The organism is Limnohabitans sp. Rim8 (genome assembly GCF_945901735.1).
GTDB lineage: Bacteria > Pseudomonadota > Gammaproteobacteria > Burkholderiales > Burkholderiaceae_C > Limnohabitans_A.
In genome coordinates, this window is sequence record NZ_CAMDLM010000002.1 from 1 (window position 1) to 55,430 (window position 55,430).

Consider the following 55,430-nt stretch of genomic DNA (forward strand, 5'->3'; position numbering starts at 1 on the left):
GGCTTTGAAACGCAAAACTTTGTCGACCGCACCGGCAGCCTGAACGGCAAATGGACCCGCGCCATGGACAACGGACACCAGATCGTGAGCGGCCTGGAGTTCGAAGGTGTGCGCCGCGTGGAACAGGCCAATGCCGCCGTGGACGAGGACGGTGGCGACATCCGCGCCCGCACCCTGCGCTGGGCCGCATATGCACAAGACGAGTTCAAGATCAACGCCAATTGGTCGGCCTACACCGGCTTGCGGTATGAATCCATCCTGACCGAAGGCACGAGCGAGCAAGGGCTCAAGTCCAACACCAGCTCGGTTTGGACGCCTTTGCTGCATGCGCTGTGGAAGCCCGACCCGGCCAAGCGCGACCAGGTGCGCATGAGCCTGACCCGCAGCTACAAAACCCCCACGCTCTACAACCTGGTGGCCCGGCCCGTGCCCTCGCGCGAGGCCAACAGCCCCACCCGCCCCGACCGCGTGGGCAACCCTGATCTGCGGCCCGAGATGGCCACCGGCATCGATGTGGCCTTTGAGCGCTACCTGTCCGGGGGCGGCGTGCTCAGTGCCAACGTGTTTCATCGGCAAATCACCGACTTGATCCGCTACACCGTGGCCCAGCAAAGCAGCCCCTCTTGGGCGCCTGGCCAAGACCGCTGGGTGTCATCGCCCATCAACCTGGGCGATGCCACCACGCAGGGCATCGAGCTCGAAGCCAAATTCCGTCTGGACCAGGTGCGGGCAGGCGCCTTGCCGGTGGACATCCGCAGCAACCTGAGCCTGTTCAGCTCCCGGGTCAAACAGGTGCCTGGCCCCGACAACCGGCTGGACCAGCAGCCCGGCATGACGGCCAACCTGGGGGCCGACTACCGTGTGCGCAGCATCCCGTTCACTTTGGGTGGCAACCTCAACTGGAACCCCGACTACGACACCCGCCGCAGCGAGCAGCAGTGGGCTTACCAAGGCACCAAGCGCGTGCTCGATGTGTATGGTCAATGGCGCTTTTCCCCCGCCACCGCCTTGCGCCTGACGGTGAGCAACCTCACCCCCCGCGATTACCTGACCTCGTCCACCTACAGCGGCAATGGCGTGAGCGAAACCTCTCGCAACACTTCGCCGAACTGGTGCAATGTCCAGTTGCGCCTGGAGATGAAAATCTGACGCTTCTTGTGCCAAGATGGTGGACCAAGACCCCCCCCAACTGGAGACAAAAATGCCCACCAAAGACGCCGGCTGGCACGACCGCATGTACAACAACCGGGCCTTGGTGCCCGACTTTGCGGACCACTTTGCCCATTGGCAAAGCGCCTCGGTGCAAGCCCGCGAGCGCCTGAAAGGCCATCTGGATTTGCCCTATGGCGACGGCCCGGGCGAGACCCTGGACATTTTTCCGGCCGCCCAGCCGAACGCCCCCGTGGTGATCTTCATCCACGGCGGCTACTGGCGCAGTCTGGACAAATCAGACCACTCCTTTGTGGCCCCGGCCTTGCACGACATGGGTGCCTGCGTGGTGGTGGTCAATTACGCACTGTGCCCAGGCACGCCCGAGAAAACTGTCACCATTCCCGACATTGCTGTGCAGATGGCGAAAGCCACGGCCTGGGCCTGGCGGCACATTGCCGAGCACGGCGGCGACGCGGGCAACATCAGCGCCATCGGCCATTCGGCCGGTGGTCATCTGGCCACCATGCTGCTGGGCTGTGACTGGGGAAAAGTGGGGCGCGATTTGCCAGCGGGTCTGGTGCGCCAGGCGCTTTCCATCTCGGGCCTGTTTGATCTGGAGCCCATGCGCAAGACGCCATTTCTTCAGGGTGATTTGCGCCTCACGCCCGCGCAGGTGCGCATGTGCAGCCCGGCCAAGTGGCGGCGCCCGCGCCAAGGTGTGCTCTACACCGTGGCCGGGGGCGATGAAAGCCCCGAATTCTTGCGCCACAACCGATTGATCCACCAGGCCTGGGGCCCCCAAACCGTGCCTGTGTGCGAAGACTTGGTTGGCCTCAACCACTTCAGCATCGTGACCGACCTGACCCGGCCAGGCACGCGTTTGCATGCGCTGGCCCAGCAGTTGATCGCTGGTTCTTGATCCTGCATGCTGCAGTATGAATTTTGTTCACCGGTATCCCGCAGGTCGGTGGCTTTAGCCCCGACATTGCTGGCCTGGTGAGGGCTGCTTGTCGGGGCTAAAGCCACCGACCTACAAAATTTTCAGCCCCGCCCATGCGGGGCTTTTTTCAATCCAGCTTGATGTTCGCGGTCTTGATGGCCTGCGTCCAGTCGGCGATTTCGCGGTCCAGCAGTTTGGTCATGTCGGCCGGGGCAAGAAAGCGCACCTCAATACCGGCTTGGTCAGCCCGCTGCTTGCTCTCGGGCAAGTCCAAGCTGCGCTTGACGGCATCGGCCAGTTGGTTGATGGTGGCTGTGGGCGTGCCCGCTGGGGCATAAAGGGCCACCCAAGCTTCCAGGTCAATGTTGGGGTAACCCGCTTCGGCCATGGTGGGCACTTGGGGCATGCCGGGGTGGCGTTTTTTGCCCGTCACCGCCAGCGCCTTGAGTTTGCCCGCCTGGATGTGTTGCATCACCGAGGGTGGTGTGGTCATGAACACCTGCACTTGGCCGCCCAGCACGTCGGCAATGGCCTGGCCAGAACCCTTGTAAGGCACATGCACCAAATCCACGGCGGTTTGCTGCTTGAAGATTTCGGTGCCGATGTGCGAGACCGAGCCGTTGCCCTGAGACGCGTAGTTCAGCTTGCCCGGGTTTTGCTTCAAAAACGCGATGAAATCCCGCATGTTGTTGGCCGGCACCGAGGGATGCACCGCCACCACGTTGGTGGCCACGGTGATCAAGCCCACGGGTGTCAAATCTTTCAACTCCCATGGCAGTTTGCTCATGAGGATGGGGTTGGCAATGTGGTAACCGGAGTAGGACACCAGCAGCGTGTGGCCGTCTTTGGGCGCACGCGCCACTTGTTGGTAGGCCAGGTTGCCGCTGGCGCCGCCCTTGTTGTCGATCACGACCGATTGGCCAATCAAACGGCCCAAAGGCTCAGAGATCAATCGGGCCGAGGTGTCCACCAGCCCGCCCGGTGGCACCGGTACCACCAAGGTGATCGGCTTGCTGGGGAAGGACTGGGCCATCAAGGCCAGCGGGGCGCACAGGGTGGCCAAGGCGAGCAGTTTGGAAACTTTGCGACGTGTGTTCATGTTTGTCTCTCTTGCTGTGGTTTTATGAAATCAGCGCATGCCAATTTTGGCGTCCTTGAAAATGTTTTTGGCTTCGCGGGGCAAGCTGCGCCAGTACTGGTGTTGTGAGTCGACGGTGCCGTCCAGGGCCACAGCCGCTTCCCAGCCCCAGCGAGGCTTGTACATGAAAGTACGGGCCAGCGCCACCAGATCGGCGTCGCCGCGTTGCAGCACGGCTTCTGCCTGGGCGGGCTCGGTGATCAGGCCCACGGCGATGGTGGTCAGGTCTGAGGCGGCTTTCACGGCTTTGGCCAAGTGCACTTGGTACTCTGGCCCCAAGGTGATTTTTTGCAGAGGCGAAACGCCACCCGACGAGATGTGCACGAACTGCGCCCCGGCTTGCTTGATCTGGATGGCCAGTTCGGCGGTTTCCTCGACCGTCCAGCCACCGTCGACCCAGTCGGTGCCCGAGATGCGCATGCCCAGCGTGCCGCCAAAGGCTTCGCGCACGGCCTGGAACACTTCCATCGGAAAGCGGATGCGGTTTTCAAATGAGCCGCCGTATGGGTCGGTGCGCTGGTTGGACAAGGGTGATAAAAACTGGTGCAGCAAATAGCCGTGCGCGGCGTGCAACTCCACGGCCTCAATGCCCAGTGCTTGGCTGCGACGTGCGGTGTTCACAAAGTCGGCCTTGATTTGCGCGATGTCGGCCAGGCTCAACTCGGTGGGGGGCGCCTCTTGGGGCAAGTGGGGCAGGGCGCTGGGCGCCACAGGCTGCCAGCCGCCGTCTGCTGGGGTGATCAACATGCCGCCGTCCCAAGGACATGCGCTCGAGGCCTTGCGGCCCGCGTGGCCGATCTGGATGCACACGGGCATCGCGGGCGCCAAGCGACGCGCACGTTCCAGTTTGTCACCCAGCGCCGCCTGCGTCGCGTCGTCCCACAAGCCCAAGCACCCGGGGCTGATGCGGCCCACAGCCGATACAGCCGTGGCTTCAATCATGAACAGGCCCGCACCGCTGTTGAGCAGGTTGGTCCAATGCGTCAGGTGCCAGTCGGTGGCCTGGCCGTTGTCGGCCGAGTACTGGCACATGGGGGCCACCACGATGCGGTTGGGCAAAGTGAGGGGGCCGGAGGGCGCGTTGAAGGTGAAGGGGGTGAACAGCAAACTCATGGTGTGTTGGTCTTGTCAGGTGTCACAGATGGGGCTGGGTCAGCCAGCTGGGCGGCATTTGGGGGCCAAGCCAAATGAAAGTTGTGCGATCTTAGGCAGATCAAAGGCTGGGTCTTATCCGCTGCGTGACATCAAGCCCTGACTGCGGTGGGGCATTTTGGAAATGTTTTCCAAAGTCCCCATTCAGCAGGCAACGGTGCTTCGATGACCAGTGGCTGAGCGCTCACGGGGTGTGCCAGTTGCAAGCGTGTGGCGTGCAACCACAACCGCTGCAGCCCAATCAACTCGGCCACGTCGCGGTTGAGAGGCCCCTTGCCGTGCGTGGCGTCGCCAATGATCGGGTGGGCGATGTGCTTCATGTGGCGGCGCAGCTGGTGGCGGCGGCCTGTCAGTGGCTCCAGGGCCACCTCAGCGCAGCGGGTGCTGGCAAAGCCTTGCTGAGGCAGCGGCAGTTCAAAGTGGCGCAAGGTGGCAAAGCGGCTTTGGGCGGGCTGCACTTCCAGGCGCTCGGTGCGCATGTCGTCGGGCATGCGTTTCAAAGGGTGGTCGATCAGGCCTGCATCGGCAGGCCAGCCGCGCACCACCGCGCGGTAGGTTTTTTGCAGGCCCTGGCCGCTTTCAAAGGCCTGGCCCAGCAGGCGCGCCGTGTCGGCATCCAGCGCAAACAGCAGCACTCCGCTGGTGCCCTTGTCCAAGCGGTGCACGGGCCAGACGTGTTGCCCAATTTGGTCGCGCAGGGTTTGCAGCACAAAACGGGTTTCGCCCTTGTCCAAGGGGGTGCGATGCACCAACCAGCCGGCGGGCTTGTGCACGATGGCGAGATAATCGTCCAAGTAAAGGATGTCGAGCATGTTGTTCTTATTGTCACCCGCCAAATCTCTGGACTACGAAACCCCCGCCGCAGGTGTGCCGCACACGCTGCCGCAGTTTGTGCCGCAATCGCAGGCCCTGATCGAGGTGCTGCGCCAAAAGTCGCCCCAGCAAATCGCCGAGCTGATGGACTTGTCGGACGCGCTGTCGGCCCTGAACGTGGCCCGCTACGAAGCCTGGAGCCCCAAATTCACCGCCAAAAATGCCAAACAAGCCGTGTTGGCTTTCAATGGCGATGTGTACGAAGGCCTGGACGCCAAGACCTTGTCAGCGCAAGACCTGGAGTGGGCGCAAACCCATGTGGGCATTTTGAGTGGCCTGTATGGCGTGCTGCGCCCGCTGGACTGGATGCAACCCTACCGCCTGGAAATGGGCACCACGCTGCAAACCGACAAGGGCAGCAACCTGTACAAGTTTTGGGGGCCGCAAATTGCCGAGCACCTGAACGCCCAGCTGGCCAAAGACAAAACCCCGGTCATTGTGAACTTGGCTTCTCAAGAATATTTCAAGTCGGTGGACCGCAAAATCCTCAAGGCGCGGGTGATCGAATGCGTGTTTGAAGACTTCAAGGGCGGCAAATACAAGATCATCAGCTTCAGCGCCAAGCGGGCGCGTGGCCTGATGGCGCGCTACGCGGTGCAACAGCGCATCACCCACCCTGAAGGGCTGTTAGGTTTCGGTCTGGAGGGCTTCGCGCATGACGCGGCTGTTTCAGAACCCGACCGTTTGGTGTTTCGCAGAAAAGTGCAAGCATGAACTCGCCAGAGCAATCGCAACTGGGCAAATCCAGCGCCTATGTGGACCAGTACGACGCGGGTTTGCTGTTCCCCATTCCCCGTGCCACCAAGCGCGCTGAGATCGGCGTCACCGGCCAGCCCGTGTTTTTTGGGGCCGACTTGTGGACGGCGTTCGAGTTGTCTTGGCTCAACCCCAAGGGCAAGCCGCAGGTGTCACTGGCGCACATCACCGTTCCAGCCGAGAGCACACACATTGTGGAGAGCAAATCCTTTAAGCTGTACCTGAACAGCTTCAACAACACCCGACTGGACAGTGCCGACGCGGTGCGCGACATGATCCGCCGCGACATCAGCGCCGCCATCTGGCATGGCGGTGCGGTGCAAGCCAGCGTGGGCGTGAAGCTGTTGCTGCAAGAGCAATTTGACACCGAACCCGTGCATGAACTGGACGGCCTGAATCTGGACCGCATGGACATCGAGTGCACACGTTACGAGCCTGCGCCGGACCTGCTGAGCGCCAGTACCGACGAGCTGCCCGTGAGCGAAACCCTGGTCAGCCACTTGCTCAAAAGCAATTGTTTGGTGACGGGCCAGCCCGACTGGGGCAGCGTGCAAATCACCTACAGCGGTCCGCAGATCGAGCAAGCGGGTTTGCTGCAATACATTGTGAGTTTTCGCAACCACAACGAGTTTCATGAGCAATGCGTGGAGCGCATCTTCATGGACATCTGGACGCGCTGCAAGCCCACCAAGTTGACCGTGTACGCCCGCTACACCCGGCGCGGCGGGCTGGACATCAACCCCTGGCGCACCAGCGCGCCGGGCAAGTTGCCACCCAACGTGCGCACGGCGAGGCAGTGAACGCATTCACTTCGTTCCCAATAATGTCTCCCACCACCCGCCGCGTTCTCCAGGCCCTTTTGTACGAGGCCATCGCCATCGCCGTGGTCGGGCCCGTGTTGAGTCTGGCCTTCGACAAGTCGCCCGCTTCCACATTGGGCTTGGCGGTTGTGTTGTCATGCATTGCGCTGACGTGGAATTACGCCTTCAACTGGCTCTTTGAGCGCTGGGAGTCGCGCCAGTCCGTGCGCGGCCGTTCCTTTGTCAGGCGGCTGGTCCACGGGGCCGGTTTTGAAGGCGGTTTGGTGATCCTTCTTTTGCCCGTCATGTCGCTGTGGCTGGACATCTCGCCCACTGCTGCCTTGGTGGCCAACCTGGGCCTGCTGGCGTTCTTTTTCTTTTATGCCATCGCGTTCACCTGGTGCTTCGACCGGGTCTTCGGATTGCCCGCTTCTGCCCAGGCGGGCGATGGCGATCGGGGCTGAGGGCGCGGCAGTCAAGGTCTTGGCGGACACAGCGCCTGGAAAATATAGATCACTAGTCCCAATTTGGGACTAAAATATCGCCATGCGAGTCATTGCCGTATCCACCCTCAAGACATTCTGGGAAAAGCCCGGGCGCGGGGACTCAGAAGAACCTTTGAAAACTTGGCACGGTGAAGCCTGTCGCGCCGAATGGAAATCCCCAGGCGATGTCAAAGCTCAATACGGAAACGCCAGCATCGTTGGCAACAACCGGGTCGTCCTCAACATTGCAGGGAACAAGTACCGGCTCATCGTCGCCTTTGCGTACCGGATGCAAATCGCTTACATCAAGTTTGTGGGCACGCATGCCGAATACGACAAGGTCGATGCGGCCTCAGTCGATCAGTCGTGAACGCCCTGGAGAACATCATGGAAATCACCCCCATCCGCACAGAAAAAGATTACCGCACTGCACTGCGCGTGGTGTCAGAGCTTGTGGATCAAGATCCATCGCCTGACTCTCCCGAAGGCGAACGCCTGGATGTGCTCTCAACCTTGGTTGAGGCCTATGAGCGCAAGCACCATCCGATTGATTTGCCTGACCCCGTAGAGGCCATCAAGTTCCGCATGGACCAAGCGGGGCTTTCAATCAAAGACCTGGAGCCGATGATCGGTCAACCCAACCGTGTCTATGAAGTGCTGAGCCACAAACGCCCCCTCACGCTGCGCATGATCCGAAATCTGAACAAAGGTTTGGGCATCTCCGCTCAGGTGCTCATCACAGACAACGCCAGACCAATCGGGTGAGCGACCAACACCCCACCCCCTCCGCCCCTTGCGCACTCGAACGTGATATCCAACATGAGTTGCGCCATGTGCGAGCGCTCATGCAACTGGAGCAAAAGGAAGACCAGGCGCAGTTCAAGCTCAAAAACGCCAGTGCCAGCATCAAAGAGCGGCGTCGGCGCGGCTTGACCTGGTACCCCGTCACCATCACCCAAGAAGACATTGGGTTTGGTGGCAAGGTGGTGCTGGAGCTGGAACGCCCGGCGCATCGGCAAGACCTGCACTTGTTTCAGGTGGGCAAAAACGCTTGTGTGTTCAGCAGTGCGCCCGGCTACTCGGGGCCTGACCGCCCGGTGCTGAGCGGCGTGGTGACCAGCGTGCGGCGCAACAAGCTGGTGCTGGCCACCACCAAAGAAGAGCTGCCCGACTGGGTGCTGAACGCCAGCACCCAAAACGGCAGCACTCTTGGCATTGACCTGACGTTTGACGAGGTCAGCTACCGCGAAATGCACCAGGGCATGAACGACGTCATTGGCGCACACGGCAACCACTTGGCCGAACTGCGCGACGTGCTGCTGGGCGCCAGGCAAGCCCGCTATCGCGAGCCCCAAGCCGACGACCTGTTTTACCCCAGTGCGCTCAATGACTCGCAGATTGCGGCGGTGCAGCATGTGATCGCGGCGCAAGACGTGGCCATCATCCACGGCCCGCCCGGCACGGGCAAAACCACCACGCTGGTGCAAGCCATTTTGGAAACCATACGGCGTGAACGGCGCGTGCTGGTGTGCGCCCCCTCCAACACCGCCGTGGACCTGCTGACCGAAAAGTTGGCCGAGCGCGGTGTGAATGTGATTCGCATGGGCAACCCCAGCCGTGTGTCGGAGCTGCTGCTCAAGCACACGCTCGACGCCGGAGTGATGGTCCACCCCAGCTACGCCAAGATGCATGCGATGCGCCAAACCGCTGAGCAGCACCGCGACACAGCCAATGAACGTGTCAGCCATTTTGGTTTTGAGGAACGTCAGCACCGCCAATGGCTGCGTGAAGAAGCGCGCACGCTGCGCCAAGCCGCCGACGACTTGGAGCGCTTCATGACCGAGGACGTGCTCGAATCGGTGCAGGTCATCACCTGCACGCTGGTGGGCGCCAGCCACCGCCACATGCGCCACCTGAGCTTTGAGACCGTCTTCATTGACGAAGCCGCCCAGGCCCTGGAGCCGGGTTGCTGGATTCCCATCGCCAAGGGCCAGCGCCTTGTGCTGGCGGGCGACCACCACCAGCTGCCGCCCACCGTGAAAAGCGAACAAGCCGCCCGCGAAGGCCTGCGCGAAACCCTGTTTGAAAAGTGCATACAGCGGCAACCGCAAACGGCCCGCATGCTCACCACGCAATACCGCATGCACGAGCAGATCATGGGCTTCAGCTCCGAAAAGTTTTATGGCGGCCAACTGGTGCCGCACGCCAGCGTGCGCCACGCGGGCCTAGAGGCTTATGACCTGCGTTTTGCACCCGACCTGCCAGTGGAATTCATCGACACGGCGGGCTGCGGATATCAAGAAGTGGCCATTCCCGAAAGCCGCTCAACCGCCAACCCCGAAGAAGCTCACTTGCTGCTGGAGCGCCTGGCGCAACTGCTGGCGCCCTACGACGCCGCTGAACACGACGAACAGCAACACACCCCGCTCAGCATTGGCGTGATTGCACCGTACCGCGCCCAAATCAACTACTTCAAAGACGCCATCGAAGACAGCGAAGTGCTGAATGGTTTGCTGCTGCAACGCAGGCTCAGCGTGGGCACCGTCGATTCGTTTCAGGGCCAAGAGCGCGACATCATTGCCATCACGCTGACGCGCAGCAACCCCCAAGGCGAGATCGGCTTCCTGTCTGACATCCGCCGCATGAACGTGGGCATGACCCGCGCACGGCGAAAGTTGCTGCTGGTGGGCGATTCGTCCACGCTTTGCAGGCATCCGTTTTTTGGGGAGTTGTTGGCGTATGTGAAGGGGGTGGGGGGCTACCGCACGGCCCTAACAGTCGTTCGATAGAAGGCCCGTTCGGCTGCTTCAGTTCATCCAGTCTTCAAGTTTCAAGCCCGCCACCCGCTTGAAGTGCCGCGTGTTGTAGGTCACCAAGGGCAGGCCCAGTGCCAATGCATGCGCGGCGATTTGGGTGTCCATTTCGCCAATGGGCTGCCCAGTTTGCTGCAGGTGGGCAGCAATGTCTCCATAGCGGTCCGCTGCCTCCACCGTCCATGGCAACACGGGAATCTCATTGAGCAGCAAATCGATGGTTCGGCGGCGTTTGTCATCTGCTTGCAGCAGTGCAAGCCCAAACCGTATTTCGGCGCGGGTGATGGCAGAGATAGCCACTTCTTGCTTTTTGAGCGCCGTCAACATGCGCTTTTGCAGCGCGGCAGAGCTGTTGCGCGCAAAGTAGCCCAGGATGTTGGTATCGACCAGGTACTTGATCACTTGCGGACCTTGGTTTTGGCGGTGGGCTTTGCTGAGGCTATAGCGCGTGCTTTAGCGGGAGCTTTGGTGGCCGTTGGCGTATCCCAGTCCGCAAACGGATTTTTGGGCGGATGGTTTTGCCGGCTGGCATCCGACAAAAAGTCGTCGGGCAATGGGTTGTCGGCAATGGCGGCCATCAGCGCATCTAGTCGACGCTGACGCAATGTTTCCGTGTCCTTGGGCTTGAGCGTGATCTCGCCCGTTACCTCGTTGCGGGCGATCCACATTTCATCGACATCCACGCGAAATGCCTTGGGCAAGCGAATCGCCTGGCTGTGGCCGTTGGTAAAAACTTTGGCGGTAGCGAGCATGGCGTACTCCTTGGAATGTATCTATGAAAACGTACCTACTTTATCATCAAACAAATCATTCCGTAAAAGTTGAAGTTTCTGCGCAAAACGCCTTGGGTGCGTGACAAGGTGGAGAGTCTGTACCTGTTTGTGCTGAGGGAGCAAGCGCGCAGGGGGGCGATTCGTTAGACCTAGATCGGTGCGCGCTTGCGCTCTGTACCTTTTGCCTTGCTGGCAGCAGCGCCCTGCGCTTCAACGTATGAATCCAGCAAGCGGCGGATCATGCGCTGGTACTGGGTGTGGTGCTTGGATGCCTCAGACTTGAAAAACTCCACGCTGCTCTTGCTGAGGGCCAGCGTGACTTTCACACCATCTTCCCGGAACGCCAGCTCCGCAGGTGACGGCAAAAAATCCGCGACCACCTCAACATCACCCATGGGCTCATCTGTGTAAACGATCTTCTTTTTCATAAATTGCCTTTCCCTTACGCCAATAGCCTGCCCCAATGATTCGAATGACTTTGCGCCTGTAGGTGAAGCGCACCGTCAAGATACCGCCACCCGCTTTATCGATGCAGTAAAAACGCTCTTCGGTTTCACTGTGTGCCAAGTCTTTGGCGGTCTTCAGTAATCCAATTTCTGACGTCGCATTGGAATACGTGAGTAAGCCTATTCTGGGTTTTCATTGTGGAGCCGATGCTGTGACGCAGCGGTATTTGCTGGACACCAAAGTGGTGTCTGAGTTGCGCAAACCACGCCCGCATGGCGGCGTGGTGGCTTGGCTGGAATCGCTGGATGACGCCCAGCTTTACGTGTCTGCGGTCACGTTGGGTGAAATCCAAGCGGGCGTCGAGCTGACCCGGGAACAAGACCCCGAAAAGGCGCAACAGATTGAAGACTGGTTGGCCTTGGTGGCGAGCGCTTGCAACGTCTTGCCCATGGACGCGGCAGCCTTCACGGCTTGGGCAAAGTTGATGCACCGAAAGTCAGACACGCTTTATGAAGACGCCATGATTGCCGCCACCGCGAAAGTTCATGGACTCACGGTTGCCACCCGGAATATGGCCGACTTCCGGGCGTTGGGGTTTGAGGTGTTCAATCCGTTTGGGCCTGTTTAGTTGGTCCTATTGACCTTTGGCTGGTTCGTGTGTCAACGGATGCGATCAAGGCACCGCAGTGAGTTACCTGAAGTCAAGCGGCCGCATGACTTTGGAGGTCCATGGTCATGAAGACGCTATGGGGGTCAAGTTGGTAGTCGCCAAAGGGGCCGCAGGGCCGAAATCCTGCACTCTCATACAGTTTGTGCGCTGGCGCAAACGTGCTGGCAGGCCCGGTTTCCAGGCTCAGTCGTTTGTAGCCACGCAGGATGGCTTCGCTGATGATGTGATTCAGGATGGCACGACCTGCACCCTGACGTCGCTGGCACGTTGGGGTTCGCATGGATTTGATTTCGCCATGGTCAAGGGACAGTTCCTTGAGGGCACCGCATCCCAAAAGCTGATCGCCATCGCGAGCGGACCAGAGGGTGATTTCGGGGCGTTTGAGTTGGCCCACATCGAGCGCATGCACGCTTTCAGGCGGTGACAGTTCATGCATGTGGCGCAGGTGCTCTTCGAGCAGCGCATACACATCTGGCCGAGCGGGATCGTCGGGTGCAATGGTCATTGACATGGCGGCTGGTGTTCTCGTCTTGTGGCTCAACTCGCCTCAACCAAATTCCCGAAATCCCTTGAGCGCTGGCAGTGGCGCGAAGTTGGCCTCGCGTTTTTGCTGGAACGCGCTGATGGCTTCGCGCACGTTGGCGTTGCTCCAGATCGCGCCTTGCAGCCAGCCCATGTGGCGCAGGCTGTCTTCGGTGCTGTGGTCGCGGGCGTAGTGCAGCACCTGCTTGGTGCCCCAGATGGCCACGGGTGGTTTGCTGGCGATTTCTTTGGCCGCTTGCAGGGCGGCGGCCACGGTGGCTTCGTGGGTGGGCAGCACTTCGTTCACCAGGCCGTGGACCAGGGCTTTGTCGGCACTGAGGCGACGTCCTGTGTAGGCCAGTTCTTTGACGAGCGCCATGGGCAGCAACTTGGGCAGGCGTTGCAGCGTGCCCACGTCGGCGACCAAGCCGATGTTGATTTCTTGGATGCAAAAGAAAGCATCGGCCGAGGCATAGCGCATGCAGCAGGCGGTCACCATGTCCAAACCACTGCCAATGCAGCCTCCGTGGATGGCCGCGATCACCGGGATGCGCAGTTCTTCGAGCAGGGTGAAGGTGTGCTGCATGTCGGTCAGCATGTCGTACACGGCCGAGCGACTTTCGGCGCTGGTGTCGTCCATTTGGATGGCGCTGTCAAAGGTCTGCAGGTCCATGCCTGCGCTGAAGTGTTTGCCTGTGCTGGAAATCACCAGTGCCCGCGCCGTGCCCGCTCTGTGGATGTCGGTCAGCACCTCGTGCAGTTCGCGCCAGAAGGTGGGGCTCATGGTGTTCATCGCTTCGGGGCGGTTGAGCACCAGGTGGGCGATGTGATGGTCAGTCGAGAGGGAAAAGCAGCTGAGTTTGTCCATGGTCATTCACTTGAGGAGGGTCTTGGTCGGGTGTTTCACTGTAAGCGGCGATGGGTGTCTGCGCTGTCCCGGCTTTGACCAGCGAACCCACCCGCACGCCCAGCAGCCGCAGGCGGCGTGACAGGTCTACCCGTTTGAGGCACTGGCCTGCGATCAGCCGGATGTGTTTGCCGTCGGAGGTGTATTCGGTCAGGGTTTGGTCCCGCGTCACGGCCTGAAAGTTGTCATAGCGCAGCTTGATGCCAATGGTTTTGCCTTCGTAGCCTTTGCGCTGCAAATCGGCGGCCACTTGCTCGCACAGTCGGGTGAAGACCGCGCCCAGCTCGGCGCGGTCGCGCACGGCGTGCAGGTCGCGCTCAAAGGTGGTTTCGCGGCTCATGCTGACGGGCTCGCTCTCGGTTTCCAGCGGGCGGTCGTCGCGGCCCCAGGCGGCATCAAACAGCCAAGCGCCGTAGCTTTTGCCAAAGTTTTCAATCAGCCAGTGCGGCTCGCGTGCGGCAAGCTCGCCGATGGTGTGGATGCCAAAGCCCTTGAGCTTTTCATCGGCCTTGGGGCCCACACCGTTGATCTTGCGGCAAGCCAGCGGCCAGATCAGGGTTTGCAGGTCGGCCTCGTGCACGATGGAGATGCCCTTGGGCTTGTTGAACTCGCTGGCCATCTTGGCGATGAGTTTGTTGGGCGCCACACCGATCGAGCAGGTCAGGCCCGTGGCGTCAAAAATGCTTTTTTGGATCAAGCGGGCCAGCACCCGTCCGCCTTCGCGCTGGCCGCCGGGCACGTCGGTGAAGTCGATGTAGACCTCGTCCACGCCCCGGTCTTGCATGACGGGCGCGATGTCCAGAATGATGCTTTTGAAGGTGCGCGAAAAGTGCCGGTAGCGCTCAAAGTCCACCGGCAACAAGAGGGCCTGAGGGCAGAGCTTGGCGGCTTTCATCAGGCCCATGGCTGATCCAATGCCGAACTGACGCGCCGCATAGGTGGCTGTCGTGATCACGCCGCGCCCGGTGTAGCCCTCAATGCGTGGGAAAAAGTCCACCGGGATGCGGTCCAGCCGCTCGGCAAAGCTCTCTTCGGTCCATTCGCCATCCGGGTAGGCCGCTTGCAGCTTGCCCAGCAGGTCGTCTTCTTTGCGGCGGCCGCCGCCAATGACGACCGGCAAGCCCTTGAGCTGCGGGTAGCGCAGCAACTCGCAGGACGCGTAAAACGCGTCCATGTCGAGGTGGGCAATGCGGCGGATGGGCGGGGCCATGGCGCTTGAAACGGGAGAAACAGTCACCCGCCAAGCATAGCGCGCCCCCAAGGGGTTTGGCGCTTGCCCAAGCCCTGGCCAGGCCGATTTAGTGGCCTGTAGGAAAGGTGCCTGGCAGCAAGATGCTCTTGTCCACCGTGTCCATTTGCGTGCGGCCGCAAAAGGCCATGGTCAGGTCCAGTTCTTTGTGGATGATTTCCAGCGCTTTGGTCACGCCCGCTTCGCCCATGGCACCCAAGCCATACAGCATGGAGCGGCCAATGTAGACGCCCTTGGCGCCCAGGGCGCGGGCTTTCACCACGTCTTGGCCGCTGCGGATGCCGCCGTCCATGTGCACTTCGATGTTCTGGCCCACGGCATCCACGATGGCGGGCAGAGCTTCGATGCTGGACTGCGCGCCGTCGAGCTGGCGGCCGCCATGGTTGCTGACGATCAGGGCGTCGGCACCCGATTGCACCGCCATGTGGGCGTCATCCACGTCTTGAATGCCCTTCAAGATGAGTTTGCCGCCCCAGCGCTTTTTGATCCACTCCACATCGCCCCAGTTCAGGCCGGGGTCGAACTGCGAGGCGGTCCACGAAGACAGGCTGCTCATGTCGGCCACGCCCGTGACGTGGCCCACGATGTTGCCAAACTGGCGACGTGGTGTGCCCAGCATGCCCAAGGCCCAGCGGGGCTTGCTGGCGATGTTGATCATGTTCTTGAGGGTCAGCTTGGGCGGTGCAGACAGGCCGTTTTTCAGGTCCTTGTGGCGTTGACCCAGAATTTGCAAGTCCAGCGTGAGCACCAGCGCGCCGCAGTGGGCGGCTTTGGCGCGGTCAATCAGGCGCTCGATGAAGCCCCTGTCTTTCATCACGTACAGCTGAAACCAAAAGCCTTCACCGGCGTGCTGGGCCACGTCTTCGATGGAGCAGATGCTCATGGTGGACAAGGTGAAAGGCACGCCAAATTTCTTGGCTGCTCGGGCTGCCAGGATTTCGCCATCGGCGTGCTGCATGCCTGTGAGGCCTGTGGGCGCAATGGCCACCGGCATGGCGACTTTCTCGCCCACCATGGTGCTGGCGGTGCTGCGGTTTTCCATGTTCACCGCCACGCGCTGGCGAAGCTTGATCTTTTGAAAATCGCTTTCGTTGGCCCGGTAGGTGCTCTCGGTCCAGGAGCCGCTGTCTGCATAGTCATAAAACATGCGCGGCACGCGCTTTTCGGCCAAAACGCGCAGGTCTTCGATGGTGGTGATCACGGACATAGGGGGTCTCCTGGGTTTTGATCAAGCAGAGCTGAACCTCATCGTAGCCGCTGGGGCAGTGCCAGCTTGTGAAACTTGGGACAGTGCGATTGAAATTTCTTGTGGCCTGCTTCAGCCGTGGGGCGTGGCTTTCACAAAGGCGCCGCCCTGGTAGATGGCGGCTGGGTCTTGTGTGTCGATGCTTTGTTGGCGTGCTTCCACGGCAGGGCGGAACACGTCGGACGAATCCAGAGGGCGGTAGCCAAGGTGTTTGGCGTGGGTGTTGTCCCACCAGGTGGTCTGGTTGTCTGACATGCCGTAAATGATGCTGTGGCCCACGATGGGCGCGGTCAGGGCAGACACGACCAGGCGCTCCAGGTCGTCAAAGCTCAGCCAAGTCGCCAGCATGCGACGGTCTTTGGGTTCGGCATAAGAAGAGCCAATGCGCAGGCTCACGGTCTCGATGCCCCAGCGGTCCCAATACAGCTGGGCCAGGTCTTCGCCAAAGGCTTTGGACAGGCCATAAAACCCATCGGGCTTGGGCGGCATGCGGGTGTTGACCACCTCGTCTTGGCGGTAAAAGCCCGTCACATGGTTGGAGCTGGCAAACACGATGCGCTTGACCCCTTGCAAACGGGCGGCTTCGTACAGGTTGACCATGCCCACAATGTTGCCCGCCAAAATCGGCGCCCAGGGCTGTTCGGTGGACACGCCGCCCATGTGCACCACCGCGTTCACGCCTTGGAGCAAGGCCATCATCTGGTCTTTGTCTTCAAGCGATGCAAGTTGCACCTCTTCGCCCGCAACCGCTGGGTCCAGTTCACGCCGGTGGCTCACGCGCAGCACGTCGCAATAGGCTTTCAGGCGGGGGCGAAGCTCTTTGCCCAGGTTGCCACCCGCACCCGTGAGGAGCAGGCGCGGAAATCGAATGGGGGAGGCGGGTGTTTTGAGCATGTGGTTTTTGAAATTCAGGATTTGAAACGACCCGCCAAGGCGGTGGCGCTGTCGCGCAACACGTTTTGGTCAGCGCCCACGGCCACAAACAAGCAGCCTTGCTCGACATAGTGTTTGGCCAGGGCTTCGTCGCCCGTGAGGATGCCGGCTGCTTTGCCACAGGCCCGGATGCGCGCAATGGACTCGTCGATGACTTTCAGCACATCGGGGTGCTTGGGGTTGCCCAAGTGGCCTAAAGCGGCCGACAAGTCACCGGGGCCGATGAACACACCGTCCACGCCGTCCACGTTGGCAATGGCTTCGATGTTTTGCAGGCCCAGCACGGTTTCGACTTGCAGCAACAGGCAAATTTCTTCGCTGCTGTGTTGGGCATAGCCCTTCACGCGGCCATAGTGGCTGGCGCGGGGCGCACCTGCATAACCGCGCACGCCGTGCGGCGGGTAGCGGGTGTAAGACACCGCTTGTTGCGCCTCTTCTTCGGTTTGGATGTAGGGCACCAACAGGGATTGCACGCCCACATCCAGCAAGCGCTTGAAGGTCACCATGTCGTTCCACGGTGGGCGCACGATGGCATTGGTTGGGCTGCCCTTCATGGCTTGTAACTGCGCCAATATTTCGGGTAAGTCGTTGGGCGAATGCTCCATGTCCAGCAGCAGCCAGTCAAAGCCGCAGTGCGCCAGGATTTCGGTGCTGATGTTGCTGCACAGGTGCGACCACAGGCCAATTTGCTTTTGACCGGATTGGATGGCGTGTTTGAAATGGTTGACGGGCATTTCCATGGTGTGATTCCTCAAAGGTGGTGGTGTGTGGTGGCTGAGATTTCAGCGCACCATGCAAGGCATCTTGTTGTTGAACTTCCAGCCGGGGATCAGGTACTGCATGGCAATGGCGTCATCGCGTGCGCCCAAGCCGTGCTGCTGGTAAAGCTGGTTGGCCTTCATCACCGCGTCCATGTCCACTTCGATGCCCAGGCCGGGTTGGGCGGGCACATCGACATAACCGTTCTTGATTTGCAGCGGGTCTTTGGTGAGGAACTGGCCGTCTTGCCAGATCCAGTGCGTGTCGATGGCGGTGACCTTGCCGGGCGCGGCAGCGGCACACTGGGTGAACATGGCCAGCGAAATGTCGAAGTGGTTGTTCGAGTGCGAGCCCCAGGTCAAGTCGTACATTTGGCACAGCTGCGCCACACGCACCGAGCCTTGCAGCGTCCAGAAATGTGGGTCGGCCAACGGAATGTCGACCGACTGCAGCTGGATGCTGTGCGCCATCTCGCGCCAGTCGGTGGCGACCATGTTGGTGGCGGTCAGCAAGCCGGTGGCGCGGCGGAACTCGGCCATGACTTCGCGGCCTGAGAACACGCCTTCTGCGCCGCACGGGTCTTCGGCATAGGCCATGGAGCTGCGGTGGTCGCGCAGCAGGCGGATCGCGTCTTTGAGCAGCCAGCCGCCATTGGGGTCGAGCGTGATGCGCGCTTGGGGAAAGCGCTCGTGCAGGGCCACCACGGCTTCGACTTCTTCTTCGCCGCGCAGCACGCCGCCTTTGAGCTTGAAGTCCAGAAAGCCGTAGCGTGCTTGCGCCGCTTCGGCCAGGCGCACCACGGCGTCGGCGGTCATGGCTTTTTCGTGGCGCAAGCGCAGCCAGTTGTCGGCCTGATCTGGTTCGCTGCGGTAGCGCAGGTCGGTTTGCTGTCGGTCGCCCACATAAAACAGATAGCCCAACATTTGCACGCGCTGGCGTTGTTGGCCCTCACCCAGCAGGGCGCACACCGGCACGTTCAGGTGCTGGCCCAGCAAATCGAGCAGGGCGCTTTCAACGGCCGTGACGGCGTGGATGGTGGTGCGCTGATCAAAGGTCTGTTGGCCTCGGCCCCCGCTGTCGCGGTCGGCAAACTGATGGCGCATGGCTTGCAGCACCGCGTTGTACTGGCCAATCGGCTGGCCTTCGACCAGTGGGCGGGCGTCTTCCAGGGTCTGGCGGATTTTTTCGCCGCCGGGCACTTCGCCCACGCCCGTCTGGCCTGCCGAATCGTTCAGTATGACGATGTTGCGGGTGAAAAACGGGCCGTGCGCGCCGCTGAGGTTCATCAGCATGCCGTCGTGGCCTGCCACGGGGATCACCTGCATGCGGGTGACGACAGGGGTGGAGGAAGACTGAGGCATGGGTGAAATGTCTGTTGATTCGAAAGACATCGTACAACTTAAACCCGTATCGGATGATGCGTGTTAACCCTTGGCGCGAGCTTCAGTGGTGGCTGGAAGCGCCTTTTTTGTGCCGGTCGCGGCTGTTGGACAGATGGGTGCGCATGGCGGCGCGGGCCGACTCGGCGTCTTGTGCGGCAATGGCGTTCAGGATGTTTTCGTGCTCCTGGTGCACGCGTCGCAAATAGGCCAGTCGGGTTGCGTCGATGATGGGCGTGGTCTCCAGTCGAGCCCGCGGAATTGACTGCGAACCCAGCGAATTCATCATGTCGGCGAAGTGGTTGTTTTGGGTGGCGCGGGCAATTTCATGGTGAAACTGAAAGTCCGCCGCGATGGCGTCACGGCCTTCTTCGATGGCGCTCGAAAATGCACCCATGGCCTCTTGCATGACGCGCAGATTGGCTTCATTTCGCCGCACAGCGGCCAGGGCGGCGGCTTCGGTCTCGATGCTGATGCGCAATTCGAGCAGGGCGATCACATCGTGCAAGGTGCTCAGTTGGCTGGGGTTGATGCGAAATGATGGGGACTCCGATTGCTCCAGCACAAAGGTGCCAATGCCGTGGCGCGTCTCCACCAGCGCTGCGGCTTGCAGTTTGGATATCGCCTCGCGCACCACGGTGCGGCTCACGCCAAAGCGTTCCATGATGGCCGCTTCGGTGGGCAGTTTTTGGCCACTGCTCAAAGTGCCATTCTGGATTTCGGTGCTCAGCTGATCGACCAGTTCAAAGGTCAGGCTGCGCGATTTGCGTTTTTCTGGGGCGGCTTGCGGGGTGTTCATCGGGTAAGTACGCATTCCAGTTTTTATGGTGACTCTGATAATTTACTTGTACGACAACTGATCACATGAATCTCTAGATCCCAATGTAGCAGAACAGCGCAGACCCGAGCCCCTTTTTTGATGAACCAGGAACTGTAACTTCGTGACGCCTCTTGCCATCCGCCACGTGCGCATCACGCCCATTGCGTTCCGTGATCCGCCGCTGCTCAACGCGGCGGGAATTCACGAGCCATGGGCGCTGCGCTCCATCATTGAGATTGAAACCGCCTGTGGGCGCGTTGGCATCAACGAGACCTATGGCGATTTGCCCATGCTGGAGGCGCTGGCCAAGGCAGCGCCGGCCTTGCAAGGTTTGTCGCCCTGGGACTTGATCACCATGGAAATCCGGGTGGCCGCTTTGGTGTCCCCTGGTCAAACCGGATCTGAGTTTTTGGGTGAGCAAATCTCGCTCGCTCCCGGCACCCATGTGTCCAAAAATGTGGCCAAGGTCATCAGCGCTTTTGAAGTGGCCATGCTCGATTTGCAAGGTCAGCTGGCCGGTGCCCCGATCGTGGATTTGCTGGGTGGTGCGGCACGCGATGCGGTGCCTTTCAGCGCCTACCTGTTCTTCAAGTACGCCGAGCACATCGGCCAGCCTTATGCGGCAGACCCTTGGGGTGAGGGCCTCACGCCCGAGCAGATAGTGGCGCAAGCGCGCCAAATGATCGCGACCTACGGTTTCAAAAGCATCAAGCTCAAGGCCGGAGCCTTGCCGCCTGAGCAAGAGGTGCAAGCCCTGCTGGCGCTGGCCAAAGCGTTTCCGGGTGCGCCACTGCGCATCGACCCCAATGCCAACTGGACCGTGGCCACCAGCCTGAAGGTGGTTGAGCAACTGCGTGGCGTACTGGAGTACTACGAAGACCCTGCCCCGGGCCTGGAGGGCATGGCCGAGGTCGCCCGGCAGTGCGAGGTGCCGCTGGCCACCAACATGGTGGTCACCGACCTGAAGGAATTCCGCCGCAACGTAGAGATGGGCTGCCCAGTCAAGATCGTGCTGTCCGATCACCACTACTGGGGCGGTATGCGCGCCACCCAACGCCTGGCCACGATGTGCCAGACCTTCGGCCTGGGCCTGTCGATGCACTCCAACTCGCACCTGGGCATTAGTCTGATGGCGATGACCCACCTGGCCGCTTCGGTGCCGCAGCTGTCCTATGCCTGCGACACCCACTTCCCCTGGCAGGACGACGAGGTGGTGCAGGGCGGCCGCATGAGTTTCGAAGACGGCAGCCTGCGGGTGACCCACACCCCCGGCCTGGGCGTGACGCTGGACCGTGAAGCCCTGGCGCGCCTGCACGACAACTACCTGAACACATCCATACGCCAACGCGACGACCTGGCCCAGATGCGCAAGTACGCGCCCGCCTTCACTGGCGAGCAGCCGCGTTTTTAAAAATGCTTTCTCGCCCACCACGCCAATTTCCCATCCACCCAGCCCAAGGAGACACTCCATGCAACGCCGCACCCTGATTCGCAAAACATTTGCCACCGGCACCGCCTTGCTCGCAACAGCATTTGCCATCCAGCCCGCCTCGGCCCAGAGCGGCTGGCCAACGGCCAAGCCCATCACTTACGTGGTGCCATTTGCGCCTGGTGGTAATACCGACACGTTGGCCCGCGTGATTGCCCCAGCGCTGGCCACTGCGCTGGGCACCCAAGTGGTGATTGACAACAAAGCCGGTGCCGGTGGTAGCGTTGGCTCGGCCACTGTCTCCCGTGCGCCTGCAGATGGTTTCACCATCCTGGGCGGCACCATCAGCTCACACGCCATCAACATCAGCCTTTACACCAACCCCATTGGGTACGATCCGGTGAAATCCTTCGCGCCCATTGCCATGCTGGGATCGGGTCCGCTGGTGTTGGCCGTCCCGGCGTCCAGTCCTCACAAAACACTGAATGAGGTTCTGGCCGCCAGCAAGGCCAAAAACGGCGGTATGACTTCGGCTTCGGCAGGCATCGGCACCTCCCCGCACATGGCCATGGAATTGCTGGCTCATCAGACGGGCGTGAAGTTCACCCACGTTCCCTTCCGGGGCTCTGGTCCTGCCGTTCAGGCATTGCTCGGTAACCAAGTCGACATGATGTTCGACACGTCACTGGTGGTGGGCCCACACATCCAGGCGGGACGGTTGCGCCCCATCGTCGTGACCAGTTCCAAGCGGCTGGAGTCTCTGCCCGAGGTGCCTACCATCGCCGAGGCCGGCCAGCGCGGGTTCGACATGGGTTCTTGGCAAGCCGTGTTCGCACCCGCCGGGACACCGCAGCCCATTGTCGACCGACTGCACGCCGAGATCATGAAGATCGTTGCCACACCCGAGTTGCAAGCGCGACTGAAAGGGTTTGGCATGGTGCCGTCCACCATGACACCTGCCGAACTGGGCGAGTACCAGAAAGCCGAAGTCGCGAAATGGGCCGATGTGATCAAAGCCGCTGGCATCAAGGCTGAATAACTCAGCACCCGACCAACGCAACCCACTCAGCATGAACGACTCTCCACAAGTCCTCAAGCGCGATCCGCAACCCTATGAACACAGACCCTATCCAACACGTTGAAGTCTCGCTGTGTCGAGTACCGTTGCCACAAGCTGTGAGCGATGCAAAGGTATCGACCGGACGTCAAAAACCCCTGACCCATGTTGATCTTCTGCTCGCAGAAATTGAGACCCGCCACGGGGAGAAGGGTTTCGGCTTCAGCTACTCCCTGCGGGCGGGGGGGCATGCCATGCTGGCACATGCCAAGGACATTGCGGGGGAGCTGATCGGTGAGGATCCGGACGACATTGGACGTCTTTGGGAGAAGATGGCATGGCTTGGCGCATCGGTAGCGCGTACCGGTGTCACCGTGCAAGCCATTGCCGCCTTCGATGTGGCCCTGTGGGACCTGAAAGCCAAGCGTGCCGGAAAATCCATCGGCAAGTTGCTCGGTGCTCACCGCAACGATGTGCCCTGCTACAACACGTCAGGCGGTTATCTGTCGTCTTCACTGGACGAGGTGTTGCGCAATGTTGACCGGTCGCTTGCTCATGGCCTCGGTGGCATCAAGCTGAAAGTTGGGCAGCCTGATTTGAAGCTTGACATAGCACGCGTGCGGGCGGTCAGAGAACACGTGGGCGAAGACGTGCCGATGATGGCAGATGCCAACCAACAGTGGGACTTCACCACTGCGTTGCGGGCCGGACGCCAACTCGATGAATTGGGTTTGGTTTGGTTGGAAGAGCCCCTGAGTGCTTACGATTACGCCGGCCATGCCATGCTCTCAGAGCGGCTGGACACGCCCATCGCGAGCGGTGAGATGCTCAGCAGTCTTGCCGAGTGCGCGGAACTGGTCCGTCACCGCTCGGTGACCTTCATGCAAGCCGACGCGCCCCGCATTGGGGGTATCACTCCGTTCCTGAAAATCGCCACCATCTCCGATTTGGCCAGGCTCAAGCTTGCCCCGCATTTCGTGATGGAAATCCATATCCACCTGGGTTGTGCATATCCACACGAGGCATGGGTGGAGCACATCGAATGGTTGGAGCCAGCCTTCAATGAGCGGCTCCAAATCCGAAACGGTCGGATGATGCTACCGGATAGGCCAGGCTTGGGCTTCACACTTTCCGACGAGGCGTTGACCTGGCGGGAAGGCCTCCACCGCATCTCCAGCTGAAAGGTGTCCTCCATGCACCAATCTCTTCAACTTGAACCGAGGTGTCACGACACCGGCAACCATCGACCCCTATTTCACGGGCAAGCATCCTCGTTTTGAGTTGACCATGACCACCCACGCCCGACCCTTGGCTATCCGCATGCACCCAGATGACAACGTGGCCATCATCGCCAATGACGGTGGCTTGCCTGCAGGCACGCTCATGCCTGAAGGCGTGGCTCATGGGCTGGTTTTGCGCGACAAGGTGCCTCAGGGTCACAAGTTGGCCTTGGTGGATTTGGCACAAGGACAAGCCGTGATGCGCTACAACGTGCCGGTGGGTTATGCGCGGCAAGACATCCCAGCAGGCAGCTGGGTGCATGAGCGGTTGCTCGACATTCCACATGCGCGTGAACTGCAAGGCCTGCCCATGGCCACCGTTCAGCCCGCACCGCAAGCCCCGCTGGAAGGCTTCACCTTTGAGGGCTTTGTCAACGCAGATGGCTCGGTCGGCACGCGCAATCTTCTGGCGATCACCACCACCGTGCAATGCGTGGCCGGTGTCGTCAAGATCGCGGTCGAGCGCATCGAGCGCGAATTGTTGCCGCTCTTTCCGAATGTCGATGGCGTGGTGGGTCTGGAGCACAGTTATGGCTGCGGTGTCGCGATTGACGCGCCAGGGGCGGAAATCCCGATCCGAACCCTGCGCCACATCAGCTTGAACCCCAACTTCGGTGGCGAGGTGATGGTGGTGAGTTTGGGTTGCGAAAAACTGCAGCCCGATCGCTTGTTGCCTTCGGGCAGTTTCCCGATCCACGATGTTCGCGAGAAAGACCAAGGCCCAGACTTGGTGTGTCTGCAAGACGATGCGCATGTCGGATTCATGTCCATGATCGAGCACATCGTGCAAAGCGCCCGCCCGCACCTGGAGCGGTTGAACGCACGCCGCCGCGAGACGGTGCCCGCCAGCGCTTTTGTGGTGGGCGTGCAGTGCGGCGGCAGCGACGCATTCTCCGGCGTCACCGCCAACCCTGCCGTTGGCTACATGGCCGATTTGATTGTGCGCGCTGGTGGCACGGTGATGTTTTCGGAAAACACCGAAGTGCGCGACGCCGTGGAGCAACTGACCAGCCGCGCGGCCACACCGCAGGTGGCCGAGGACATTGTGCGTGAACTCGGCTGGTACGACCAGTATCTGGACCGGGGCCGTGTGGACCGTACCGCCAACACCACGCCGGGCAACAAGGCGGGCGGCTTGTCCAACATCGCTGAAAAAGCCATGGGCTCCATCATCAAAAGCGGCAGCTCGGCCATTGCCAGCGTGTTGGCACCTGGCGACAAGCTCAAGCCTGATCAAAAAGGTTTGGTGTTTGCTGCCACGCCCGCGAGCGATTTCATTTGCGGCACCTTGCAGCTGGCCGCAGGCATGAATGTGCATGTGTTCACCACCGGACGCGGCACGCCTTATGGATTGCAGGCCTGCCCCGTGGTCAAGGTCGCCACCCGGACCGATTTGGCGCGCCGCTGGCATGACCTGATGGACATGAACGCCGGGCGCATAGCTGACGGCGAAATCAGCATCGAAGACGCAGGTTGGGAGCTGTTTCACCATTTGCTGGCTGTGGCCAGTGGCCGCAAAACCTGGGCCGAGCATTGGAAGCTGCACAACGCCTTGGTGCTGTTTAACCCTGCACCCATCACTTAAACCCCGTTGACCCGTTTGAATTTTTGACACAAAACACCTGGAGACCACCATGATGAAAAAACGCCAACTCTTGCTTGCGATCGGCCTTTCTGGCCTAGGCTTGCTCAGCCAGGGCCAAGTCCAAGCGCAAACCGCTTACCCCAACAAGCCCATCAAAATTGTGGTTCCTTTCCCTGCGGGTGGCACCTCTGACGTGCTGGCCCGCATACTCGGCCAGAAAATGACCGAGAGCTGGGGCCAGCCTGTCGTCATTGAGAACAAGCCCGGCTCCAGCGGTAACCTGGGTGCCGATCTGGTGGCCAAGGCCGCGCCTGATGGCTACACCTTCGTCTTGATGGATGTGGGCAATCTGGTGATCAGCCCCGCTTTGTTCAAATTGCCCTTCAATGTGGCCACTGACTTTGCCCCGGTGGCCATGGTGGCTTACTCGCCGCACCTGTTGGCCGTGAGCACCAAAGTGCCCGCCAACACGCAGGCTGAGCTGGTGGCCTATGCCAAAGCCCAAAAAGGCAAGCTCAATTACGCGGTGGCTGCAGGGATGGGCAGCGCCTCGCATTTGGCGGGCGTCATGTACGCGCAGCGCAACGGCATCGAGTGGGGCTATGTGCCTTACAAAGGCGGCGCACAAGCCATCACCGATTTGATTGGTGGCCAGGTGGACGTGATGTTCAACGGCATGGTGGCTACCTACCCGCATGTGAAGGCGGGCAAGATCAAATTGATCGCCATTTCAGGGGTGAAGCGCAATGCGCAAATGCCCGATACGCCCACGGTGGCCGAAAGCCTGCCTGGCTTTTTGACCGGCAGTTTTCAGGGTCTACTGGCCCCTGCGGGCACACCCAAAGCCGTCATCGACAAAATGCACGCCGAGGTGCAACGCATTGCGGCCATGCCTGAAGTGCGCGAGCGCTTGATCACGCTGGGCGCGGAGCCATCGGCCATGAGCCCGACCGAGTTCGGCAACTGGCTGAAGGCAGAAATTCCTGCCATGGCCAAAATCGTGAAGGACGAGAAGATCACGGTGGAGTGATCATCATCGCCACCGGGGTGAGTAGCCCCGGGAGTTGGCCAAGCCCTGTGTCAGGTGGTCACGCCGGTTGCGGGGTTCATGTGTTTTGGCGATGCTCCAGCTGACGCTGCCGCAGCCCGACATGGTCACTTTTTGGATGGCCGAGGGGTCGTCCAGGGTTTCGGTCACGCTGTCAAAGCCCACCGATTTCAGGTGCGCGGCCAAGCCCGCGTCCATGCTGTTGGCGTGCCCTGGAAACCACTCGGCCAGCGCTTCGGCCATGCGGGTGATGCAGGCGGGAGATGGTGGGGGTGTGATGGGGTGTCATGGCATAGAGGGTCTAGTCAATAGACATCGTACAACTGAATGGCGTATTGGCCATTGGGGAAAACGCGGGTGATGGGCGGCGTTGATTCAACCCGGGCTGTCAGGGTCACTCTTGCGCAGGCGGTCTCGACTGTTGGCATAGTGGGTGCGCATGGCGGCTCTTGCGGCCTCGACGTCCTGCTCGGCAATGGCGTTGTAGATGCTCTCGTGTTCCTGGTTGACGCGGCGCAGGTAGTTTTGCCGCTCTGGGACGGTGGTCAGGATGCCGCTGATACGAGCGCGAGGGATGACGTCCGCACCTAAGGAATGCATCAGGTCAACAAAGTGGTGGTTTTGGGTGGCTCGGGCAATGCCCTGGTGAAACTGGTGGTCTGCCATCACGGCGTCGCAGCCTTCTTCCAAAGCGCTGTTGAAGGATTGAAGTGACAACTTCAATTCAGACAAATCCTCCGGCGTGCGGCGCACGGCAGCCAAAGCAGCCGCTTCTGTTTCCACGCTGATGCGAAATTCAAGCAGGGCAATGACCTCTCTCAGGGTGCCCATTTGCTCGGGGCTGATGCGAAAAGACGGGTGCTCGCTTTTGGGCAGGATAAAGGTGCCAATGCCGTGACGCGTGTCGACCCAGCCTGAGGCCTGCAGCCGCGAGATCGCTTCGCGCACCACGGTGCGGCTCACGCCAAAATCTTTCATGATGGCCGCTTCGGTCGGCAATTTGTCGCCAGCTTTGAGGCGACCGCTGCGGATTTTTTCGGTCGTCGCATGCACCAGTTGTACCGCCAGGCCGCCTGGCTTTTTCAATGAGAGGGTCGTGGCATCCATGGGTAATCCCTAGCTGTCTGAATGTCGAAACTCAACGATAATCATGCCTGATTGTACGACAACTGATAACTTGGTGTTGATTTTCAATGTTTCAGTTGATGCCAATTGCCCCCAACTTTTCACAGGAGACCCCCATGAACTTTCGCAGAAACCTGCTTACCTCGGCGGCCGCCGCAGTACTGGCCATGACCATGACCCCAATGGCTTCGGCACAAACCGTGCTGAAGGCTTCAGACGTGCACCCCGCGGGCTACCCCAACGTAGTGGCGGTAGAAAACCTGGGTAAAAAGCTTGAAGCTGCCACCAATGGTCGGTACAAGCTGCAAATGTTCCCAGGCGGTGTCTTGGGCTCAGAAAAAGAAGTCGTGGAGCAAACCCAGATCGGTGCGATTCAGATCGCCCGCATTTCATTGGGCATTCTGGGGCCGGTGGTGCCCGATGTGAATGTGTTCAACATGCCCTTTGTGTTCCGCGACGAAGCGCACATGCGCGCAGTGATCGACGGGCCTGTGGGCAAGGAGATTTTGGAAAAAATCACCAAAAGCCCGGCCCGCCTGGTGGCCTTGGGCTTCATGGACAGCGGCTCGCGCAGTCTCTACACCAAAAAGGAAATCAAAACCCCGGCTGACCTCAAGGGCCTAAAGATCCGCGTGATGGGCAACCCGTTGTTTGTCGACACCATGAACGCCATGGGCGGCAACGGCATCAGCATGGGCCACAACGATGTCTACAGTGCGCTGCAAACCGGTGTGGTGGACGGGGCTGAAAACAACCCACCGACTTTGTTTACCTCTAACCAGTACTCCACGGGCGTGAAGTTTTACACGCAGACCACGCACTTGATCATTCCTGAAATTTTCGTCATGTCCAAGGTCACTTGGGACAAATTGACCCCGGCCGACCAAGCCAGTGTGATGAAGTTTTCTGGCGAGGCGCAATTGGAGCAGCGTGCCTTGTGGGACAAGAGCGTGGCCGAGTACTCGACCAAACTCCAGGCCGCTGGCATTCAGTTCAAGGCAGTGGACAAAAAGCCGTTTTATGACGCCACCGCCCCTGTGCGAGCCAAATACGGCGCGCAATATGCTGACCTGATGAAGCGCATCGAAGCGGTCAGGTGACCTGCACGCAGCGGCCTTGAACGCCGCTGCGCGAGATGGGACGAGGTGCGCCCCGTCCCTTTGGTTTTATGAACTCGCCCGCGAGGATTCTGGAATATGTTGCGTTTCTTTGACCGCCTTTACCTGTTCTGCATTTGGATTTCTGGCCTGTCGATTTTGGCGATGAGCCTGATCATTCCCTGGGGCGTTTTCGCCCGCTATGTTTTGGGTACGGGCTCGAGCTGGCCAGAGCCGGTGGCGGTCTTGCTGATGGTGACCTTCACGTTCATGGGAGCGGCCGCGGGTTACCGCGCCGGTGCCCACATTGCCGTGGGCATGCTGGTGGACCATTTGCCTGCTGGCGTGCAAAAAATCGGCGCCTATCTGGTGCACCTTTTGATGTTGGTCATTTGTGGTTTTGTGGTCGTGTGGGGCAGCAAGCTGGTCATGGGCACCATGGGGCAAACCTTGGCTGACTTGCCGTGGTTGGCCGTGGGCTGGACTTACATGCCCGTGCCCTTGGGCGCACTCTTGACCTTGGTGTTTGTGCTGGAGGTGTTGTTTTGGGGGCCGGCACATGACCGTGCCGTGGTGGTTTTTGACCACGAAGGCCCCACATCGGCGGAGGCAATCTGATCATGGATGCATTGGTTCTCATTGGCAGTTTTGTGGTGTTGATGTTGTTGGGCATGCCTGTGGCCTACGCTTTGGGCATGGCGGCCTTGTTGGGGGCCTTGTGGATCGATTTGCCGCTGGATGCGGTGATGATTCAAATGGCCAGCGGCGTCAATAAATTTTCGCTTTTGGCCATCCCGTGTTTTGTGCTGGCGGGCGCGATCATGGCCGAGGGCGGCATGTCGCGGCGCTTGGTGGCTTTTGCCGGTGTGCTGATCGGTTTTGTGCGCGGGGGCTTGTCGCTGGTCAACATTTTGGCCTCCACGTTTTTTGGGGCCATTTCCGGCTCGTCGGTGGCCGACACGGCATCGATTGGCTCGGTCCTGATTCCAGAGATGGAAAAGAACGGTTACCCCCGGCCTTTTGCCACAGCCGTGACGGTGAGTGGTTCCGTGCAGGCCATCTTGATCCCGCCCAGCCACAACGCGGTCATTTACTCGATGGCCGCAGGAGGCACGGTGTCGGTGGCCGCTTTGTTCATGGCCGGGGTGTTTCCCGGTTTGCTGCTAGGCTTGTGCTTGGCGTTGTATTGCCTGTATGTGGCTCGCCGCGAGAACTATCCCAAAGGCCGCGTCATTCCCCTGAAAGAAGCGCTCAAAATTTGTGTTGAAGCCCTGTGGGGGTTGGCCACCATGGGCATCATCTTGGGTGGCATCTTGAGTGGCGTGTTCACGGCCACCGAATCGGCCTCGATCGCGGTGTTGTGGGCCTTTTTTGTGACCATGTTCATTTACCGTGATTACAAGTGGAAAGACCTGCCCAAACTGATGCACCGCACGGTGAAAACCGTCACGATCGTGATGATCCTGATCGGCTTTGCTGCAAGCTTCGGTTACATCATGACTCTGATGCAAATTCCACTGAAGATCACCGCGGTCTTCACGGCCTTGAGCAGCGAACCCTGGGTGATTTTGTTGTGCGTCAACATCATGCTGCTGGCGCTGGGCACCTTGATGGACATGGCGCCCCTGATCCTGATCCTCACCCCCATCTTGTTGCCGGTCATGAAAACCATCGGGGTGGACCCGGTTCACTTCGGCATGATCATGATGGTCAACCTGGGCATTGGCCTGATCACGCCGCCGGTGGGGGCGGTGCTGTTTGTCGGCAGTGCCGTGGCCAAGCTCAAGATCGAGCAAGTGGTCAAGGCCATGAAGCCGTTCTTTGTGATTCTGTTGTTCGTGCTGGTGCTGGTCACCTATGTGCCGCAAATTTCACTGTGGCTGCCCCGCAGCATGGGCCTGTAAAAAGCAGCCATGGCCTTGCCCACGGTGCTGGTCACCCACCCTCGCCCGCGCCTGCACACCTATTTTGGTGAGCAGGCGTTGGCCAATTTGAAGCAGGTGGCCCGCGTCAAACTCAACCCCGATGCGCACGACTGGTCAACCGCCGAGTTGATGGAAGCCGCCCAAGGCTGTGAGGTGTTGATCGCCTACCGGCAGACCGTGCTCGATGCCGACTTTTTTGCAGCGGTGCCGGGCTTGCTGGCGGCTGTGCGTTGCGCCGTCGACATCCGCACCATTGATGTGGCAGCGGCCAGCCGTGAAGGGGTGCTGGTCACGCGCGCCAGTCCCGGGTTCGGTCCGTCGGTGGCGGAATGGGTGATGGGCGTCATGATCGATTTGAGTCGCCACATCACTGCGGCCACGGTGGCTTACCGACAAGGCCAGATTGTGGAGCCCCGCATGGGGCTTGAGCTGCGGGGCGCCTGTGTGGGCATCATCGGGTATGGCGAAATCGGTCGCCATGTGGCCAGACTGGCACAAGCATTTGGCATGCGTGTGTGTGTTTATGACCCCCATGTGGCTCCGCAAGACCCTGCTGTTCAGTCGCTTGACTGGCGGGAGCTGCTGGCCCGTGCAGACCATGTGGTGTGCCTGGCCCCGGCGTCACCCGACACTGAAAACCTGATCAATGCCCAAGCCTTGTCGCTCATGAAACCCACAGCGTTCTTCATCAATGCATCGCGCGGTCAACTGGTCGACGAGCCTGCGCTGTTGCATGCGTTGGACCGCGGCCTGTTGGCGGGTGCCGCGCTGGATGTGGGCCGTGCAGCCGATCAGATGCCTTCACCTGAACTGGCGCGGCACCCCCGGGTGATCGCCACGCCCCATGTGGGCGGTTTGACACCCCAGGCCATTGCCCATCAGGCGCTGGAAACCGTGGTGCAAACGACGGACATTTTGCATGGGCGAATGCCTCACGGCGCGGTCAATCCGGCACAGGCGCAACGTTGGTTGGATCGGGTGAGGCCATGACCGCCGTTTCTTTTTCTGTGCCCCCGGGGGCGTGCGACTGCCACATTCATGCCTATGACGAGGCCTACTCCTTGGCGCCCACGGCCACTTTCAAGCCGCCGCACGCCCCCATGGTTTACTATGCGCAAGTCCAGGCTGCGCTGGGTTTGACTCGTGTGGTGGTGGTGCAGCCCACGGGCTATGGTTTTTACAACCGCTGCACCTTGGCCGCCGTGGCCAGCTTGGGCGGTCGGGCACGCGCTGTGGCGATGGTGCCGGTGCAGGTGCCCGATTCGGAATTAGAGGCTTTGCACAGATCGGGCGTGCGGGGTGTTCGCATGATGATGTTCCCAGGCGGGATTCTGGGCTGGGACGCGCTGGCCCCCATGGCCGACAAGCTGCGGCCTTGGGGTTGGCATTTGAATGTGCAGTTCAATGGCTGCGACTTTGTGCAGCGCCTGCCGCTTTTGCAAAGCCTGAACGTACCGCTCGTGATCGATCACACCGGAAAATTTTTGGTCCCCCCTGCGGGCACAGAAGACCCGGCATTTCAGGCCCTGTGCCGTTTGCTGGATTCGGGCCGCGTCTGGGTCAAACTGTCTGCACCTTATGAGACTTCGCGCCAGGGTGCGCCGCATTACAGTGATGTGGGTTTGCTGGCGCGTTACCTGGCCACCCATTACCCCGAGCGCTGCTTGTGGGCGAGCAATTGGCCCCACCCCAACCAAGACCCCGTGCCGTCCAATGCCGCCATGCTGAACCTCTTGCCCAATTGGGTTGCGCGTCACGCAGACCTGCAACGCATCTTGGTGGACAACCCTGCGCAGCTTTACGGTTTTGACGCTTGACCGCGCAGTTTTTGAACCATTTCCAGAAAATGTGACCCCATGGCCCATGTTTATGTTTCCAACGCCGACAGCGGCGACATCTCGGTGCTGCACATGGCGGCCGATGGCGCGCTGCAGCTGCAAAACACCGTGCCCGTGGGCGGCAATCTGATGCCCATGGCCATCAGCCCCTCGCAGCACATGCTGTATGCGGCCCGCCGCAGCGATCCGATGGCGGTGGTGAGTCTGGCCATTGACCCGCAAAGCCGTGATCTGCAGCGGCTGGGCGAGTCGCCTTTGCCTGCCAGCATGGCCTATATCGCCACGGACACCACTGGGCGATTTTTGCTGGCCGCCTCCTACCCCGGGCACCAGCTCACCATCAGCCCGGTGCAGCCCGATGGCACGGTGGGCGCTGTGCAGCAAGTGGTGCCCACGGGCCCCAATGCCCACGCCATCATGGCTTCGCCTTGCAACCGTTATGTCTTGGCCACCAGCTTGGGCAGTGGCGAACTCATGGTGTACACGTTCCATGCCGAGACGGGCCGCCTGACGCCTGCCTCCACTTGGCATGCTCGGGCTGGTGCCGGGCCTCGGCACTTCCGGTTTGACCCTGCGGGCCGATTTGTTTATCTGCTCAACGAGCTGGATGGCACGGTGGACGTGCTGGCCTGGGACGCCCAGCAGGGTCGCTTGACCCGCGTGCAAAGCAGCGTGGACATTTTGCCGCCGGGTTTCACGGGCCATCCTTGGGCGGCCGACTTGCACCTCACACCCGATGGGCGCCATCTGTACACCAGTGAGCGAACTTCCAGCACCCTGGCGCACTTTGTTGTGGACGCGGTCACAGGTCATGTCACTCTCAGAGGACATACGGTGGTTGAAGCCCAGCCCCGGGGTTTTGCCATCGATGCGACAGGCCAGCACTTGCTGGTGGTGGGCCAGCTGTCACACTACCTCAGCCGTCATGCGATCGACCGCGAGACGGGCCAGTTGACGCTGCGTCAACGCTTGCCGGTGAGGCAGGGGCCGAACTGGGTGGAGATACTGGCATGAGCGAAACGACATCCGCCGCGCAGCCGCGTTTGGTGCGCATGCACCCGGCCGACAACGTGGCCATTGTCGTCAACGAGGGCGGTTTGCCCGCGGGCACCCTGCTTGAAGGGGGGCTGGTCTTGCTGGACAAAGTGCCACAGGGCCACAAGGTGACGCTGGTGGCCTTGGCGCAAGGCGAGGCGGTGCGGCGCTACAACGTGCCCATTGGTTACGTTTTGCAAGACATTGCGGCGGGGCGCTGGGTGCATGAGCGCTTGTTGCAAATGCCCGCTGCCCGCGAGTTGCATGGCCTGCCCATGGCCACCGTGGCAGCGCCTGTGCAAGCGCCACTGACCGGCTACACCTTTGAGGGCTACCGCAATGCCGATGGCTCGGTGGGCACGCGCAATATTTTGGCCATCACCACCACCGTGCAGTGCGTGGCGGGTGTGGTGGCACAAGCTGTGCGTCGCATCAAGGACGAGTTGTTGCCCTTGTACCCGCAAGTGGACGACGTGGTTTTCGGTTTGGGCTTTAGCTGCAGCTGACGCGGCCGCAACCTGACATGGTCACTTTTTGGATGGCCGAAGGGTCGGCCAGGGTTTCGGTCACGCTGTCAAAACCCACCGATTTCAGGTGGGCCGCCAGGCCCGCGTCCATGCTGTTGGCATGACCCGGGAACCACTCGGCCAGCGCTTCGGCCATGCGGGTGATGATGGTGGAGTCGCTGTCCAGGTAATGGGCTTCCACCACGCGCATGGTCTCCAAAATGGTGGCGTGGTGTTCGGCGTGGCAGTTGTCGGCCGAAAAACCGGTGGCCAGCATCCAGCGCTCTTCTTGCGCAAAGTGCTCGACCGTGTGGGCGAGAAATTTTTTGTAGACCGGCAGCTGCGCGTCTTCGGGGGTGGCCAATATCTGGTTGATCATGTCCACGAATTCCTGGTGCGTCTCGTCCATGCGGGCGTCGCCCGTGACAAGAGAATCGGTCCAGGCCATGACTGAAGGCATGTGGGTGTGGGCAACAGAGGAGGGGGCGGTGGTGGACATGGACAAGGCTCGGTCAAGGTACAAGGCACAAACACTCTTCATTATCCCGCCAAGCCAAGGGGGGCAGTGCATTGGGGACATCGTTGCTCCGGGCCTGACCCGTTCGACCCGATGGGCCACAGGCCTTGTCAAAGCCGCTATCGTGTTGGCCTGCGTCAAATTTCCCAAGAAAAGCCATGGATTCCGTCACACAAGTTCTTTTGGGCGCCTCGATCGGCGTGGCCGTCATGGGGCGGCGCACGGCGCTTTGGAAATCGGCGGTTTGGGGTGGTGTGGCAGGTTTGCTGCCCGACCTGGACGTGTTGCTGGACCACGGTGACCCGATCCTGAACATGATTCGGCACCGCGCCGAGACGCATGCTTTGTTGTTGCTGACGCTGTTTGCTTTTCCCATGGCCTGGCTGGTCAGCCGCATCCACCACCAGGCCCGCTTGTATGGCCGCTGGTGGTGGGCGCTCATGCTGGCGCTGGTCACCCATCCCTTGCTGGACCTGATGACCATTTACGGCACCCAAGTTTTCCAGCCTTTCACCGACGAGGCCTATGGCCTGGGCAGCATGTTCATCATCGACCCGGCGTATTCATTGCCCTTGCTGGTCGGGGTGGTGGCCGCTTTCCGCGTCAAACCCATGGGCAGGGCTTTGCGCATTAATGGCTGGGCCTTGGGCTTGAGCACCGCTTATTTGGCCTGGAGCGCGCTGGGCCAAGCCTGGGTCACGCAACAGGCCCGCCAGTCGCTGCAGGCGCAGGGCTTGCCCACCCAGCAGTTGATGGTGACCCCCGCGCCCCTGAGCACCCTGGTGTGGCGCGTGGTGGCGCTCGATGGTGAGCGCTTTCATGAAGGGTTTTATGCACTGATGGACGGCGACAGGCCGATGCGCTTTGTGGCCCACGACCGCGGTGCCCGCTGGGCTGCGCAAAACGCCGATCACCCCCAACTGCAGCGCCTGGCCCGATTCACCGACGGTTTTTTCAAGGTCAGTGACCAAAATGGAAAGTTGGTGCTCACCGACTTGCGCATGGGGCAAGAGCCCGCCTATGTGTTTTCTTTTGACATTGGCCCGCCACTGCAACCTGGCCAAGCTCACCCGGTGGCGCAACAGCAAAGCCGGCGCATGGACGTGGGGGTGGGTTTGAAATGGCTGGGCCAGCGCATCTTGGGGCGCGATGTGCCGCCACCGGGCTGATGCCACCGGCTGGGCGTGGGGCGTTGCAAGACTTGCAAACAGAGGGAGGGGGTGACGAGCCTTGACCCCGGCATAAACACTCACAAATCCCACTGCTCGACTAGTCCTGACAGAGGGAAAACGGCCAATTTGTTATGCGGGTTGAAACGTCAAATTTTCTTTGATGTGACACACTCAGCTGATACAACTCTCACTCTATCACGGTGAATTGATGCCGTCTCATTTGCAGTCTGTTTACCCTGATATTTGGAAATCCTGATGCTGTAGCATCTGTGCAAGACAGATGCATCAAGCCTTAGTGACAACCTGCATCAATCCGTTGCTTCCGGTCATGGTCCAACTTTTGTATGTTTGGCTGTCTTCTACTATTTGACCCCTTACTCAAAATTTAGGATGCCGTTATCTGAAGGATTGCTCAGTTTGTTGCTCAAGTTTAATGTTAAGACTTACAGTGTTAACTCGCCTTGTACCGCTGACGAGACAATTTCAGGAGATCTCCTTTGAAGAAATTTCTTCTATTCTGAATCGCCCCGGGTTTCGTGGAGGCCAGTTGGTTTGAGGTCCGTGCTTGTTGATTATTTCACTATCCCGGTTGCCAAAGGATTAGCGTCCGTATGGATAAGAAGGTCGGATTTGCGAGTTAATGTGATTGGGACAGTAAGTCCCACCGCCGTCCTGGATGCAGGCTGAAGGGTTGATCATAGGAGCAACAAATACTGGTGCAGAAAGTTGAGGTTGAACCAAAATTATGTTGTGCTCACGAGGCCTTGGGGCTGGCGCTAATCTATGAGGTGGTGGACTTTGAATTGTTTGTGTAGGTTCACTCGTATTTGAATTTGTAAGTCGAGGATTTGTATAACTTATGCCCATTGCATTTAAAAATTCTATCGCTACTGATTCATTCTCTGCTGCAGCTAGGCGAAAGTAACCTATCGCCTCAGTGGAGTTGCGACGGCAATCATTGCTAATAATCCCAAGCGCCGTCAACATTACTGGTCGTTGAATATAGCTTCTTGCGTAGGCCTCAGCATCAGAGCATTTACCCTGAAGTATGAAGTTATTGATTTTTTCAATTGCAGGAGAATATTGCGAGTGACTGATGGTTGGCAAAATGACCGCCAACATTAAAAATATTTTTGGGAAATGGATTTTCATTTTATTGAACTGGAGCGCCACTCATGCAGGATTTAAATGCCGCTTCAGCATAATCGTTGGCTGCTGAAACATTGCCAATAGCGCATAATACTGCTAAACCCCTATTGGGCCCGCCACAGCTATTTTCTTTGCTTTTAATATATTGTTCGTAAGCATTGCGCTTGTCTAATTCACATCGAGATTGCCATTGCTGTCTAACAGCTGCTATTCTTGATTGTTCAGCCTGGCGACGCTGTTCTTCTCGTCGTTGGTCAGCCATTCTTTGTTGTTCCTGCCGTTGTTGAGCATCGCGAATTGCTGCGGCTCGAGAACGAGACAAATCCTGTTGCCTTTCTTGTTCTGCCTTTAAACGATCTTGCTCTGCCTTTAAGTGATCTGCAAGAGCTTCTAAACCAGTTCTTGTTTGATTAACAATTTGTTTAATAGATTGATTATATCTGCTGTAAGTTAATATGCGATTGTAAAGATCAAGCTTAAGTTCGAGAATTTTAGAGTCTTCCTGAGCTAGTATTCTTATGGCCTCTTGATTATAGTTTGCTCGACGAAAGGCGTTGCTTTCACTAACACATTTTGTGAAAGCATCAGCTAGATTACCAATTATTTGGCGCTCTTTTGCGGTTGGCTGAGAATTGTCCGCAAGCATCTGAAAATTAATATCTGTAAGGGAAGTTAATGAAATTTTTGCCGCAAGCGGTTGATACTGCGGGTCAAAGTCCCAACTATTTTGACATTGAATACGAGGATCTTGGTTGGAAATTAGTGGTCTAACCAGCGCTGACTCTATTGCTTGCCGCCTAAGCCGCTCTGACTCAGCTCTCGCTGTTATGACACGCTGACGTTCGGCCTCGATTTCCTCGCGTTTTCGGCGTTCAGCTTCTTCTCTCGCCTCTTGCTGTCTAGCTCGCTCCTCAGCTACCTCTTGTCGTTTAGCAGCGATTACACGCTCTTTTTCTTCGGCTAAATTCTTTCGTGCTTCATCGGCAGCTTCCTTTTCTGCTCTAGCTTTTTGCTGACGTTCTCGCTGTGTTTGTTCTCGTTCTTCAACGAGCTTTTGACGCCGTTCCGCTTCAGTTAAGCGAACTGGTGCAGTTTCAGCTCGTATTTCTGTCTCTTGATTTGCTGGTGGCCTTACACGTCGAAGTTCAGCCTCTCTAATTTCTAATTCACGCTGTTTGAGTTCAAGTTCTCTTTGAGCTAGATCAGCTAAGCGCTTTTCTAAAAATAATTTTTCTGCTTGAGCTTTTGTTTTTTCTTCTTCCGCTTTCTTTATCAACTGTTGACGCTCAATTTCAGCATTTCTGATCTTCGCCTCAGCAACTGAATCAATGACGACGATTTGCGTTTGAATTGTGTCACCCCCGCATGGAAGAGCTGATTTCAAGCCACGCACAATTAACTGTCCTTTGACGCTTATAGAGTAAGTCCCAGGATTCGAGTAAGTCCTCGAGACCATGATGGGTGAAGTCGTTTTGTCATCTTCACCAATCCTCAATGATTGAGGTTTATCACCAGAACCCCAGTCGATAATCAATCCACACCAAGTAATGCTTTCTGATTTATAATTAATTATTAAGGTAGCAGCAGATCCGACCTCAACTCGATCAACTCGCAGTTTCGCATCGGTCACAACTTGGGCATAAAGAGAAGGGATCCAAGCAAGTAAAGAAGCAGCGAGAATTTTTTCCTTGATTTTCAATTTAACTGCCCTTTAAAGACATAAGTCATATATCAAAACATAGTATCGCTAAGTCGACTAAGTTTCAAGGCTGATTTTTGACACACAACGGTACCAAACACGGTCGTCCTGCAGATCACGCAAAGCAATGACCTGCCTGGCCTTGGACAAAACCGTTATCTACCGCCTTGTTCAACTCTCAAAATGGGAGAGATTGACCCTCGGCAATTGCGACGACATCTTGGGCTTACACAATCCCTTGAACTTTGCATCAATAAGGGGCGGGTGTGACGTTGAGCTTGATCGTCGGGCCAGGATCGCGTGGCAACTGCACGTTGTATTGCTTGCCGTTGAATTCATATGTGACGTTGTAGCCCATCACGCGATTTTCAATCACGTTTTGAGTCGTGCAGTTCTGCACTGTTTGTGTCTGAGCTGCTGGTGCACCTTCAATGTTGTTTCCCAAAATGGCACCACCGAAGATGCCCAGTGCAGTAGCTGCTGCTTTGCCACTGCCACCACCTATTTGATTGCCCAGCACGCCGCCAGCAATAGCGCCCATTGCAGCACCAGCACCGCTTTTGTTATGCTGCACAGCCACTTGTTCTTGTGTGCAAACTTGGCGTGGCACTGAAACTTGCTGAATGACCTGAACTGAGGAAATCACTCGACCAACTTCTTGCGCCGAAGCCAGTGTGCCGATGCTGATGAGTGCCAGCGCTGCTATGGATTTTTTCATTTTTGTGATCTTATCGAGAAAGGTCGATGATACAACTGGTCTGTGTGTCGGTTGAAGGGCCATGACAGTTGTCGTTTAAAACGACTCCCTCACGGCTTCAAACCCACCCCTGACGCCACACGCTGTCGTCCTGCAGCTCCCGCCATGCGATGACCTGCACATCCTTGGAAAATAATGCCTCAATTTCCACCAATTCAATCGGGTGCGTGGGCTCATCGGGCTGAATCACCCGACTGACCAAAAAGTGCTTTTGCTTGGCCACGGGTTTCACTACGGTCCACTTGCTCAGCAGCAGTTTTTTGGGGTTCAGCGGGTTCATGGTTTGCTTTGCATTTCACGCGCCACCGCCTCAGCCAGCTCAATCACCGCCATGGCGTAGTAGCTTCATTGGCTAAGTTTCAAGTTACCTTGATGAATTTAGCTTCCAGAGCCAACTTTCGCAATGACAGGTAAATTGAGGGTTTCTAGCGTCTCGATAGCTTGTGTCAGCTGTTCGATTTGTGGGTGGGTGTAGACCCGTGCACCGATGCTGCCCTGTGATTCATGGCCTAGCAGTCTGTCGATGATCGGTTCAGGAACGTTGGATCTGGTTAGTGAGGATCGAACGGTATGTCTAAAGCTGTGAAAAACCAATGTATCCGGTACGTCCAGTGATCGTCTGAAGCTCCCAAACCACTGGCTAAAGAAGCTCCCAGGTTTTCCATCTCTAAGTGGTAGGTCCGGCCATAGACTATTGCTCTTCAGAGAACTTGCATACTCAAGAAATCCCAAACGTATCAGCTCAGAATGAATCGGAATCGTTCGAACACTGGCAGTTGTTTTTACATGTTGGCCTTCCCCTTGATCGGTGATCTTGAGCAAAGGTACATGTCCAGTAGTGTCGATATCTTGCACAAGTAATTGGCAGAGTTCTGAACACCGTGCTCCTGTGTACAGCGCCAGCAGTGGTATCCAATAAGCGGCTAATCCACCAGCTTTCTTATCTTTAGGTAACTGTCCGTCTTGCCAGATCGCATGGCTCAACAATTTTTGAAGCCAATCGGTTGACCAGACCTGTCTAGAAGCCGTTGTTTTGCTTTTTATGTCCAACCCTACCCACGGACTTTTGGGTATCAGCTCCAAGTCCTGAGCAGCGTATTTCAACAAGCTTTTGATCCAGTTCAAGCGATCTCTAGCTGTCTTCGGTGTGGTGGGCAATGTCTGAAGGAACGAGCGAAATTCATTCCCCAAGCTTCGAGTCACTTGGTTCAATGGTGGATTGTGTGTTTGCTGCTCAAAGAGCTTCACTGCACGATTGCAGGCAGCAATTGAATCAGCAGTTCTACGGCTAGCTTGAACCCAGAGGTCGTACACATCTCGAAGCAGCACAGGTTTTGCAGTATCGGGCGTTGCACCCTGACAGCGATTGATGTCTGTAGATATGTATATTCTTTTCGGATGGAATGATTCGCCCCAAAGAATCTCAGCTCGTTTGATCGTCCCCAAGCGTATGGCTTCACGGTGGCTACAACGGCCAAGCGAACTGACGACCTTGCCGCTTTTGTAACGGTCTAAAAGGGGATGATGAAGAGGAAGAACGACACGGAGGTAATAAGCGCCTCCACGTTCGAAAAGACCTGTTAACTTTGCCATGAAACCTATCCTGTTGGACCAAAGGTGACACAGCTGGGTGATACAAATGAACAGAATTTGGGTCCGAATTAACGGTAACCTATTGATCTAATTCACTTTTAAAGAAAAAGGTGACGAGCCTTGACCCCGGCACTGGATTCACAGTTAGGGCTGCTTGGTTCCCCACCTGACCCGGTTGGCCGCTTCACCATGCGGGAAGGCCCGTCGAAATGGATTGTAGGCGAGCTTGCGCAGGCTTTGTCCCTTGGGCCGGAATTTTGTCGGATCCACCTTGGCAGAACCAACGCCCCGGCCCGATAGAATCCCAGTCCATGTCTTACCTTGTCCTAGCGCGCAAATACCGCCCCCGCAATTTCACCGAAATGGTGGGGCAAGAGCACGTGGTGCAAGCCCTGACCAATGCCCTCGTGCAGCAACGTCTGCACCACGCGTATTTGTTCACCGGCACCCGGGGGGTGGGCAAGACCACGGTCTCGCGCATATTGGCCAAGTCGCTCAACTGCCAGGGCGTTGACGGGCAGGGCGGCATCACCGCCGAGCCCTGTGGCGTGTGCCAGGCTTGCCGCGACATCGATGCCGGGCGTTTTGTGGACTACACCGAGCTGGACGCGGCCTCTAACCGGGGCGTGGACGAGGTGCAAAGCCTGCTGGAGCAGGCGGTGTACAAACCGGTGCAGGGGCGTTTCAAGGTTTTCATGATCGACGAGGTGCACATGTTGACCAACACCGCGTTCAATGCGATGTTGAAGACCCTCGAAGAACCCCCCGAGTATTTGAAGTTCGTGCTGGCCACGACCGACCCGCAAAAGGTGCCCGTGACGGTGCTTTCGCGTTGCTTGCAGTTCAACCTGCGGCCCATGGCCCCTGAGACTGTTTTTGAGCACCTGACACAGGTGCTGGCCGCCGAACAACTGAGTGCCGAGCCGCTGGCGCTGCGCCTGTTGGCCCGCGCCGCGCGCGGCTCCATGCGCGATGCGCTGAGCCTGACCGACCAAGCCATTGCCTTTGGCAACGGCCAGCTGCAAGAAGCCGGTGTGCGCCAAATGCTGGGCAGTGTGGACCGCAGCCACGTTTTGCTCATGATCCGTGCCCTGACCGAAGGCGATGGCGCAGCGGTGTTGAACCAGGTCAACGCCCTGCGCCTGCAAGGCGTGTCGGCCGCGGCCACCTTGGAAGACATGGCCATGCTGCTGCAGCGCATGGCCGTGATGCAGATGGTGCCCAGCATGGCGCAAGACGGTGATGACCCTGACACGCAGGGCTTGGCCGAACTGGCCGCCGCCATGCCCGCCGAAGAAACCCAATTGCTCTACAGCCTGTGCCTGCACGGGCGAAGCGAGCTGGGCCTGGCCCCTGACGAGTACTCGGCCATGACCATGGTGCTGCTGCGCCTGCTGGCTTTTAAGCCCCAGGCGGGCTTGGCGGAAAAAAAAAGTCCGCTGACCAGCCCTCGGGCCACCCCTGAGCCCACCCGAGCTGCCGCGCCAGTCGCTGCCGACCCGCAGCCCAAGCCAGCCCCGCAAGCCACCCCGCCCAGCGAGGTCACGCCATCCATGGTTGCACCCGTGACTACACCGATTGCTGCTCCCATGGCTTCACCCATCGATGCTCCCATAACCCAGCCTGTGCCGTCAGCGCCGCCTGCCGATCTTGTGATCGGCCATGCGCAAGCCGAGCCGACCCTGTCCGAGCCACCCCCCTGGGAGGACTGGCCCGACACTACCGACTACGCCGATGTCCAGGCTGCCCATTCGAACGTGGCACCCCCCCCTGTGCCGGAGGTTCGTCCAGCAGCGCCCGCTTTGCGCGTTTTGCCGGTGCGCGAAGCCCCGTCTGGGCGCGCCGATGTGCCCACGCTGGCCGCACCGCCGGCTGTGCAGGCCACGCCCGAAGGCGATGTCTGGCTGGAGGTGGTGCAAGGCCTGATGGCGCAAGAGGCCATCACGGCCTTGGTGCGCGAGCTGGCCCTGCAGTCGCAGCTTTTGGCCCGCGATGCTGACCACTGGCAACTTCGTGTGGAGCGCGAGACACTCAACCACCCGGCCAGCCGCGAGCGTTTGCAAGCGGCTTTGCTGGCCGCCGGCCATGGCGATGTCCAACTGGGCATCGAAATTGGGCCCGTGACCGACAGCCCTGCAAGGCGTCTGGCCGTGAAGGCCGCCGAAAAGATGGTGGCCGCACAAGAGCTCATCCACAACGACCCGCTGGTGCAAGCCATGGTGCGCGACTTCGGGGCCAAAATCGTGCCCGGCAGCATCCAGATCATCTGATTTTTTTATTCCCCCCACACCATCTCTCACTCAAGGAAACCCCATGTTCAACAAAGGACAACTCGCTGGCTTGATGAAACAAGCCCAGGCCATGCAAGACAACCTGAAAAAAGCCCAAGACGAATTGGCATTCGTTGAGGTCGAAGGCCAAGCCGGCTCCGGCATGGTCAAGGTGCTGATGACCTGCAAACACAGCGTGCGTCGCGTCACCATCGACCCCAGCTTGCTGGCTGACGACAAGGACATGCTGGAAGACTTGGTGGCGGCCGCCTTCAACGACGCCGTTCGCATGGCCGAAGAAGTCTCGCAGCAAAAAATGGGCAAGCTCACCGCCGGTTTGCCACCGGGCATGAAGCTGCCTTTCTGAGCGCCTGAACATGGCCGACACCCACGCCCTTGCCACATTGGTGCAGGCCCTCAAGGGCTTGCCGGGGGTGGGCATCAAGTCGGCCCAGCGCATGGCTTTTCAGCTACTGCAAAACGACCGGGCCACGGCCCGGCAATTGGCGGCAGCCTTGGACAACGCAGTGCAAAAAATCCGCCACTGTGCGTGTTGCCACACTTTCACCGAAGCCGAGTTGTGCGACACCTGTCTGGACAATGCCCGAGACCGCACGCTGCTGTGCGTGATTGAAACCCCGGCCGACCAGTCGGCCATCGAGCGCACAGGCACCTACCGGGGTTTGTACTTTGTGCTCATGGGCAAACTCAGTCCGCTGGACGGCATCGGCCCGCACGACATCGGCCTGGCCAAGCTGAAAGAACGCGTGGGAGATGGGGTGTTGGCCGAGGTGATCTTGGCGACGAATTTCACCGCCGAGGGCGAGGCCACCGCCCATGTGATTTCTGAAATGATTCGCCAGCAAGGTCTGAAGGTCACGCGACTGGCCCGCGGTGTGCCTGCAGGCAGCGAGCTGGAATACGTGGACTTGGGCACCATCGCCCACGCCTTGGTCGACCGGCGCTGACCATTGGCGGGCCCTTTGGGTTGCGGCGCTGAACCGCCCCTGGGCTGCATGTCGGTGGATGGTTGGCTTGTCAATGACCTGCAATCCATTACGTAAAAACCCGATCGGGATCAATCCCAATGCGCGATGCGCTGCGCCTGATTAAGCTGGGCTTGAGTCCATTTTTCTCCAGGAGTGATGCGGGTGAATTCAGCCCACGCCCTTCGCCGTTCGCTGTTGCTGGCTGCCGTTGGCTCGCTGGCCTCAGCGCAAGCGCCCACTGCCCTGTCCTCTGAGGCCAGTCGTGCTTTGCCGCGCGTCCGCTTGGCCCTGGCCGCCAGCCACAGCCTCTACCACTTGCCTCTGACCCTGGCCGAGCGGCTGGGGTTTTTTCGGCAGGCGGGTGTCCAACTGGAGTGGCTGCCACAGGAGTCGGGCGCCAAGGCTTTGAGCATGGCCCTGTCGGGCCAGGCCGATGTGGTGGCCGGGGCTTACGAGCACCTGTTTGCCCTGCACCTCAAGGGGCTCAATTACCAAAGTTTTGTGCAAATGAGCCGCACGCCACAAGTCAGCTTGGGGGGCAGTACGCGTGCTGGCATGGCCTGGCGCTCAGGGGCAGACATCCGTGGCGTGCGTTTGGGCATTTCGGCGTTGGACTCAACCACTTACTGGACGGCTTGCCAATGGCTGTCGCGTCAAGGCTTGACGGCCGAGGATGTGGAGTTTGTTCCGGTGGGCTCGTCGCAGGGGGTCATGGAGGTGCTGCGCAGCGGCAGCATCGATGCCCTGTGCAATCCGGACCCGGTCATGTACTGGCTGGAGCAAAAAAACGACATCCGAATCCTGGGCGATGCCCGAACCCTGCAAGGCACTCGCCACTTGATGGGAGGCCTGGTGCCGGGGGCCAGCCTGTTCGCGCATGCTGCTTTTTTGCAACTGCATCCCGATCGGGCGCAGGCCCTGAGCGATGGTGTGGTGCAGGCCCTGAAGTGGCTGCATACCGCCGGCTTGACGGACATCTTGCGAGCCGTTCCTGCGGGTCATTGGATGGGCGACCGGGCGATCTACCTTGGCGCATTTGAGAAACTGCGTGAGTCTTACGCCGTGGACGGGATCGTGCGCAGCGAAGATGTGGCGCATTCCTGGCGTGTGCATGCCAGGTTGATGGGTACTTACGGGCCCAAACCTCTGGTGCCCGAGAGCACATTCACCAACGTTTTTGCGCAAAAGTCCAAAAGCCGTCGGTTGACTTGATCTGAGGCGTCATGGGCGCAGCGCCCAATGGCCCCTAAGAGTGGGCAAAAGAGGTTTTGTTCAGCGTTTGGGTGCAGCTTGGGCTGCAGGCCTGTCGGAACGCTTGTCAGAGCGCGCAGCGGTTTTGGCGCGTGCCTGACTGCGCTGAGGTGCTGACTTTCGGGAGGCCTTGGCCGGCACATAAATGCTCAAAATTTGTCCATTGGACAGCGTGGCATTCGGTTTGAGACGGTTCCAGTCTGCCACGCTGGTGGCGCTCACGCCGTGCCGTGATGCCAAACGCATGAGCGTATCGCCTGGGCGGGCCTTGACCGTGATCTTGCGCAACACCAACTCGGGGGCCAGCAGCAGTTGGCCGTTGTCGGCCAGGTGCTCGGTCACATCGCTGTCCAGCTTGCCTTGGCGCGGCACCAGCAAAGTGGAGCCGGCCTTGACCAGCATGCGAGCTGGAATGCCGTTGACACTGCGCAGCTGCTCCGCGGACATCCCCACTTGCTTGGCCACTTCTTCTGCCGGCATGGTGCGAGGTGCTTGCCAGGCCGTCCAGCTGGACAGGCGGCGTTCTGAGTGCGCTTGCAGGTTGGTTTGAAACACCGTGGCGTTGTCCCAAGGCAGCAGGATGAGCGGCGTGCCTGCCGCCAAAATCACGGGGCGGTTCATGGCAGGGTTCAGGGCCTTGAAGTCTTCCAGGCTCACGTTGGCCAGTTTGGCGGCTATGGCCACGTCGATGTCCCGCTCGATGGCCACGCTCTTGAAGAAGGGGTGGTTTTGGATCAGGGGCAACTCGGTCTTGAAGGCTTCGGGTTGGGCCACGATGTTTTTGACCGCTTGCAGTTTGGGCACGTAGTAGCGCGTTTCGTCGGGCATGCGCAGGTCGCTGTAGGTCAGTGGCAAGCCTTGCGCCTTGTTGCGCGCCAACGCCCTGCCCACGCTGCCTTCGCCCCAGTTGTAGGCGGCCAAGGCCAGGTGCCAGTCGCCAAACAGGGTGTAAAGTTTTTGCAGGTAATCGAGAGCCGCACGGGTGGACTCCAGCACATCGCGGCGCTCGTCCCTGAAGAGGTTTTGTTTCAGGTCGAAATATTTGCCTGTGGCCGGCATGAACTGCCACATGCCCGCGGCCTTGGCGCTGGACACGGCTTGGGGGTTGAAGGCCGATTCGATGAAGGGCAGCAAGGCCAGCTCGGTGGGCATCTTGCGCCGTTCAAGTTCCTCAACGATGTGAAACAGGTAAGGCCGCGAGCGCTCGGTCATGCGCAGCATGTAGTCGGGCCGACTGGCATACCACTGCTCGCGGTTACGGACCAGGGGGTTGTTCAAGTCGGGCATGGCAAAGCCCCGGCGGATGCGCTCCCAGATGTCGATTGGCTCTTGCAGACCGAGAATGGCATGAGGCTTGAGGGCCACCGGCCGCTCCTCGTTCATTTCGGTCACCGCAGGCGCCAAAGGCACCGCAGGGCCTGACACGGTGGCAGGCACCGGCGGCGCGGGTTTCACGGGTGGCACCGTCATAGCGGCGGGTGTGGGCGTTGTGGGCGCTGCCTCGGCCGCAGGCAGGCGCTCTATGGGAGGCTGCGGGCTAGGCACCGAGGTGGCGCATCCAGATAAGAAAGCCGCCAGAAGCAAGACCCAGCTGGGGCGGATGAGGCGGGCTGGGGCCAGGGCAGTCAGGTTCATCGGAAGTTGTTTTTCCATTGGCGAAGCGCTGCAAAGGTGGTCACATCATCCACGACCAGGCGGTCACGCTGGCGCACGGCGGCAGCGACACAGGCCATGCGGCTTCGCAAGAAAGGGTTGATGGCGCGTTCGGTTTGAAGCGCCACAGGCAAAGTGGGCAGCGTTTGGCTGCGCAGACGCGTGCAACGCGCCAAGTGGTCTTGCAGCGCCAAGTTGCCGGGTTCGACAGCCAGCGCAAACTTCAGGTTGGACAAGGGGTAATCGTGGGCGCAGCAAACCCGCGTGGCACCTGGCAAGGCGGCCAAGCGGTCAAGCGAGTCCAGCATTTGGGCCGGCGTGCCTTCAAACAAACGCCCGCACCAGCCCGAAAACAGCATATCGCCACAAAAAAGCAGTGGGTCTTGGCCCGTGGGTTGCGCCCAAAAGGCGATGTGACCCAGGGTATGGCCTGGCACCTGGTGAACCTGAAGTTGCAGGCCATGCCAGTCAAAGCAGTCACCTTGTTGCAGGCCTTGGGTGGGCACGGGCATTTGCTCGAGGGCGGGGCCCAGCACGCGTGCCCCGGTTTGTGCCACCAGTTCGGCCAGGCCGCCGGTGTGATCGGCGTGGTGGTGCGTGACTAGAATCGTGTCCAGCTGAAGACTTGGGTGCGCTTGCATCCAGGCCAGCACGGGCGCACTGTCGCCGGGGTCCACCACGAGGGCGTGGCGGTCGGTGTGCAACAACCAAATATAGTTGTCTGCGAAAGCGGGCAGGGCAATGAGTTTCATGGATCGTTCGATTATAGAAAGCCAACCCCCCCCGCCCGCTTGGCTGGCGCATCTCGGGCAGCCGGTGGCTTCGCGCTTGCTGGCCTGGGAGCAGGCTCAGACCGATGCGTTGCTGGCCGATGTCTTTGGCTACCACGCGGTGCAACTGGGTTGGCCAGAGCTCAAGGCCTTGCGCCACAACCGAATGCCCCATCGCTGGCAAGCGGGCGCCGAGTTCGAATGGCCTCAATCGAACAAGGCCTTGTGCGCGCCAGAGCTGCAGAACTTGCAGCCGCCGCAGTCCCCGCCCCCTGCCATACCGCTGGAGGATGACCCCGATGTGTGGCTAGACAGCCGCGCTTGGCCTTGGCAAGCCGACAGCCTGGACCTGGTGGTGTTGCCGCACACTTTGGAGCGCTCGGCCGATCCGCACGCCTGTTTGCGCGAGGTCGAACGGGTGCTGATTCCCGAGGGGCAGGTGCTGATCACGGGCCTCAATCCCATGAGTTTGTGGGGCCGGCGGCCACTGCGCGGCAGCATGCGCTTAGTAGGGGGCGCGCCGGTGCACAGCCTGATCGCGTATCGGCGCCTGCGCGATTGGCTGCGGCTGCTGGGTTTTGAGGTGCAGGTCAGCCGTTTCGGTGGCTGGAGCCCAGCCCTGGGCAGTGAGCGCTGGATGCAGCGCCTGGGTTGGATGGAGCGCGCGGGTGAGCGTTGGTGGCCGATTTTGGGGGGCGTTTATCTGTTGTTGGCCACCAAACGTGTGCCTGGGGGGCGCTTGTTGCCGGCGCGCCCATGGCGCACGGTACGATCGCCCGCTGCAGCGACCGCGCCCGTCGCCCGCTCCGATACCTTCATGGCCTACCCCCCTGCCGAGAAAGACGCTTTTGACCCACGTTGAAATTCACACCGATGGTGCCTGCAAAGGCAACCCCGGCCCCGGCGGCTGGGGCGTTCGTCTGCAGTCCGGCCAGCATCTGCAAGAGCTGTTTGGCGGTGAGTTGAACACCACCAACAATCGCATGGAGATGACCGCCGTCATCGAAGGCCTGTTGGCCCTCAAGCGCCCTTGCCAGGTCACGCTGTACCTCGACAGCGAATATGTGCGCAAGGGCATCACCGAGTGGATCCATGGGTGGAAAGCCCGGGGCTGGAAAACTGCCGCCAAGCAGCCTGTCAAAAATGCCGACTTATGGCAAAAACTCGACGCCGTGGTGTCCTCTTCGGGACATCAGATCGATTGGCGCTGGGTCAAAGGCCACAACGGCGATCCGGGCAACGAGCGGGCCGATGCACTGGCCAACCTCGGCGTGGACAAAGCCTTGGGCCGATGAAATGGCTGGCCCAAGCCGGCACAGGCCAGCGCCCATGCCGCACGGATGCCAAAGGCTTGGCCTGTCTCAAGGCCCTGCCAAGCAGAGGGAAATAGCTTGCACGCTGTTACATTGCTGGAGTCTTGGCGTACGAAACCTGAGAGAAACCTGAATGGCTTACAAGAAGAAATATGCAGTGCTGGCCCTGCTGGGCATTTCCGTGGCCTCTGGGGCCGCATGGTGGTGGCAAAACAAGGCCCTGGTTGACGGTGCGGCACCCACTGCGGCGGCTTCTGCACCAGGTGGTGCTACCGGTGCCTCCGCTGGTGCGCAAGGGGCCGGACCGGCTGGCGGAGCAGGCCGGGCGCCTGCAGTGGAGGTGGCTAAGGTGGAGAGCATGACCTTGGTGGACGAGACCCAGGCCGTGGGCAGTTTGCGCTCGCGCCAGGGCGTGATGCTGCGCCCCGAAGTCGCTGGGCGCGTCAAACAGATTTTCTTCAACGACGGCCAACGCGTGCGCAAGGGTCAGTTGATGGTGCAGTTGGAGGACCAACTGCAGCAGGCCCAAGTCGCTCAGGCGCGTGCAGAACTGTCCATTGCCGAGGCCAATCACAAGCGCAACCAGGAACTGGTGGCGCAAAATTTCATCAGCCAGCGCTCGCTGGACGAGAGCGCAGCAGCCCTGGAAGTCTCGCGCGCCAAGTTGTCTCTGGCGCAGGCCACGCTGCAGCGCCTGCAGGTGTTGGCCCCGTTTGATGGGATCACCGGTCTCAAGCAAATCAACGTGGGCGATTACCTCAAAGACGGCGCGGACATGGTCAATGTGGAGGACATCGATGCGGTGCTGCTCGACTTCCGTTTGCCGGAGCGTTTTCAGGCCAAGGTCCGAGCGGGTCAAAAAACGCAGCTGACGGTGGACGCCTTGCCGGGGCGGCCTTTCTCAGCCATCGTGCAAGCGGTGGACCCTTTGATCGAAGCCAATGGTCGCTCTGTCGGCGTGCGTGGCTGCATCGACAACCGCCAGCAGCAATTGCGCCCTGGCATGTTTGCCCGCGTGAATGCGGTCTTTGGCTCGCGCGACAACGCCTTGGTCATTCCCGAGGAAGCCATCATCCCGCAGGGCGGGCGCACCTTTGTCGTCAAGGTGGTGCAGGGTGACAAGCCCGATGTGCGCGTGTCCGAGCGTGTGGTAGTCAAGGTCGGCTTACGTCAGCCGGGCAAGGTGGAAATTCTGGAAGGTTTGTCTGCCGGTGACACGGTGGTCACAGCGGGTCATCAGCGCTTGCAAAAGGACGGCACGGCCCTGCGCGTGGTGGACTTGCCCCAATCTTCAGGTGGCAAGCCTGGTGGTCCCCCTGGGCCGCCCGGTCCTGCAGGGCCGGGCGCTCCCGTTGCAGGCGCTTCGCCTGCAGGGGCTGCAGCACAAGGTGCAGGTCCGCAAGGTGCTCGTGCTTCTGGCGCTGGACGACCTCCTGGTCAAGGCGCGGGCCGTCCTGTGGCCTTGACGGGTCCCAACCCTTGCCTGAGGGAAGCCGATGCAGCTCGCTGAAGTCTCCATCCGACGGCCTGTATTGGCCGTCGTCATGTCCTTGTTGATCGTGTTGATTGGTGCCGTCAGCTTCAAGAGCCTGTCTTTGCGCGAATACCCCAAGATCGACGAGCCCACTGTCACCGTGACCACCCGCTATGTCGGGGCCTCGGCCGAAGTGGTCGAGTCGCAGGTCACCAAACCGCTGGAAGACTCGATTGCCGGCATTGACGCGGTCGATGTCATCACCTCCATCAGTCGCGCCGAGCAGTCGCAGATTACGGTGAAATTTCGTCTTGAAAAAGACGCCGACACGGCAGCAGCCGAAGTGCGTGACCGCACATCGCGGGTGCGCAACCGTTTGCCACAAGCCATCGAAGAACCGGTGATCGCCAAGGTCGAAGCCGATGCTTTTCCGGTGATTTGGCTGGCTTTTTCCAGTGACACGCTCAATGCCTTGCAAATCAACGACCTGGTCAACCGTGTGGTCAAGCCGCGACTGCAGACCGTCACGGGAGTGGCCGACGTCCGTATTTTTGGCGAGCGCAAATACGCCATGCTGGTCTCGCTGGACCATGCCCGACTGTCGTCCTACAAACTCACCCCACAAGATGTGGAAGACGCCATCCGGCGCAGCAACCTCGAGTTGCCAGCGGGCCGGATTGAATCGACCAACCGCGAATTCAGTGTGTCCTCGCAGACCGACCTGACCCGCCCGGGCCAGTTTGGCGAGATCGTGATCCGCAGTGTCAACGGTTTTCCAGTCAAGCTGCGCGACGTCGCCCAGATCAAGGAAGACGCCGCGAATGACCGCAGCGCGGTGCGGCTCAACGGGCGGCCTGCTATTTCTGCGGGTGTGATTCGGCAGGCCACGGCCAACCCGCTGGAACTGTCGGCAGGCGTGCGCGAGATGATTCCTCGGTTGAAGGCCGATTTGCCTGGTGACATTGCGATCGAGGTGGCCAACGACAACTCGGTCTTCATCGACCGATCCATCAAGAATGTGTTCACGACCATTGTTGAGGCCGTGGTGCTGGTGGCCTTGGTGATTTTCGTGTTCTTGCGCACCATCCGCGCTTCCATCATCCCCATCATTACCATCCCGGTCAGTTTGATCGGCGCGTTTGCCATGATGGCCTTGGCGGGCTTCACCATCAACACCCTGACCCTGTTGGCGTTGGTGCTGGCCATTGGTCTTGTGGTGGACGATGCCATTGTGGTGCTGGAAAACATTTACCGGCACATTGAAGAAGGGCTGGACCCGTTTTCCGCCGCCATCAAGGGTGTTCGCGAGATCAGTTTTGCCGTCATCGCCATGACCATGACGCTGGCTGCCGTGTTTGCGCCCCTGGCTTTCACGCCCGGGCGCACCGGCAAGTTGTTTGGCGAGTTTGCGCTGGCGCTGGCTGGCGCGGTGATCGTGTCCGGTTTTGTGGCCTTGACCTTGGCACCCATGCTCAGCAGCAAATTGCTGCGCCACAACCCCAACCCCAGCTGGTTCGACCGTTTCATGGAGCGCAGGCTCACGGGATTGTCCAATGGCTATGAAAGGCTGTTGACCTTGATCCTGAACCGCGCCCGTTGGGTGGTGGTGCTGGTCATGATCGGTTCGGGTGCCGGCATTGCCATGATTTACCCCACCATGAAGCAAGAACTCGCGCCGCTGGAAGACCGGGGTGTGATTTTGGCCACCGTCAACGCGCCCGATGGCGCCACGCTGGAATACACCGACCGCTATGCCCGTTCGCTGGAGAAGTTCGGTCAGGCCTATCCCGAGTTCGACCGGATTTTTTCCAACATGGGCAACCCCACAGTCGGCCAAGGCTCGGTGGTTTACCGTGCGGTGGACTGGGACGAGCGCAAGCGCACCACCCTGGAGATCGCGCGTGAATTGGGTGGCAAGTTCAACAGCCTGCCGGGTGTCAATGCATTCCCGATCACGCCGCCCTCCTTGGGGCAGGGCTTTCGCGAGCGACCGCTTAACTTTGTGATTCAAACCTCCGACAGCTACCAAAATTTGAATCAGTTGACCCGCCAGTTGATGGACGAGGTGGCCAAGAACCCGGGCATCTTGTCGCCTGATGTGGACTTGCGTCTGAACAAACCCGAGTTGCGCATCGAGGTGGACCGCGTGAAGGCCGCCGAGCTGGGCGTGAGCATCGAAGTGGTGGCCCGCACCATCGAGACCATGTTGGGCGGCCGGGTGGTCACGCGTTACAAGCGCGATGCTGAGCAGTACGACGTGATTGTGCAAACCTTGGCCGCCAGCCGCAACACGCCCGACGACATTGACGTGATCCAGGTGCGCGGTCGCAACGACACCATGGTCCCGCTTTCTAGCCTGGTCAAGGTGCGCGAGAGTGTGTCGCCGCGCGAGCTGAACCACTTTGGTCAGCGCCGTTCGGTGTCCATCACCGCCAACCTGGCCCCAGATTACTCGCTGGGCGAAGCGATCAAGTTCATGGATGAAGCGGCGGCCAAAGTGCTCAAGCCGGGCTACACCACCGAGCTCAACGGCACATCACGCGAATTCAAGAACTCGCAGGGCGCTTTGGTGGTCGTCTTCGTTCTGGCGCTGTTGTTCATCTTCTTGGTCTTGTCTGCCCAGTTTGAGAGTTTCATCGACCCCTTTGTCATCATGCTGTCGGTGCCCTTGTCCACGATCGGGGCGCTGCTGGCGCTCAAATGGACGGGCGGGTCGCTCAACGTGTATTCGCAAATCGGCCTGATCACCCTGGTGGGCTTGATCACCAAGCACGGCATTTTGATCGTGGAATTCACCAACCAACTGCGCGAACAAGGCATGAACATGCAAGAGGCCTTGATCAAGGCGTCGGCCCAGCGGTTGCGCCCGATCTTGATGACCACCGGGGCCATGGTGCTGGGCGCGGTGCCGCTGGCCTTGGCCACCGGCGCAGGTGCTGAAAGCCGCACGCAAATCGGCTGGGTGATTGTGGGCGGCATGAGCTTGGGCACTTTGTTGGCCGTGTTTGTGGTGCCGACCATGTACTCGTTGCTGGCCCGCAAATCGGTGCCGGGGCCGAACAAGGCGTTGGCGCATGAGACACCGCAAGCTGGGCACTGAGTGCTGCAGTTTTGGTTTGATGGATGTCGCTTCGCGAGGAGATGTCTGTCGGACCATAAAGGCCCGATCTACGGGGGATGCACCCGCATCCCCGGTAATCGTGTTTCGGTATTCGCAGGTCGGGGCCTTCAGGTCCGACATGGCGGTCATGCACCGCCAATGTGTGGCTCAAAGGTGACCGTCAAACATCATCACATCCACCGCGTCGCCCACGGCCACGTTTCCTTGGGCATGGCCCAGCACGATCAGGCCATTGGCCTGCACCATGGAGCTGAGCACGCCCGAGCCTTGGTTGCCGGTGATGTTGACTTGCAACTCACCCGCCGCGTTGGTGCTGACAATGCCGCGCTGGTATTCGGTGCGGCCGGGTTTTTTGCGCAGCGCCTCGGTGCTTTTAGCCTTGAGCAGGGGCAGCGCGGGCGCTTGCCAGCCCATGAGCCGCTGCAGAGCGGGGCGCACAAAGGCCGCAAAGGTCACCATCACCGCCACCGGGTTGCCGGGCAGGCCAAACAGCACGGCCGAGCGATCACCCTGCGTGATGCGGCCCACCGCCATGGGGCGACCAGGACGCATGGCGATGCGCCAAAACGCCACGTCGCCCAGCTTTTTCATCATGGCCTTGGTGTGGTCGGCCTCGCCCACGCTCACACCGCCGCTGGTGATGATGGCTTCGGCTTGCGCGGCGGCATCCACAAAGGCTTGCTCCAAGGCTGCCGGATCGTCGCGCACCACGCCCATGTCGATCAGTTCGCAGCCCAGTGCCTGTACCAGGCCCGCCACGGTGTAGCGGTTGCTGTCGTACACCGCGCCTTCGCGGGGCGCTTGGCCCAGGCTCAAAATCTCGTCGCCGGTTGAAAAATAGGCCACCTTGGGTCTGCGCCAGACGGTCGCGGTGGGCAGCCCCAGGCTGGCCAGCAGGCCGCAGGCGGCGGGGCTCAAGCGTGTGCCTGCGCGCAAGGCAGGCTGCCCAGCCATCAGGTCTTCGCCCAACAGACGGCGGTTGTCACCCGGCAGCAGCATGCCTGGCGGCACCCGCACTGTTTCGCCCTCGGTTTGCACCAGCTCTTGTGGCGCCACGGTGTCCAATCCGACGGGCATGATGGCCCCGGTCATGATGCGCACGCATTCACCGGCACCCACGGTGCCCTGCCAAGCGGCGCCAGCGAAGGCGGTACCCACCACGGTCAAAGGGCAAGGGCGGTCGCTCAGCAAATCAGCGCCGCGCAGGGCGTAGCCGTCCATGGCCGAGTTGTCGTGCGGCGGCACGCTGATGGGCGAGACCACGTCATGCGCCAGGATGCGGCCGTGGGCCTGCATCAGCGGCACAGTCTCTTGTTCGCGTACCGGCTGCACCAGTTGGGCCAAAAACGCATTGACCTGGCTGGCCGACAAGGCCTGTGGGTCGTAGCCTTGCAGGCGTTCGGCGATCTGATCAAGGGACAGGGCAGGGGTGGTCATGGCAATGGGGCACGGCTGTGCCGTGCGGCGCGGTTCAAAGGGATTCGAGTTGTTGCAGTTCGGCCAGCGTGTTGGCATTGGCAAAGGCTTGCGGGCTGTCACCGATTTGGTCAAAGGGCACGATGGCGCAGCGGTGCAGAGCCGTCCAGGCGTCGATCTTGCGGCCACCACTTTGGGTGAACTTCACCAGGCTTTCCAGCAACTCAGTTTTGAGCAGGCAAAACACCGGCTGCGGACGCACCGTGCCATCGGCGTCAGGGGCGGCGGCCATGGCCATGTCGGCGTCTTGGTCATGGAGGGCTTGCACCAAACGCGCCACCAGGTCCAGCGGAAACAGCGGCGAGTCGCAAGGCACGGTGAGCAAGAGCGGCGTTTCGCAGCGCTCCAGGCCCGTGAGGAAGCCCGCCAAAGGTCCGGCAAAACCGTCGATGCTGTCGGGCCAAACCGGCACGCCCAGCGATTCGTAAGCGGCCAGGTTGCGGTTGGCGTTGATCAAAATTTCTTGGGGCGGCAAGCTTTGTAACTG

The 55,430-nt window shown here is 59.8% G+C and carries 55 protein-coding genes, 1 other RNA gene and 2 pseudogenes (1 of these 58 running past the window's edge); 31 read left to right on the forward strand and 27 right to left on the reverse strand.

The genetic code is table 11. The features are described from left to right. Both Q0O99_RS01215 and Q0O99_RS01220 read left to right on the forward strand, forming a co-directional pair. The coding region (locus Q0O99_RS01215) for a TonB-dependent siderophore receptor (RefSeq protein ID WP_293747700.1) at nucleotides 1-1,149 on the forward strand (1,149 nt) is incomplete at its 5' end. A 52-nt stretch (nucleotides 1,150-1,201) separates the two neighbouring features. Next, nucleotides 1,202-2,071, forward strand: a complete 870-nt coding sequence (locus Q0O99_RS01220) for an alpha/beta hydrolase (RefSeq protein ID WP_293747703.1) — start codon at nucleotides 1,202-1,204, stop codon at nucleotides 2,069-2,071. 148 nt (nucleotides 2,072-2,219) lie between these two features. Here Q0O99_RS01220 and Q0O99_RS01225 read toward each other — a convergent pair whose 3' ends face one another. The 3 genes from Q0O99_RS01225 to Q0O99_RS01235 all read right to left on the reverse strand — a co-directional run bounded on the left by Q0O99_RS01225 (nucleotide 2,220) and on the right by Q0O99_RS01235 (nucleotide 5,194). After that, entirely contained in the window at nucleotides 2,220-3,191 is a 972-nt protein-coding gene (locus Q0O99_RS01225; protein WP_293747705.1) for a tripartite tricarboxylate transporter substrate binding protein, read from the reverse strand. Nucleotides 3,192-3,221: 30 nt separating this feature from the next. Then, entirely contained in the window at nucleotides 3,222-4,343 is a 1,122-nt protein-coding gene (locus Q0O99_RS01230; protein WP_293747707.1) for an NADH:flavin oxidoreductase/NADH oxidase, read from the reverse strand. Between the two features lie 131 nt (nucleotides 4,344-4,474). Continuing rightward, nucleotides 4,475-5,194 (reverse strand): pseudouridine synthase, encoded by a 720-nt coding sequence (locus Q0O99_RS01235; RefSeq protein ID WP_293747709.1) that lies wholly within the window; start codon nucleotides 5,192-5,194, stop codon nucleotides 4,475-4,477. On the opposite strand from Q0O99_RS01235, the gene yaaA reads away from it, so the two are divergent. The 6 genes from yaaA to Q0O99_RS01265 all read left to right on the forward strand — a co-directional run bounded on the left by yaaA (nucleotide 5,193) and on the right by Q0O99_RS01265 (nucleotide 10,085). Next, nucleotides 5,193-5,969, forward strand: a complete 777-nt coding sequence (gene yaaA / locus Q0O99_RS01240) for a peroxide stress protein YaaA (RefSeq protein WP_293747712.1) — start codon at nucleotides 5,193-5,195, stop codon at nucleotides 5,967-5,969. The two genes, Q0O99_RS01235 and yaaA, sit on opposite strands and share 2 nt — an antisense overlap. Next, nucleotides 5,966-6,811 (forward strand): NADPH-dependent 7-cyano-7-deazaguanine reductase QueF, encoded by an 846-nt coding sequence (queF, locus tag Q0O99_RS01245; protein ID WP_293747714.1) that lies wholly within the window; start codon nucleotides 5,966-5,968, stop codon nucleotides 6,809-6,811. Before yaaA ends, queF begins: the two co-directional genes overlap by 4 nt. Nucleotides 6,812-6,834: 23 nt before the next feature. Further along, entirely contained in the window at nucleotides 6,835-7,275 is a 441-nt protein-coding gene (locus Q0O99_RS01250; protein ID WP_293747716.1) for a PACE efflux transporter, read from the forward strand. A gap of 82 nt (nucleotides 7,276-7,357) precedes the next feature. Beyond that, complete coding sequence (locus Q0O99_RS01255) at nucleotides 7,358-7,666, forward strand: type II toxin-antitoxin system HigB family toxin (RefSeq protein WP_293747718.1); 309 nt, start codon at nucleotides 7,358-7,360, stop codon at nucleotides 7,664-7,666. 17 nt (nucleotides 7,667-7,683) lie between these two features. Continuing rightward, a complete protein-coding gene (locus Q0O99_RS01260) occupies nucleotides 7,684-8,061 on the forward strand; it encodes a transcriptional regulator (protein ID WP_293747720.1) in 378 nt (125 codons plus the stop codon). Further along, nucleotides 8,058-10,085 (forward strand): AAA domain-containing protein, encoded by a 2,028-nt coding sequence (locus tag Q0O99_RS01265; protein WP_293747722.1) that lies wholly within the window; start codon nucleotides 8,058-8,060, stop codon nucleotides 10,083-10,085. The genes Q0O99_RS01260 and Q0O99_RS01265 overlap by 4 nt, the downstream gene beginning before the upstream one ends. Before the next feature lie 18 nt (nucleotides 10,086-10,103). On the opposite strand, the gene Q0O99_RS01270 is transcribed toward Q0O99_RS01265, so the two are convergent. Further along, nucleotides 10,104-10,511 carry a type II toxin-antitoxin system VapC family toxin gene (locus tag Q0O99_RS01270; protein ID WP_293747724.1) on the reverse strand — a complete coding sequence of 136 codons (408 nt, stop codon included), beginning with the start codon at nucleotides 10,509-10,511 and terminating at the stop codon, nucleotides 10,104-10,106. Next, nucleotides 10,508-10,861 (reverse strand): hypothetical protein, encoded by a 354-nt coding sequence (locus tag Q0O99_RS01275; RefSeq protein ID WP_293747726.1) that lies wholly within the window; start codon nucleotides 10,859-10,861, stop codon nucleotides 10,508-10,510. The genes Q0O99_RS01270 and Q0O99_RS01275 overlap by 4 nt, the downstream gene beginning before the upstream one ends. A gap of 69 nt (nucleotides 10,862-10,930) precedes the next feature. Between Q0O99_RS01275 and Q0O99_RS01280 the strand changes: the two are divergent. After that, a pseudogene (locus tag Q0O99_RS01280) lies at nucleotides 10,931-11,029 on the forward strand (VF530 family DNA-binding protein); the annotation flags it as partial. Nucleotides 11,030-11,031: 2 nt separating this feature from the next. Here the strand turns inward: Q0O99_RS01280 and Q0O99_RS01285 are convergent. Next, on the reverse strand, nucleotides 11,032-11,310 hold the full coding sequence (locus Q0O99_RS01285; RefSeq protein ID WP_293747728.1) for a hypothetical protein: 279 nt from the start codon (nucleotides 11,308-11,310) through the stop codon (nucleotides 11,032-11,034). A gap of 188 nt (nucleotides 11,311-11,498) precedes the next feature. Between Q0O99_RS01285 and Q0O99_RS01290 the strand changes: the two genes are divergently transcribed. After that, a complete protein-coding gene (locus tag Q0O99_RS01290; protein WP_293747730.1) occupies nucleotides 11,499-11,957 on the forward strand; it encodes a type II toxin-antitoxin system VapC family toxin in 459 nt (152 codons plus the stop codon). A gap of 73 nt (nucleotides 11,958-12,030) precedes the next feature. Here Q0O99_RS01290 and Q0O99_RS01295 read toward each other — a convergent pair whose 3' ends face one another. The 8 genes from Q0O99_RS01295 to Q0O99_RS01330 form a co-directional block, all read right to left on the reverse strand. After that, nucleotides 12,031-12,510 carry a GNAT family N-acetyltransferase gene (locus Q0O99_RS01295; RefSeq protein WP_367185168.1) on the reverse strand — a complete coding sequence of 160 codons (480 nt, stop codon included), beginning with the start codon at nucleotides 12,508-12,510 and terminating at the stop codon, nucleotides 12,031-12,033. A 36-nt stretch (nucleotides 12,511-12,546) separates the two neighbouring features. After that, complete coding sequence (locus Q0O99_RS01300; RefSeq protein WP_293747733.1) at nucleotides 12,547-13,389, reverse strand: enoyl-CoA hydratase-related protein; 843 nt, start codon at nucleotides 13,387-13,389, stop codon at nucleotides 12,547-12,549. Then, nucleotides 13,355-14,638: a DNA polymerase IV gene (locus Q0O99_RS01305; RefSeq protein ID WP_293747735.1), complete on the reverse strand. Its 1,284-nt coding sequence runs from the start codon at nucleotides 14,636-14,638 to the stop codon at nucleotides 13,355-13,357. The genes Q0O99_RS01300 and Q0O99_RS01305 overlap by 35 nt, the downstream gene beginning before the upstream one ends. Before the next feature lie 88 nt (nucleotides 14,639-14,726). Then, nucleotides 14,727-15,884, reverse strand: a complete 1,158-nt coding sequence (locus Q0O99_RS01310) for an alpha-hydroxy acid oxidase (RefSeq protein WP_293747737.1) — start codon at nucleotides 15,882-15,884, stop codon at nucleotides 14,727-14,729. A gap of 111 nt (nucleotides 15,885-15,995) precedes the next feature. Next, nucleotides 15,996-16,817 carry an NAD(P)-dependent oxidoreductase gene (locus tag Q0O99_RS01315; protein WP_293747739.1) on the reverse strand — a complete coding sequence of 274 codons (822 nt, stop codon included), beginning with the start codon at nucleotides 16,815-16,817 and terminating at the stop codon, nucleotides 15,996-15,998. Between the two features lie 14 nt (nucleotides 16,818-16,831). Beyond that, nucleotides 16,832-17,596, reverse strand: a complete 765-nt coding sequence (locus Q0O99_RS01320; RefSeq protein WP_293747742.1) for an HpcH/HpaI aldolase/citrate lyase family protein — start codon at nucleotides 17,594-17,596, stop codon at nucleotides 16,832-16,834. Nucleotides 17,597-17,638: 42 nt separating this feature from the next. Next, nucleotides 17,639-18,976: a glucarate dehydratase gene (gudD, locus tag Q0O99_RS01325; RefSeq protein ID WP_293747745.1), complete on the reverse strand. Its 1,338-nt coding sequence runs from the start codon at nucleotides 18,974-18,976 to the stop codon at nucleotides 17,639-17,641. An 82-nt stretch (nucleotides 18,977-19,058) separates the two neighbouring features. Further along, entirely contained in the window at nucleotides 19,059-19,793 is a 735-nt protein-coding gene (locus Q0O99_RS01330) for a FadR/GntR family transcriptional regulator (RefSeq protein ID WP_293748130.1), read from the reverse strand. A 142-nt stretch (nucleotides 19,794-19,935) separates the two neighbouring features. Here Q0O99_RS01330 and Q0O99_RS01335 point away from each other — a divergent pair, with 142 nt between their 5' ends. The 5 genes from Q0O99_RS01335 (at nucleotide 19,936) to Q0O99_RS01355 (ending at nucleotide 26,195) form a co-directional block, all read left to right on the forward strand. Beyond that, a complete protein-coding gene (locus tag Q0O99_RS01335) occupies nucleotides 19,936-21,225 on the forward strand; it encodes a glucarate dehydratase family protein (RefSeq protein WP_293747747.1) in 1,290 nt (429 codons plus the stop codon). Nucleotides 21,226-21,283: 58 nt separating this feature from the next. Continuing rightward, complete coding sequence (locus Q0O99_RS01340; RefSeq protein ID WP_293747749.1) at nucleotides 21,284-22,282, forward strand: tripartite tricarboxylate transporter substrate binding protein; 999 nt, start codon at nucleotides 21,284-21,286, stop codon at nucleotides 22,280-22,282. A gap of 74 nt (nucleotides 22,283-22,356) precedes the next feature. Further along, nucleotides 22,357-23,481: a mandelate racemase/muconate lactonizing enzyme family protein gene (locus Q0O99_RS01345; RefSeq protein WP_293747751.1), complete on the forward strand. Its 1,125-nt coding sequence runs from the start codon at nucleotides 22,357-22,359 to the stop codon at nucleotides 23,479-23,481. A gap of 106 nt (nucleotides 23,482-23,587) precedes the next feature. Further along, a complete protein-coding gene (gene garD, locus Q0O99_RS01350) occupies nucleotides 23,588-25,165 on the forward strand; it encodes a galactarate dehydratase (RefSeq protein WP_293747753.1) in 1,578 nt (525 codons plus the stop codon). A 49-nt stretch (nucleotides 25,166-25,214) separates the two neighbouring features. Beyond that, a complete protein-coding gene (locus Q0O99_RS01355) occupies nucleotides 25,215-26,195 on the forward strand; it encodes a tripartite tricarboxylate transporter substrate binding protein (RefSeq protein WP_293747755.1) in 981 nt (326 codons plus the stop codon). Nucleotides 26,196-26,198: 3 nt separating this feature from the next. On the opposite strand, the gene Q0O99_RS01360 is transcribed toward Q0O99_RS01355, so the two are convergent. Continuing rightward, nucleotides 26,199-26,456, reverse strand: coding sequence for a hypothetical protein (locus Q0O99_RS01360; protein ID WP_293747757.1), 258 nt, complete (start codon nucleotides 26,454-26,456; stop codon nucleotides 26,199-26,201). A gap of 132 nt (nucleotides 26,457-26,588) precedes the next feature. Continuing rightward, nucleotides 26,589-27,320, reverse strand: coding sequence for a FadR/GntR family transcriptional regulator (locus Q0O99_RS01365; RefSeq protein ID WP_293747759.1), 732 nt, complete (start codon nucleotides 27,318-27,320; stop codon nucleotides 26,589-26,591). A gap of 134 nt (nucleotides 27,321-27,454) precedes the next feature. On the opposite strand from Q0O99_RS01365, the gene Q0O99_RS01370 reads away from it, so the two are divergent. The 7 genes and pseudogenes from Q0O99_RS01370 to Q0O99_RS01400 form a co-directional block, all read left to right on the forward strand. After that, nucleotides 27,455-28,438: a TRAP transporter substrate-binding protein gene (locus Q0O99_RS01370; protein WP_293747761.1), complete on the forward strand. Its 984-nt coding sequence runs from the start codon at nucleotides 27,455-27,457 to the stop codon at nucleotides 28,436-28,438. Between the two features lie 96 nt (nucleotides 28,439-28,534). Beyond that, the gene (locus Q0O99_RS01375; RefSeq protein ID WP_293747763.1) at nucleotides 28,535-29,053 is read left to right on the forward strand and encodes a TRAP transporter small permease; all 519 of its coding nucleotides are present in this window, start codon (nucleotides 28,535-28,537) and stop codon (nucleotides 29,051-29,053) included. A 2-nt stretch (nucleotides 29,054-29,055) separates the two neighbouring features. Beyond that, nucleotides 29,056-30,339, forward strand: coding sequence for a TRAP transporter large permease (locus Q0O99_RS01380; protein WP_293747765.1), 1,284 nt, complete (start codon nucleotides 29,056-29,058; stop codon nucleotides 30,337-30,339). 15 nt (nucleotides 30,340-30,354) lie between these two features. Further along, nucleotides 30,355-31,350, forward strand: a complete 996-nt coding sequence (locus Q0O99_RS01385) for an NAD(P)-dependent oxidoreductase (protein ID WP_293748132.1) — start codon at nucleotides 30,355-30,357, stop codon at nucleotides 31,348-31,350. Beyond that, entirely contained in the window at nucleotides 31,347-32,177 is an 831-nt protein-coding gene (locus tag Q0O99_RS01390; RefSeq protein WP_293747767.1) for an amidohydrolase, read from the forward strand. Before Q0O99_RS01385 ends, Q0O99_RS01390 begins: the two co-directional genes overlap by 4 nt. 39 nt (nucleotides 32,178-32,216) lie before the next feature. Further along, complete coding sequence (locus tag Q0O99_RS01395; RefSeq protein ID WP_293747769.1) at nucleotides 32,217-33,212, forward strand: beta-propeller fold lactonase family protein; 996 nt, start codon at nucleotides 32,217-32,219, stop codon at nucleotides 33,210-33,212. Then, a pseudogene (locus Q0O99_RS01400) lies at nucleotides 33,209-33,712 on the forward strand (UxaA family hydrolase); the annotation flags it as partial. The gene Q0O99_RS01395 and the pseudogene Q0O99_RS01400, both read left to right, overlap by 4 nt. Before the next feature lie 13 nt (nucleotides 33,713-33,725). Here the strand turns inward: Q0O99_RS01400 and Q0O99_RS01405 are convergent. Further along, on the reverse strand, nucleotides 33,726-34,238 hold the full coding sequence (locus tag Q0O99_RS01405) for a hemerythrin domain-containing protein (RefSeq protein ID WP_293747771.1): 513 nt from the start codon (nucleotides 34,236-34,238) through the stop codon (nucleotides 33,726-33,728). 176 nt (nucleotides 34,239-34,414) lie between these two features. On the opposite strand from Q0O99_RS01405, the gene Q0O99_RS01410 reads away from it, so the two are divergent. After that, on the forward strand, nucleotides 34,415-35,425 hold the full coding sequence (locus Q0O99_RS01410) for a metal-dependent hydrolase (RefSeq protein ID WP_293747773.1): 1,011 nt from the start codon (nucleotides 34,415-34,417) through the stop codon (nucleotides 35,423-35,425). Nucleotides 35,426-36,028: 603 nt separating this feature from the next. Here the strand turns inward: Q0O99_RS01410 and Q0O99_RS01415 are convergent. The 6 genes from Q0O99_RS01415 to ffs form a co-directional block, all read right to left on the reverse strand. Next, nucleotides 36,029-36,580, reverse strand: coding sequence for a hypothetical protein (locus Q0O99_RS01415; protein WP_293747775.1), 552 nt, complete (start codon nucleotides 36,578-36,580; stop codon nucleotides 36,029-36,031). 1 nt (nucleotide 36,581) lies between these two features. Further along, complete coding sequence (locus Q0O99_RS01420) at nucleotides 36,582-38,276, reverse strand: hypothetical protein (RefSeq protein WP_293747778.1); 1,695 nt, start codon at nucleotides 38,274-38,276, stop codon at nucleotides 36,582-36,584. Between the two features lie 250 nt (nucleotides 38,277-38,526). Continuing rightward, on the reverse strand, nucleotides 38,527-39,057 hold the full coding sequence (locus Q0O99_RS01425) for a glycine zipper 2TM domain-containing protein (RefSeq protein WP_293747780.1): 531 nt from the start codon (nucleotides 39,055-39,057) through the stop codon (nucleotides 38,527-38,529). Between the two features lie 34 nt (nucleotides 39,058-39,091). After that, nucleotides 39,092-39,313, reverse strand: a complete 222-nt coding sequence (locus Q0O99_RS01430) for a TIGR02450 family Trp-rich protein (protein WP_293747781.1) — start codon at nucleotides 39,311-39,313, stop codon at nucleotides 39,092-39,094. 98 nt (nucleotides 39,314-39,411) lie between these two features. Next, the gene (locus tag Q0O99_RS01435) at nucleotides 39,412-40,626 is read right to left on the reverse strand and encodes a site-specific integrase (RefSeq protein ID WP_293747783.1); all 1,215 of its coding nucleotides are present in this window, start codon (nucleotides 40,624-40,626) and stop codon (nucleotides 39,412-39,414) included. 109 nt (nucleotides 40,627-40,735) lie between these two features. Further along, an RNA gene (ffs, locus tag Q0O99_RS01440) (signal recognition particle sRNA small type) lies at nucleotides 40,736-40,832 on the reverse strand. Between the two features lie 105 nt (nucleotides 40,833-40,937). Between ffs and dnaX the strand changes: the two genes are divergently transcribed. The 4 genes from dnaX (at nucleotide 40,938) to Q0O99_RS01460 (ending at nucleotide 45,097) form a co-directional block, all read left to right on the forward strand. Further along, nucleotides 40,938-42,896 (forward strand): DNA polymerase III subunit gamma/tau, encoded by a 1,959-nt coding sequence (gene dnaX / locus Q0O99_RS01445; RefSeq protein ID WP_293747786.1) that lies wholly within the window; start codon nucleotides 40,938-40,940, stop codon nucleotides 42,894-42,896. Between the two features lie 43 nt (nucleotides 42,897-42,939). Then, nucleotides 42,940-43,263 carry a YbaB/EbfC family nucleoid-associated protein gene (locus Q0O99_RS01450; RefSeq protein WP_100117600.1) on the forward strand — a complete coding sequence of 108 codons (324 nt, stop codon included), beginning with the start codon at nucleotides 42,940-42,942 and terminating at the stop codon, nucleotides 43,261-43,263. Nucleotides 43,264-43,273: 10 nt separating this feature from the next. Continuing rightward, nucleotides 43,274-43,864: a recombination mediator RecR gene (recR, locus tag Q0O99_RS01455; protein WP_293747790.1), complete on the forward strand. Its 591-nt coding sequence runs from the start codon at nucleotides 43,274-43,276 to the stop codon at nucleotides 43,862-43,864. A gap of 183 nt (nucleotides 43,865-44,047) precedes the next feature. Further along, nucleotides 44,048-45,097, forward strand: coding sequence for an ABC transporter substrate-binding protein (locus Q0O99_RS01460; RefSeq protein ID WP_293747792.1), 1,050 nt, complete (start codon nucleotides 44,048-44,050; stop codon nucleotides 45,095-45,097). Between the two features lie 60 nt (nucleotides 45,098-45,157). Here Q0O99_RS01460 and Q0O99_RS01465 read toward each other — a convergent pair whose 3' ends face one another. Beyond that, nucleotides 45,158-46,771, reverse strand: a complete 1,614-nt coding sequence (locus Q0O99_RS01465; RefSeq protein ID WP_293747794.1) for a transglycosylase SLT domain-containing protein — start codon at nucleotides 46,769-46,771, stop codon at nucleotides 45,158-45,160. Then, entirely contained in the window at nucleotides 46,768-47,541 is a 774-nt protein-coding gene (gloB, locus tag Q0O99_RS01470; protein ID WP_293747796.1) for a hydroxyacylglutathione hydrolase, read from the reverse strand. The genes Q0O99_RS01465 and gloB overlap by 4 nt, the downstream gene beginning before the upstream one ends. Between gloB and Q0O99_RS01475 the strand changes: the two genes are divergently transcribed. The 4 genes from Q0O99_RS01475 to Q0O99_RS01490 all read left to right on the forward strand — a co-directional run bounded on the left by Q0O99_RS01475 (nucleotide 47,540) and on the right by Q0O99_RS01490 (nucleotide 53,446). After that, nucleotides 47,540-48,421, forward strand: coding sequence for a methyltransferase domain-containing protein (locus Q0O99_RS01475; RefSeq protein ID WP_293747798.1), 882 nt, complete (start codon nucleotides 47,540-47,542; stop codon nucleotides 48,419-48,421). The two genes, gloB and Q0O99_RS01475, sit on opposite strands and share 2 nt — an antisense overlap. Next, nucleotides 48,408-48,854 (forward strand): ribonuclease HI, encoded by a 447-nt coding sequence (rnhA, locus tag Q0O99_RS01480; RefSeq protein ID WP_293747800.1) that lies wholly within the window; start codon nucleotides 48,408-48,410, stop codon nucleotides 48,852-48,854. Before Q0O99_RS01475 ends, rnhA begins: the two co-directional genes overlap by 14 nt. 151 nt (nucleotides 48,855-49,005) lie before the next feature. Then, nucleotides 49,006-50,382, forward strand: coding sequence for an efflux RND transporter periplasmic adaptor subunit (locus Q0O99_RS01485; protein ID WP_293747802.1), 1,377 nt, complete (start codon nucleotides 49,006-49,008; stop codon nucleotides 50,380-50,382). Further along, nucleotides 50,369-53,446, forward strand: a complete 3,078-nt coding sequence (locus tag Q0O99_RS01490) for an efflux RND transporter permease subunit (protein WP_293747804.1) — start codon at nucleotides 50,369-50,371, stop codon at nucleotides 53,444-53,446. Before Q0O99_RS01485 ends, Q0O99_RS01490 begins: the two co-directional genes overlap by 14 nt. Before the next feature lie 168 nt (nucleotides 53,447-53,614). Here the strand turns inward: Q0O99_RS01490 and glp are convergent, their stop codons facing one another. Further along, nucleotides 53,615-54,904, reverse strand: coding sequence for a gephyrin-like molybdotransferase Glp (gene glp / locus Q0O99_RS01495; protein WP_293747807.1), 1,290 nt, complete (start codon nucleotides 54,902-54,904; stop codon nucleotides 53,615-53,617). A 34-nt stretch (nucleotides 54,905-54,938) separates the two neighbouring features. Next, nucleotides 54,939-55,430, reverse strand: partial view of a molybdenum cofactor guanylyltransferase MobA gene (mobA, locus tag Q0O99_RS01500; protein WP_293747809.1) — the 3' portion only. Its footprint extends 150 nt past the window's final position; the window shows 492 of its 642 coding nt (coding positions 151-642); its start codon lies beyond the right edge, outside the window; its stop codon occupies nucleotides 54,939-54,941.

Excerpts from the sequence above, each read along its gene's own strand:
- Q0O99_RS01360 (WP_293747757.1), bottom strand. The coding sequence starts at position 26,456 with ATGGCCGAAGCGCTGGCCGAGTGGTTTCCAGGGCACGCCAACAGCATG.
- glp (WP_293747807.1), bottom strand. The coding sequence starts at position 54,904 with ATGACCACCCCTGCCCTGTCCCTTGATCAGATCGCCGAACGCCTGCAA.
- Q0O99_RS01260 (WP_293747720.1), top strand. The coding sequence starts at position 7,684 with ATGGAAATCACCCCCATCCGCACAGAAAAAGATTACCGCACTGCACTG.
- Q0O99_RS01275 (WP_293747726.1), bottom strand. The coding sequence starts at position 10,861 with ATGCTCGCTACCGCCAAAGTTTTTACCAACGGCCACAGCCAGGCGATT.
- Q0O99_RS01310 (WP_293747737.1), bottom strand. The coding sequence starts at position 15,884 with ATGTCCGTGATCACCACCATCGAAGACCTGCGCGTTTTGGCCGAAAAG.
- Q0O99_RS01365 (WP_293747759.1), bottom strand. The coding sequence starts at position 27,320 with ATGGATGCCACGACCCTCTCATTGAAAAAGCCAGGCGGCCTGGCGGTA.
- yaaA (WP_293747712.1), top strand. The coding sequence starts at position 5,193 with ATGTTGTTCTTATTGTCACCCGCCAAATCTCTGGACTACGAAACCCCC.
- Q0O99_RS01305 (WP_293747735.1), bottom strand. The coding sequence starts at position 14,638 with ATGGCCCCGCCCATCCGCCGCATTGCCCACCTCGACATGGACGCGTTT.
- Q0O99_RS01465 (WP_293747794.1), bottom strand. The coding sequence starts at position 46,771 with ATGAACCTGACTGCCCTGGCCCCAGCCCGCCTCATCCGCCCCAGCTGG.
- Q0O99_RS01450 (WP_100117600.1), top strand. The coding sequence starts at position 42,940 with ATGTTCAACAAAGGACAACTCGCTGGCTTGATGAAACAAGCCCAGGCC.
- Q0O99_RS01320 (WP_293747742.1), bottom strand. The coding sequence starts at position 17,596 with ATGGAAATGCCCGTCAACCATTTCAAACACGCCATCCAATCCGGTCAA.
- Q0O99_RS01300 (WP_293747733.1), bottom strand. The coding sequence starts at position 13,389 with ATGGACAAACTCAGCTGCTTTTCCCTCTCGACTGACCATCACATCGCC.
- Q0O99_RS01485 (WP_293747802.1), top strand. The coding sequence starts at position 49,006 with ATGGCTTACAAGAAGAAATATGCAGTGCTGGCCCTGCTGGGCATTTCC.
- Q0O99_RS01230 (WP_293747707.1), bottom strand. The coding sequence starts at position 4,343 with ATGAGTTTGCTGTTCACCCCCTTCACCTTCAACGCGCCCTCCGGCCCC.
- Q0O99_RS01380 (WP_293747765.1), top strand. The coding sequence starts at position 29,056 with ATGGATGCATTGGTTCTCATTGGCAGTTTTGTGGTGTTGATGTTGTTG.
- Q0O99_RS01425 (WP_293747780.1), bottom strand. The coding sequence starts at position 39,057 with ATGGCCCTTCAACCGACACACAGACCAGTTGTATCATCGACCTTTCTC.
- Q0O99_RS01375 (WP_293747763.1), top strand. The coding sequence starts at position 28,535 with ATGTTGCGTTTCTTTGACCGCCTTTACCTGTTCTGCATTTGGATTTCT.
- Q0O99_RS01415 (WP_293747775.1), bottom strand. The coding sequence starts at position 36,580 with ATGAAAATCCATTTCCCAAAAATATTTTTAATGTTGGCGGTCATTTTG.
- Q0O99_RS01370 (WP_293747761.1), top strand. The coding sequence starts at position 27,455 with ATGAACTTTCGCAGAAACCTGCTTACCTCGGCGGCCGCCGCAGTACTG.
- Q0O99_RS01490 (WP_293747804.1), top strand. The coding sequence starts at position 50,369 with ATGCAGCTCGCTGAAGTCTCCATCCGACGGCCTGTATTGGCCGTCGTC.
- Q0O99_RS01395 (WP_293747769.1), top strand. The coding sequence starts at position 32,217 with ATGGCCCATGTTTATGTTTCCAACGCCGACAGCGGCGACATCTCGGTG.
- dnaX (WP_293747786.1), top strand. The coding sequence starts at position 40,938 with ATGTCTTACCTTGTCCTAGCGCGCAAATACCGCCCCCGCAATTTCACC.
- Q0O99_RS01340 (WP_293747749.1), top strand. The coding sequence starts at position 21,284 with ATGCAACGCCGCACCCTGATTCGCAAAACATTTGCCACCGGCACCGCC.
- Q0O99_RS01250 (WP_293747716.1), top strand. The coding sequence starts at position 6,835 with ATGTCTCCCACCACCCGCCGCGTTCTCCAGGCCCTTTTGTACGAGGCC.
- garD (WP_293747753.1), top strand. The coding sequence starts at position 23,588 with ATGACCACCCACGCCCGACCCTTGGCTATCCGCATGCACCCAGATGAC.
- gudD (WP_293747745.1), bottom strand. The coding sequence starts at position 18,976 with ATGCCTCAGTCTTCCTCCACCCCTGTCGTCACCCGCATGCAGGTGATC.
- Q0O99_RS01295 (WP_367185168.1), bottom strand. The coding sequence starts at position 12,510 with ATGTCAATGACCATTGCACCCGACGATCCCGCTCGGCCAGATGTGTAT.
- Q0O99_RS01390 (WP_293747767.1), top strand. The coding sequence starts at position 31,347 with ATGACCGCCGTTTCTTTTTCTGTGCCCCCGGGGGCGTGCGACTGCCAC.
- Q0O99_RS01345 (WP_293747751.1), top strand. The coding sequence starts at position 22,357 with ATGAACACAGACCCTATCCAACACGTTGAAGTCTCGCTGTGTCGAGTA.
- Q0O99_RS01410 (WP_293747773.1), top strand. The coding sequence starts at position 34,415 with ATGGATTCCGTCACACAAGTTCTTTTGGGCGCCTCGATCGGCGTGGCC.
- recR (WP_293747790.1), top strand. The coding sequence starts at position 43,274 with ATGGCCGACACCCACGCCCTTGCCACATTGGTGCAGGCCCTCAAGGGC.
- Q0O99_RS01220 (WP_293747703.1), top strand. The coding sequence starts at position 1,202 with ATGCCCACCAAAGACGCCGGCTGGCACGACCGCATGTACAACAACCGG.
- Q0O99_RS01435 (WP_293747783.1), bottom strand. The coding sequence starts at position 40,626 with ATGGCAAAGTTAACAGGTCTTTTCGAACGTGGAGGCGCTTATTACCTC.
- Q0O99_RS01430 (WP_293747781.1), bottom strand. The coding sequence starts at position 39,313 with ATGAACCCGCTGAACCCCAAAAAACTGCTGCTGAGCAAGTGGACCGTA.
- Q0O99_RS01355 (WP_293747755.1), top strand. The coding sequence starts at position 25,215 with ATGATGAAAAAACGCCAACTCTTGCTTGCGATCGGCCTTTCTGGCCTA.
- Q0O99_RS01405 (WP_293747771.1), bottom strand. The coding sequence starts at position 34,238 with ATGTCCACCACCGCCCCCTCCTCTGTTGCCCACACCCACATGCCTTCA.
- Q0O99_RS01255 (WP_293747718.1), top strand. The coding sequence starts at position 7,358 with ATGCGAGTCATTGCCGTATCCACCCTCAAGACATTCTGGGAAAAGCCC.
- gloB (WP_293747796.1), bottom strand. The coding sequence starts at position 47,541 with ATGAAACTCATTGCCCTGCCCGCTTTCGCAGACAACTATATTTGGTTG.
- Q0O99_RS01330 (WP_293748130.1), bottom strand. The coding sequence starts at position 19,793 with ATGAACACCCCGCAAGCCGCCCCAGAAAAACGCAAATCGCGCAGCCTG.
- Q0O99_RS01315 (WP_293747739.1), bottom strand. The coding sequence starts at position 16,817 with ATGCTCAAAACACCCGCCTCCCCCATTCGATTTCCGCGCCTGCTCCTC.
- Q0O99_RS01225 (WP_293747705.1), bottom strand. The coding sequence starts at position 3,191 with ATGAACACACGTCGCAAAGTTTCCAAACTGCTCGCCTTGGCCACCCTG.
- Q0O99_RS01285 (WP_293747728.1), bottom strand. The coding sequence starts at position 11,310 with ATGAAAAAGAAGATCGTTTACACAGATGAGCCCATGGGTGATGTTGAG.
- Q0O99_RS01235 (WP_293747709.1), bottom strand. The coding sequence starts at position 5,194 with ATGCTCGACATCCTTTACTTGGACGATTATCTCGCCATCGTGCACAAG.
- Q0O99_RS01475 (WP_293747798.1), top strand. The coding sequence starts at position 47,540 with ATGGATCGTTCGATTATAGAAAGCCAACCCCCCCCGCCCGCTTGGCTG.
- queF (WP_293747714.1), top strand. The coding sequence starts at position 5,966 with ATGAACTCGCCAGAGCAATCGCAACTGGGCAAATCCAGCGCCTATGTG.